Annotated in this window: 52 protein-coding genes (2 of these 52 only partly in view); 17 read left to right on the forward strand and 35 right to left on the reverse strand. The window is 35.9% G+C overall.

Features of this window, described 5'->3' with window-relative positions:
• The 3 genes from EK417_RS12830 to EK417_RS12840 all read right to left on the reverse strand — a co-directional run.
• On the reverse strand, positions 1-624 hold the 5' portion of the coding sequence (locus EK417_RS12830; protein ID WP_136522351.1) for a hypothetical protein. Its footprint begins 210 nt before the window's first position; 624 of the gene's 834 nt are visible here — the first part of the coding sequence; it begins with the start codon at positions 622-624; its stop codon lies beyond the left edge, outside the window.
• Positions 625-631: 7 nt separating this feature from the next.
• Entirely contained in the window at positions 632-2,116 is a 1,485-nt protein-coding gene (locus EK417_RS12835) for an AAA family ATPase (protein WP_136522352.1), read from the reverse strand.
• A gap of 138 nt (positions 2,117-2,254) precedes the next feature.
• Positions 2,255-2,665 (reverse strand): helix-turn-helix transcriptional regulator, encoded by a 411-nt coding sequence (locus tag EK417_RS12840; RefSeq protein ID WP_136522353.1) that lies wholly within the window; start codon positions 2,663-2,665, stop codon positions 2,255-2,257.
• A 150-nt stretch (positions 2,666-2,815) separates the two neighbouring features.
• Here EK417_RS12840 and EK417_RS12845 point away from each other — a divergent pair, with 150 nt between their 5' ends.
• Positions 2,816-3,055 (forward strand): SymE family type I addiction module toxin, encoded by a 240-nt coding sequence (locus EK417_RS12845; protein ID WP_034697863.1) that lies wholly within the window; start codon positions 2,816-2,818, stop codon positions 3,053-3,055.
• 198 nt (positions 3,056-3,253) lie between these two features.
• Here EK417_RS12845 and EK417_RS12850 read toward each other — a convergent pair whose 3' ends face one another.
• Positions 3,254-4,018, reverse strand: coding sequence for an O-methyltransferase (locus EK417_RS12850; protein WP_136522355.1), 765 nt, complete (start codon positions 4,016-4,018; stop codon positions 3,254-3,256).
• 644 nt (positions 4,019-4,662) lie between these two features.
• On the opposite strand from EK417_RS12850, the gene EK417_RS12855 reads away from it, so the two are divergent.
• The 5 genes from EK417_RS12855 (at position 4,663) to EK417_RS12875 (ending at position 11,209) form a co-directional block, all read left to right on the forward strand.
• Complete coding sequence (locus EK417_RS12855) at positions 4,663-5,445, forward strand: YdcF family protein (protein WP_136522356.1); 783 nt, start codon at positions 4,663-4,665, stop codon at positions 5,443-5,445.
• A gap of 524 nt (positions 5,446-5,969) precedes the next feature.
• The gene (locus EK417_RS12860) at positions 5,970-6,647 is read left to right on the forward strand and encodes a TetR/AcrR family transcriptional regulator (protein ID WP_110366206.1); all 678 of its coding nucleotides are present in this window, start codon (positions 5,970-5,972) and stop codon (positions 6,645-6,647) included.
• An 8-nt stretch (positions 6,648-6,655) separates the two neighbouring features.
• Positions 6,656-8,329, forward strand: coding sequence for a peptidase domain-containing ABC transporter (locus EK417_RS12865; protein WP_136522357.1), 1,674 nt, complete (start codon positions 6,656-6,658; stop codon positions 8,327-8,329).
• A 5-nt stretch (positions 8,330-8,334) separates the two neighbouring features.
• Complete coding sequence (locus EK417_RS12870; RefSeq protein ID WP_136522358.1) at positions 8,335-9,651, forward strand: HlyD family secretion protein; 1,317 nt, start codon at positions 8,335-8,337, stop codon at positions 9,649-9,651.
• Positions 9,632-11,209 carry a TolC family protein gene (locus EK417_RS12875; protein WP_136522359.1) on the forward strand — a complete coding sequence of 526 codons (1,578 nt, stop codon included), beginning with the start codon at positions 9,632-9,634 and terminating at the stop codon, positions 11,207-11,209. The genes EK417_RS12870 and EK417_RS12875 overlap by 20 nt, the downstream gene beginning before the upstream one ends.
• A 431-nt stretch (positions 11,210-11,640) precedes the next feature.
• Here EK417_RS12875 and EK417_RS12880 read toward each other — a convergent pair whose 3' ends face one another.
• The 5 genes from EK417_RS12880 to EK417_RS12900 all read right to left on the reverse strand — a co-directional run bounded on the left by EK417_RS12880 (position 11,641) and on the right by EK417_RS12900 (position 17,724).
• On the reverse strand, positions 11,641-12,594 hold the full coding sequence (locus EK417_RS12880; protein ID WP_136522360.1) for a DUF6624 domain-containing protein: 954 nt from the start codon (positions 12,592-12,594) through the stop codon (positions 11,641-11,643).
• 210 nt (positions 12,595-12,804) lie between these two features.
• Entirely contained in the window at positions 12,805-14,043 is a 1,239-nt protein-coding gene (locus EK417_RS12885) for a hypothetical protein (protein WP_136522361.1), read from the reverse strand.
• A 24-nt stretch (positions 14,044-14,067) separates the two neighbouring features.
• The gene (locus tag EK417_RS12890) at positions 14,068-14,817 is read right to left on the reverse strand and encodes a DUF2625 domain-containing protein (protein ID WP_228402432.1); all 750 of its coding nucleotides are present in this window, start codon (positions 14,815-14,817) and stop codon (positions 14,068-14,070) included.
• A gap of 49 nt (positions 14,818-14,866) precedes the next feature.
• Positions 14,867-15,742, reverse strand: coding sequence for a phosphotransferase (locus EK417_RS12895; protein WP_228457933.1), 876 nt, complete (start codon positions 15,740-15,742; stop codon positions 14,867-14,869).
• 488 nt (positions 15,743-16,230) lie between these two features.
• On the reverse strand, positions 16,231-17,724 hold the full coding sequence (locus tag EK417_RS12900) for a BspA family leucine-rich repeat surface protein (protein WP_136522363.1): 1,494 nt from the start codon (positions 17,722-17,724) through the stop codon (positions 16,231-16,233).
• A 522-nt stretch (positions 17,725-18,246) separates the two neighbouring features.
• Here EK417_RS12900 and EK417_RS12905 point away from each other — a divergent pair.
• The gene (locus tag EK417_RS12905) at positions 18,247-18,636 is read left to right on the forward strand and encodes a hypothetical protein (protein ID WP_076594693.1); all 390 of its coding nucleotides are present in this window, start codon (positions 18,247-18,249) and stop codon (positions 18,634-18,636) included.
• A gap of 109 nt (positions 18,637-18,745) precedes the next feature.
• Here EK417_RS12905 and EK417_RS21115 read toward each other — a convergent pair whose 3' ends face one another.
• Complete coding sequence (locus tag EK417_RS21115; RefSeq protein WP_168801991.1) at positions 18,746-19,030, reverse strand: bacteriocin-like protein; 285 nt, start codon at positions 19,028-19,030, stop codon at positions 18,746-18,748.
• A 449-nt stretch (positions 19,031-19,479) separates the two neighbouring features.
• On the opposite strand from EK417_RS21115, the gene EK417_RS12915 reads away from it, so the two are divergent.
• Positions 19,480-20,268, forward strand: a complete 789-nt coding sequence (locus EK417_RS12915) for an XRE family transcriptional regulator (RefSeq protein WP_136522364.1) — start codon at positions 19,480-19,482, stop codon at positions 20,266-20,268.
• A 179-nt stretch (positions 20,269-20,447) separates the two neighbouring features.
• Here the strand turns inward: EK417_RS12915 and EK417_RS12920 are convergent, their stop codons facing one another.
• From EK417_RS12920 to msrB, 5 genes are all read right to left on the reverse strand, one after another.
• On the reverse strand, positions 20,448-24,347 hold the full coding sequence (locus tag EK417_RS12920; RefSeq protein ID WP_136522365.1) for a response regulator: 3,900 nt from the start codon (positions 24,345-24,347) through the stop codon (positions 20,448-20,450).
• Positions 24,348-24,753: 406 nt separating this feature from the next.
• Positions 24,754-25,569: a ferritin-like domain-containing protein gene (locus EK417_RS12925; RefSeq protein WP_076594697.1), complete on the reverse strand. Its 816-nt coding sequence runs from the start codon at positions 25,567-25,569 to the stop codon at positions 24,754-24,756.
• Positions 25,570-25,592: 23 nt separating this feature from the next.
• Entirely contained in the window at positions 25,593-26,303 is a 711-nt protein-coding gene (locus tag EK417_RS12930) for a ferritin-like domain-containing protein (RefSeq protein ID WP_110366192.1), read from the reverse strand.
• Positions 26,304-26,382: 79 nt separating this feature from the next.
• Positions 26,383-26,952 (reverse strand): fasciclin domain-containing protein, encoded by a 570-nt coding sequence (locus EK417_RS12935; RefSeq protein WP_076594699.1) that lies wholly within the window; start codon positions 26,950-26,952, stop codon positions 26,383-26,385.
• Positions 26,953-27,069: 117 nt separating this feature from the next.
• Positions 27,070-27,585 carry a peptide-methionine (R)-S-oxide reductase MsrB gene (gene msrB, locus EK417_RS12940; RefSeq protein WP_136522366.1) on the reverse strand — a complete coding sequence of 172 codons (516 nt, stop codon included), beginning with the start codon at positions 27,583-27,585 and terminating at the stop codon, positions 27,070-27,072.
• A gap of 89 nt (positions 27,586-27,674) precedes the next feature.
• Here msrB and EK417_RS12945 point away from each other — a divergent pair, with 89 nt between their 5' ends.
• Together EK417_RS12945 and EK417_RS12950 are read left to right on the forward strand one after the other, a co-directional pair.
• Positions 27,675-28,244 carry an RNA polymerase sigma factor gene (locus tag EK417_RS12945; protein ID WP_228402436.1) on the forward strand — a complete coding sequence of 190 codons (570 nt, stop codon included), beginning with the start codon at positions 27,675-27,677 and terminating at the stop codon, positions 28,242-28,244.
• 1 nt (position 28,245) lies between these two features.
• Positions 28,246-29,070 (forward strand): anti-sigma factor, encoded by an 825-nt coding sequence (locus EK417_RS12950; RefSeq protein WP_136522367.1) that lies wholly within the window; start codon positions 28,246-28,248, stop codon positions 29,068-29,070.
• An 84-nt stretch (positions 29,071-29,154) separates the two neighbouring features.
• Here EK417_RS12950 and EK417_RS12955 read toward each other — a convergent pair whose 3' ends face one another.
• From EK417_RS12955 to EK417_RS12965, 3 genes are all read right to left on the reverse strand, one after another.
• Positions 29,155-30,549 (reverse strand): alkaline phosphatase, encoded by a 1,395-nt coding sequence (locus EK417_RS12955; RefSeq protein ID WP_136522368.1) that lies wholly within the window; start codon positions 30,547-30,549, stop codon positions 29,155-29,157.
• A 78-nt stretch (positions 30,550-30,627) separates the two neighbouring features.
• Complete coding sequence (locus EK417_RS12960; protein WP_136522369.1) at positions 30,628-31,830, reverse strand: GTP-binding protein; 1,203 nt, start codon at positions 31,828-31,830, stop codon at positions 30,628-30,630.
• Positions 31,831-31,834: 4 nt separating this feature from the next.
• Complete coding sequence (locus EK417_RS12965) at positions 31,835-32,173, reverse strand: MerC domain-containing protein (protein ID WP_076594704.1); 339 nt, start codon at positions 32,171-32,173, stop codon at positions 31,835-31,837.
• Between the two features lie 85 nt (positions 32,174-32,258).
• Here EK417_RS12965 and EK417_RS12970 point away from each other — a divergent pair, with 85 nt between their 5' ends.
• Positions 32,259-32,648 (forward strand): Fur family transcriptional regulator, encoded by a 390-nt coding sequence (locus EK417_RS12970; RefSeq protein ID WP_136522370.1) that lies wholly within the window; start codon positions 32,259-32,261, stop codon positions 32,646-32,648.
• A 61-nt stretch (positions 32,649-32,709) separates the two neighbouring features.
• On the opposite strand, the gene EK417_RS12975 is transcribed toward EK417_RS12970, so the two are convergent.
• Complete coding sequence (locus EK417_RS12975) at positions 32,710-33,195, reverse strand: hypothetical protein (protein WP_076594706.1); 486 nt, start codon at positions 33,193-33,195, stop codon at positions 32,710-32,712.
• A 386-nt stretch (positions 33,196-33,581) separates the two neighbouring features.
• On the reverse strand, positions 33,582-34,790 hold the full coding sequence (locus EK417_RS12980) for an SH3 domain-containing protein (protein WP_136522371.1): 1,209 nt from the start codon (positions 34,788-34,790) through the stop codon (positions 33,582-33,584).
• A 214-nt stretch (positions 34,791-35,004) separates the two neighbouring features.
• Between EK417_RS12980 and EK417_RS12985 the strand changes: the two genes are divergently transcribed.
• On the forward strand, positions 35,005-35,496 hold the full coding sequence (locus EK417_RS12985) for a hypothetical protein (RefSeq protein WP_076594708.1): 492 nt from the start codon (positions 35,005-35,007) through the stop codon (positions 35,494-35,496).
• A gap of 52 nt (positions 35,497-35,548) precedes the next feature.
• Here the strand turns inward: EK417_RS12985 and EK417_RS12990 are convergent, their stop codons facing one another.
• Positions 35,549-36,010, reverse strand: a complete 462-nt coding sequence (locus EK417_RS12990; RefSeq protein WP_136522372.1) for an NUDIX hydrolase — start codon at positions 36,008-36,010, stop codon at positions 35,549-35,551.
• Between the two features lie 51 nt (positions 36,011-36,061).
• The gene (locus EK417_RS12995; RefSeq protein WP_168801992.1) at positions 36,062-36,916 is read right to left on the reverse strand and encodes an AraC family transcriptional regulator; all 855 of its coding nucleotides are present in this window, start codon (positions 36,914-36,916) and stop codon (positions 36,062-36,064) included.
• Positions 36,917-37,006: 90 nt separating this feature from the next.
• Between EK417_RS12995 and EK417_RS13000 the strand changes: the two genes are divergently transcribed.
• From EK417_RS13000 to EK417_RS13020, 5 genes are all read left to right on the forward strand, one after another.
• Positions 37,007-37,990, forward strand: a complete 984-nt coding sequence (locus EK417_RS13000; RefSeq protein ID WP_136522374.1) for a polysaccharide deacetylase family protein — start codon at positions 37,007-37,009, stop codon at positions 37,988-37,990.
• A gap of 136 nt (positions 37,991-38,126) precedes the next feature.
• Entirely contained in the window at positions 38,127-38,516 is a 390-nt protein-coding gene (locus tag EK417_RS13005; RefSeq protein WP_136522375.1) for a DoxX family protein, read from the forward strand.
• A 238-nt stretch (positions 38,517-38,754) separates the two neighbouring features.
• Positions 38,755-39,687, forward strand: coding sequence for an NAD-dependent epimerase/dehydratase family protein (locus EK417_RS13010; protein WP_136522467.1), 933 nt, complete (start codon positions 38,755-38,757; stop codon positions 39,685-39,687).
• 161 nt (positions 39,688-39,848) lie between these two features.
• Positions 39,849-40,757, forward strand: coding sequence for a helix-turn-helix domain-containing protein (locus EK417_RS13015; RefSeq protein WP_136522376.1), 909 nt, complete (start codon positions 39,849-39,851; stop codon positions 40,755-40,757).
• Positions 40,758-40,767: 10 nt separating this feature from the next.
• A complete protein-coding gene (locus EK417_RS13020) occupies positions 40,768-41,454 on the forward strand; it encodes a type 1 glutamine amidotransferase domain-containing protein (RefSeq protein ID WP_228457934.1) in 687 nt (228 codons plus the stop codon).
• Between the two features lie 212 nt (positions 41,455-41,666).
• On the opposite strand, the gene EK417_RS13025 is transcribed toward EK417_RS13020, so the two are convergent.
• The 13 genes from EK417_RS13025 to EK417_RS13085 form a co-directional block, all read right to left on the reverse strand.
• Positions 41,667-43,184 (reverse strand): TSUP family transporter, encoded by a 1,518-nt coding sequence (locus EK417_RS13025; RefSeq protein WP_136522378.1) that lies wholly within the window; start codon positions 43,182-43,184, stop codon positions 41,667-41,669.
• Positions 43,185-43,189: 5 nt separating this feature from the next.
• Complete coding sequence (locus tag EK417_RS13030; protein ID WP_136522379.1) at positions 43,190-46,066, reverse strand: TonB-dependent receptor; 2,877 nt, start codon at positions 46,064-46,066, stop codon at positions 43,190-43,192.
• A gap of 360 nt (positions 46,067-46,426) precedes the next feature.
• Positions 46,427-48,103: an NADPH-dependent assimilatory sulfite reductase hemoprotein subunit gene (locus EK417_RS13035; protein WP_110366179.1), complete on the reverse strand. Its 1,677-nt coding sequence runs from the start codon at positions 48,101-48,103 to the stop codon at positions 46,427-46,429.
• Positions 48,104-48,136: 33 nt separating this feature from the next.
• Positions 48,137-49,849, reverse strand: coding sequence for a diflavin oxidoreductase (locus tag EK417_RS13040; RefSeq protein ID WP_136522380.1), 1,713 nt, complete (start codon positions 49,847-49,849; stop codon positions 48,137-48,139).
• Positions 49,839-50,684, reverse strand: coding sequence for a uroporphyrinogen-III C-methyltransferase (gene cobA / locus EK417_RS13045; protein ID WP_110366177.1), 846 nt, complete (start codon positions 50,682-50,684; stop codon positions 49,839-49,841). The genes EK417_RS13040 and cobA overlap by 11 nt, the downstream gene beginning before the upstream one ends.
• Positions 50,685-50,707: 23 nt before the next feature.
• Entirely contained in the window at positions 50,708-51,619 is a 912-nt protein-coding gene (gene cysK / locus EK417_RS13050; protein WP_136522381.1) for a cysteine synthase A, read from the reverse strand.
• Positions 51,620-51,638: 19 nt separating this feature from the next.
• Positions 51,639-52,469, reverse strand: a complete 831-nt coding sequence (epsC, locus tag EK417_RS13055; protein ID WP_136522382.1) for a serine O-acetyltransferase EpsC — start codon at positions 52,467-52,469, stop codon at positions 51,639-51,641.
• A gap of 5 nt (positions 52,470-52,474) precedes the next feature.
• The gene (locus EK417_RS13060; protein WP_136522383.1) at positions 52,475-53,713 is read right to left on the reverse strand and encodes a sulfate adenylyltransferase subunit 1; all 1,239 of its coding nucleotides are present in this window, start codon (positions 53,711-53,713) and stop codon (positions 52,475-52,477) included.
• A gap of 94 nt (positions 53,714-53,807) precedes the next feature.
• A complete protein-coding gene (cysD, locus tag EK417_RS13065; protein WP_076594724.1) occupies positions 53,808-54,716 on the reverse strand; it encodes a sulfate adenylyltransferase subunit CysD in 909 nt (302 codons plus the stop codon).
• Between the two features lie 11 nt (positions 54,717-54,727).
• Positions 54,728-55,441, reverse strand: coding sequence for a phosphoadenylyl-sulfate reductase (locus EK417_RS13070; protein ID WP_136522384.1), 714 nt, complete (start codon positions 55,439-55,441; stop codon positions 54,728-54,730).
• An 83-nt stretch (positions 55,442-55,524) separates the two neighbouring features.
• Positions 55,525-55,941, reverse strand: coding sequence for an RrF2 family transcriptional regulator (locus tag EK417_RS13075; RefSeq protein WP_076594726.1), 417 nt, complete (start codon positions 55,939-55,941; stop codon positions 55,525-55,527).
• A 256-nt stretch (positions 55,942-56,197) separates the two neighbouring features.
• On the reverse strand, positions 56,198-56,692 hold the full coding sequence (locus EK417_RS13080; protein ID WP_136522385.1) for a GNAT family N-acetyltransferase: 495 nt from the start codon (positions 56,690-56,692) through the stop codon (positions 56,198-56,200).
• 111 nt (positions 56,693-56,803) lie between these two features.
• On the reverse strand, positions 56,804-57,671 hold the final stretch of the coding sequence (locus EK417_RS13085) for a zinc-dependent metalloprotease (protein ID WP_168801993.1). 1,250 nt of this gene lie beyond the right edge of the window; the window shows 868 of its 2,118 coding nt (coding positions 1,251-2,118); its start codon lies off the right edge, out of view — the gene reads right to left on this strand; its stop codon occupies positions 56,804-56,806.

Below are 57,671 nucleotides of genomic sequence, written 5' to 3' on the forward strand. Positions count from 1 at the left end.
TGAAAATAGATACCATAATCTTCGGATATTTATCAAAATATCTTTGTTTAAATTTAAAATTTCAAAATAGTTTCTATTTTGTAAATCTAAAATATATACAATTGTACCATCAGGGAGATATTGAATTGAATTTTGCATCAAATTAAAAGGTGGGACAAATTCATCACCTCTTTCTCTATTACAGCATGTAAAGTCTTCTGAAGATTCAAATATTCTACCATTACAAGATGCTACGATATTATGATAAGCAATATGATGAGGAAAAGGAGGTTTATTTAATTCATTTGTTGATGATTCAAAAACAATCTGAGGAATGACATTTTGATTTAGAATATTACTGTGTTGATAATAAGGAATAAAATCAACTAACATTGATTTAGTTCTAGGAATAATATGTTCAAGTTCGGTAGAATTATCATTTACAATATTTCTACAACAATAACAGCATTTATTATTTTGTTCAGTAATAAAAAAACTTCTAAATTTTATTACAGGATTTTTAATTTGTGAATAACCTATATTTTGATATTTATATGTTCCATCATTTTGCTCGAGCCAATTAGCGTCAATAAAGTTTGTAACAAAAGCTATAGCGTCCTGATTAGTTTTGTCAAGATAAATCATTTATGAATTAAGCTTTATTATTTTGTTTTAATCTTTTATTTATTTCACTTTCTAGATATTTATTATTTCTCCCTGCTATATCTATCAATTCGGTTTTAATTTGGCTAGCCTGTTCTAATTTCCCAAATTTTGTGAGTATCACAATAGAATCAATCAACTTTTCTAGTTCAGATTGACGATATCGAGCCCCCATCACTTCAGTAAGACCTGTATTATAATCAATACCATAAATATTGTCAACTTCTTCATTATAATAATCATTTCTATCGTGTTCTAGTTTAATAATCTTATTATTACTATCTGTTTTGAAATTACTAATAACTAGAGGTGAGTGTGTTGTTACAATAAACTGAATATTGGGAAATGTTATTCTTAGGCGCTGTAAAATTTCTTGTTGTAAAGTAGGATGTAAATGAAGTTCAATTTCATCTATTAGGACAACGCCATTGCTTTCTATTCCTTGATTTAATATATATGATCTGTAAGCAATGTCAATTACCATTGAAAACATACGTTTATATCCCATAGGTAATGTATCAAATGTAATTGATCTACTATCTTTGAATGTGAATTCTAAAGAAAAATCCTCCTTATTAAGGCGATTTATTGATATTCTGAAAAGCTCAAATTCATCATTAATAAAATTGTATGTTTTAGATAATGGTTCAGTAAATTTTATCAGTTTGTTTTGAATATAATCTTTCTCTTTTAAAAAATCTTTTCTTCTTGTATCATTTTGCAAATGATACAAATTTGATTTTAATTTTTTTATTCTTTCCTTCCATTCTGGAACTTTGTCATAATCATATTTGTCTTTATTATCAATTAACTTTTCAAACAAAAAAATTTGTTCTTCGAACTTTTCTATGTCATGCTGAATATCTCTTTCAAAAGAAAATACTTTATAAAATCTATTTAGCCAGAGTTCCAGACAATTTGTTCTATCATCCCAACCATAATATCCTAAATCTCTTGGAAGAATATCCTGATAGACAATTTTCTTTGCCTTAGAACCAAAATTTATCAATTGGTGTGGAAATGAATCTGTGATGACAGCTAGTACAGGAAGAGAAAGAGAGTTTTCTGTGTCCTGATTATAAAAGCCTAAAGCAATGTTTAGAGCTTCACTGTATTGAGTTGTCAATAAGCCTCCATTCATATTATTTTTTACCATTGCCCATTCAATATCCGTATTATTGTAAATTGCTTTAAAAGTATTATTTATAGGATAGTTAAAATTTCTAGAATATGAATCAAAATTAGCTTCAAATTTTCCAAAAGATTTAACCTTGGCATTATTTGAAATAGATAAATTTTTTTGATGATTTTTAGATTTAGCAAACATAAAGCTTAAACCACGTCGAATACCTGATAGCACGCTTGATTTACCAGTTCCATTTTTCCCAATAAAGACTGTTGTTTCTATTCCATATTTTAACTCATAATGCTTAAAGCAACGAAAGTTATCAAATTTTGTTTCTGTAAGTTTCATATTTTATTTTTTAAGAACAATTTTAATCATTAGTTTTTTTAATGATTAAATAAAAATAATGGTAAATTTCCATTATTTTTCAAGTCTTCATTCTTCTAAATTTATTGATCTAAATTAATACTTTTACGCTTTAAAGCCTTAGTCTTTTATAATTAGTCTTTCCAACTTCTCAATCATTTCCTTCTGCTGCTGAAGCATACGCTCATAAAGCTCCACCATCTTATCAAGAGGATTAAAAGTAGGTTGAATATTTACAGCATTTAAAGTGGATGTATCATTGCTTGTGAACGTATTAGAAATAATATTCACCGCCTGTTCCTCATCAAAATTCTCAATCGCTTCTGCAGGAACTTTCAAAATCTTCGCTACCTGTGCCAGAATATCAGATTCTACGGTTTCTTTTTGCTCTAAAAGGGAGATTTTCTTCTGGCTCCAGTCGTCGCCCATTTCAAAAGCCAGTGCTTCCTGTTTGATTCCCAGCATTTCGCGGAAACGCTTGATATTTCTACCCTGGTGTATTTTTTTATTTTGCATATCTGTGTAACTCATAATAACAAATATAAAGCTTTAGATTAAAAAAATAAAGTGCTGTTTTAAAATAAATACTATTCTAAAATATCTCTCTTTCAGAATAAAATATACTTTCCTCAGATGGTTTATGCTTCTTATTATACCTTCATTTGTAGAAAAATAACACCTATGAAAAGAAAAAGAAGAATGAACAGCAGCAAATATAATGAACTGAACAATCGTTACCTTACGGTTTTCCTCAAATCATTTTCAAGAGCGTATGGCAAAATAGTCTACTTCCCCGAAATAAGAATAGCAGGGAAGTGGGTACAGCAATGTGGTTTTAAGGCAGGAGATAAAATACTGGTTACGGTGAGCAGAAACCAGATTATTTTGGAAAGGGAAGTGGATTATGAGGGATCAGTATGATTTTTTTGATATTTCTCGCAGATTTTGGAGATTACGCAGATCCTTTTAGAGTTATAATCTGCGATATCTGTTTCATCTGCGGGAGATTTTATGATTATTGAATTAAACGCAAAGTTTTCAAATAAAGGATTTTATATTTTAGCGAGGCTAAGGATGACAGGTGAACTTGCCTGATGAAGCGGATGCGGATAGATTTTCTTATTGTTTTATAAAAACACCAATATATTTTCCATTGTATTCTACAACAGAAGTATTAATGTTTTTTTTGATACAAAAATCCTGATAAGCAGAATTGTCGCCAATATCATCACTAATAAACACTGCACCAGACTTCAGTCTTTTATAAATTTTTTGATATGCCCACATCCTTCCGTGGTAACTTTTGTCAGAATCATAGTGGAAAACATCAAAAGAAGAAACTTTTTTTAAAATTTTAGGTAAAGATTCTCTGTCTGCAAAACGGAATAGCTGCCAATATTTTTTAAGATTTTCCGGAACAATATAACCTACATACTGATCACCATCCTGAGCAAGATAAGGCATATCTGAGCTATAGAGTGTTCCATTTCTTTTTTGAAGAGAAAGCAGTATGGCTAAAGAAGACCATCCGTAAGCTACACCTGTTTCAAGGACGTGTTGTGCTTTGGTAAATTCGCAGGCGTAATAAATAAGCTCCAGTGCACCAGGCCCACCCATGGTAATAGGACATTCTTTTTCTTTTATGTTGGCTTTTTCCAGAACAACGGCATAAGTAGACCTGAAATGATCGGTGTTCATAGAAAAAAGCCTGGAAACCGCTACCTTTTGGGAAACTGCTATGGATGCAGCCCAGGAATTTGTTTTTGCTTTTCCTTTGAATGGACTTCTTCTGCTTACCGTATTTTTAATAATTTTTCTGCCCAGTTCAGGATAAAGAGCAGGTCTTTTAAGATAAGCTACAAATGTTTTGATAACTGTTGACATTTCATTGATTGTATTAAAGTTACAAGACAAATGTATCCTATTAAAAACCATATTGCATTGAGGCAATATTAATTTTGAACGTAAATCTGTTTAAGATTTTGTAATAAATAGAGTCCGGTAATTAATCAGTGAAATATCTTATTTTTGAGGTAAAAATGAAATTGTAAAGCATTGATATATTTTGCTTTAGAAAGATAAAGTGGTAAGCGAGCGTACCTGGTGAAGTCCAGTGAAAAGTCTCTTGCAGATTTTTGGAATGTTAATCTGCAATATCAATTTGCTTCAGGAAAGATAATATTCTTCGGTTTTCTCCTGTTTATGAGAAAAATCGTTTCTTTATATGTAAAGAGTTTTTGCTTTTTTCTTTACAAAAATGTCTGTCCAAAAATATATGGAGTACAGTCATAAAAATGGCGATTCTATTCTGCTTTTTCACTAGGGTAGGTATTTTTTTTATTATTAACACACTAAAAGGTGTGTTGTTTTATGGTTGCAAATGTATAAAATAATTGTATAAAACAAAAAAAATGAGATGAAATTATCCTGAGAATTTTAATGGTTTGCTGCTATGGAAAGCATGCTCAGGAAATTGCCTTATCTTTGCGGTTTCTATGCCTCCCGGCATTAATCAATATTATTTGAAAATGAAATTTTTATTAGACTTTTTATTCCGTGTTGTACAGCTTTTTACAGAACCTTATTTTTTAGTATTTCTTGCAGTGGTTATCATTGCTCTGCTCAAAAGAAAAAACAAAGGCAAAAACCTTAGAATAGGAGTTGGCTTCTTTGCCGTTTTAATGATCGTTTTTATAGGAAATGGCTTTCTGGGTAAACTGATTTCCGGATATTTGCAGAAAAATTATGTAAGTCCTGTTGCGAGTAAAAATAGAGTTCCTCAAAATCCCGTTATTGTTGTATTGGGTGGTGGAGTTGTAGACTTTGAGCACACAGAAAAGCTGCATACATTGTCTTATTCCAGATTGGTAACTGCTTATCAGCTGTACTATGAATACAAGAAAAATAATCTGCCTTGTAAAATAGTAATTTCCGGAAAAGGAAGAGGCCATACAAGTGAAGCAGAATTATTCCGTGAAAATTTTAAAAAGATGGGAGTATCAGATGCTGACATCATTAAAGAAGATAAAAGTATGAATACGTATGAAAATGCAAAATATACCAGCAAGATCCTAAAACAGATGGCTCCTTCTGATATATATCTGGTTACCTCCGGATTTCACATGAAAAGGTCTGTGGCTCTGTTTCATACATTTGGATTAAAGCCTGTTCCACAAGCCTCAGATTTTATTGATACTGAAATTACTGTATTTCCTAACAGTTATAATGCAGCATTTACTTTTGTGATGCTTAAAGAAGTATTCGGAATATGGCAGGTACAGCTGTATAACAGTTTGGGATTGAATGGATAACCATCTAAGATTATGATATAAAACCGGACACTTAAATCTACCAGGTGTCCGGTTTTTTTTTAATAATAAAATGTTTTAAACTTTACAAAGCCACAAAAGTTATTAAAGCTTCATTTTAAAACACTTGAGTTCAGTTAAAGGAAGTTTAAAATCATTCCGAAATAACTTCACTTCATAACTTGTACAAAGTGTTAATTATCAGTTATTTATACAGAAAGCAATACAACTGCCCAAATAAGCCCTGTTTATCAAGTCAGTACCTATGCTATCTGACTGAAAATAGAGTGGATATAAGGGCAAAATTGGCTTTCGCTTGATTATTTTGGGTTTGTAAAGGCTGCATAGAAAAAAACACTAAACTTATCATGAATCATCTGTTCATGAATGTTTCATATCATCAACAATGAAAATAACGCTATTTTAATAGATAGTATTACTATTATAATTGTAGTATTTTATACAATGGTATAAGTTTTGCTTATTTTCATTATAGTTTTATATTTGTATTCATAATAATTACTACAATGGAATTTCAGTTAAAATTTAAAGTCAACGAAAATCTTTATCTTAAAGATCCTGAAAATAGCGAAATAGGCAAAGCTATTGTAAAAAATGCTATTGAGCTGATTTATGAAACAGGATTTGAGAACTTCACATTTAAAAAACTGGCACAGAAAATCAATTCTACAGAAGCTACCGTTTATCGGTATTTTTCATCAAAACATAAACTTCTTACCTATATTCTCAACTGGTATTGGTCTTACCTGGAGCTGATATCCAAGTTTCGCTTGCTAGAAATAAAAGATCCTAAAGAAAAAATAGATAAACTGTTAAACATTATTACACATCAGGATCACGCCAATACAATGATAGAAGATTATGACCTGGTAAAACTGCATACAATAGTTATTGCAGAAAGCAGCAAAGCCTATTTGGTAAAAGAAGTAGATGAAATTAATAAAGAAATGGTTTTCAGTCCTTTGAAAAGTCTTTGTGCTTTTTTTGGTGAAGTCATTTCTGAAGCCAAACCGGATTTTCCTTATCCCAGATCATTTGCAAGTACACTTTTGGAAACAGCTCATGATCAGCATTTCTTTAGTGAACATCTTCCAAAGCTTACAGATAATCATACCCCCAAAAAGGATCATAAAAATTTTGTGCTGGATTATCTGCGTTTCATAACCACCAATCTTTTAAAATAAACCGATCGATGGAAAACTCTCCAAAAAAATACAGCAGACAACTGTTTCAGTACATTACCAAGGACAAAAAAGATGTTACCAATATCTATTTTTACGCTATCCTCAATGGTTTGGTGATGCTGAGCATACCTTTGGGCATACAATCTATTGTCAGTTTTGTGATGGGAGCAACGATGGCAACTTCTATCTATATTCTGATCGCTTTTGTAGTTTTAGGAACTTGGCTGAGTGGTTTTTTCCGGCTGAAAGTAATGCAGATCATTGAGAAGATACAGCAGAAAATTTTTGTTGAATTTTCTCTTGCCTTTGCTGAAAAACTTCCTAAAGTAGATTTATCACAAACGAGAAAATATTATTTACCAGAACTTGTGAACCGTTTTTTTGATACCCAGAATCTGCAGAAGGGAATTTCAAAAATCTTACTGGAAATTCCGACAGCTCTGATCCAGATTTTATTTGGAATTCTGCTGCTCTCATTTTACCATCCCTGGTTTTTGGTTTTTGGGGCTTTAGTGGTGATCTGTGTGGTCATTATTTTCAGATTTACAATGGAAAGCGGAATCAAATCCAGTATTGAAGAAAGTGATAAAAAATATGAAGTGGCTTCCTGGATTGAAGATATTGCTGCATCTGTAAAAACATTCAAATTCAATTCTAAGAAGCAGATTCATCTTGCAGAAACTGATAATAGAGTAGTACAGTATCTTGATAATCGTACGGAGCATTTCAAGGTATTGGTTTTCCAATATAAAACGATCATTGCATTTAAAGTAATCATTACATTGGTAATGCTGGTGATTGGAACTTATCTTTTAGTAAACCAGCAATTGAACATTGGTGCATTCATTGCCACCGAAATTGTAGTGTTAAGTATTATGACAGCTGTCGAAAAACTGATCAAAAGTCTTGAAAGTTATTATGATGTAATCGCTGCGTTGGCAAAACTGAATAAAATTACCAATCTGCCCGAAGAAAAATTGGGCACTATAGATTTTGAATCTCAAAAAGGAGGTTTTGAAATAGAATGCAAAGAAGTACATTTTTCTTTTAACGATTATCAGAAAATTTTTGAAGATGTCAATTTTAGAATTAAAAAAAATTCGCTTACCGTTATTTCAGGTAAGTTGGGAGCAGGAAAATCTATGCTTCTGAATATGATCAGCGGTTTTTATGAACCCACTTCAGGGAGTATTCTTTTTGATAAAATACCGCTTAAAAATATCGATAAATCTTCACTCAGAAACCTGATTGGTTTGTATCTAAAAGATATGACGATAATAAAAGAAACCGTTTATGAAAATATAGCTCTGGGTCACAATGAAACAACAGTTGAGCAAATTCTGAAATTATCTGAAGAAATAGGGGTTGAAGACCTGTCCAGCCAGTTCAGCAACGGTCTTTTAACCAGGATTAGCGAAACGGATACTGAAGTATCCTTTAGCATCAAAAAGAAAATATTGCTGCTCAGAACATTAGTGGGCGCCAAAAAATTATTGATACTGGAAGACCCGTTTGAAGGAATGGATGATACTTTTAAAACTAAAATGAAAGAGTATCTTATAAAACTGAAACAGGTTTCTACAATCATTGTAGTATCAGAAAATGAAAACCTAATCAACGATGCAGATCAAAGGCTGCTGGTAGAAGACGGAACAGTGAAAACTTTATTTAACAAAAACTAAAAAAGATGGAATTGCAGTCAGTTAATAAAATATATCACATCCACAAAAAATCAAGGGTTAAAATATGGTTTCTTTTCATATTGATTGGAGGCATCATTATACTGTTTTTGCCGTGGACCCAAAACATCAAGGTAATGGGAAATGTAAGTACGCTTTATCAGGAACAGCGTCCGCAGCAACTCAATTCACCAATTCCGGGCAGAATCATTAAATGGTATGTGAAAAACGGTGATTATGTAAAAAAAGGCGACACTCTTCTTCAGCTTTCTGAAGTAAAAGAAGATTACCTGGATCCGCTTTTGGTAAAAAGAACCGAAATGCAGGTGGAAGCCAAAAAGGGTGTGAGAGATTATTACGAAGCCAAAGTTGGAACCACCAACAGCCAGATCCGGGCTATGAATTCCGCAAGAGATTTAAAACTGAATCAGCTTACAGTAAAAATCAGTCAGCTCAACAATAAATTGGCAGGAGAAGAAGCAGAACTGGAAGCAGCTAAAAACGAACTGAGAATGACTTCCGACCAATACGAAAGACAGAAGAAAATGTATGATGAAGGTTTGGTTTCGTTAACCCAATTTCAGCAGAGAAGTGTTTCTTACCAAAATGCTTTGGCTAAAAAAACAGCAACCGAAAATAAATTAGCCCAAACCAGACAGGAAATTGTGAATGTAAGCATCGAACAGAATGCAGTTATTCAGGATTATAATGAAAAACTGAGCAAAACCGAGGGCGACCGTTTCCAGAGTATGGGACAGATTGAAGGAAGTGACGGCGATATTGCCAAACTCGAAAATCAGGTTGCCAATTACAAAGCAAGACAAGGTTTGTATTTCGTGATTGCTTCTCAGGACGGACAGGTTGTACAGATCAATAAAGCCGGAATTGGAGAAATTCTGAAAGATGGAGAAAGTATCGGAATTATTGTTCCTGAGAAAGTAGATTACGCCGTAGAAGTTTACATTAAACCTGTCGATTTGCCTTTGGTAAAAGAAGGACAGCGCGTGATGTGTATTTTCGATGGTTTTCCGGCGATTGTTTTTTCAGGATGGCCGAATTCCAGCTACGGAACTTTTGCAGGAAAAGTGATTGCGGTAGAAAACAACATCAGTGCAAACGGAATGTTCAAAGCATTGGTGATTCAGGATAAAAATGAAAAACAATGGCCTCCGAAGATCAAAATGGGAACCGGAGTTCAGGGAATTGCGATTCTTAATGATGTTCCGATATGGTACGAATTGTGGCGAAATATCAACGGATTCCCACCGGATTATTATGAAGTAAAAACCGAAAAATCTTCAAAAGATGAAAAGTCTAAAAAATAATCTGACTTATCGTTACAGGCAATATTCAGAAATCAATAATAGTAAAGGAAGTTTAGTCAATCGATCCTTCGACAGGCTCAGGATGACATTTCTGATACTAACTGATTTATTGAAAAGCTGTCAGGCTGAGCTTGTTGAAGCCTTTATTCGTTACAGTAAATTAAAAAATAAATTTTCAGCGCTTCTCATTCTGTTGTGCGTTCAGTTTTCTTTTGCGCAGGATTCTCTTAAACTTTCGCATCAGGAATTTCTGAATATTGTGAAAAATTATCATCCGCTGGCTTTCAGATATCAGCTTCAGAATAAAATTGCCAATGCAGAAATTACCAAAGCAAGAGGAAATTTTGATCCGGTGATTGCAGGAAAACTGGGAGAAAAAAATATTGACGGAACAAAATATTACGAACAGAAAAATGTAGAACTCGGAATTCCTACTTGGTACGGAATCGACATTACCGGAAGTTACAATTATCTGGATGGAGAAAAACTGAACAGCAGCGAAACAAAAGGAGGTTTGTATCAGTTTGGGGTTACGGTGCCTTTGGCAAAAAATCTTTTGTATGATAAAAGAAGAGCAATGCTTGACCAGGCAAAATTCGGATTGAAAATGACGGAAGCAGAGCAGACTGTTCTTACCAACGAGCTTCTTCTTGATGCAGAAAATACATATTGGGAATGGGTGAAAACCTATGAAATCTACAAATTACAGAAATCGGCTGTAGAAATTAACAGACAACGCCTTGAGCTTACAAAAAAAACATATCAGTACGGTGAAAGACCAGCAATTGATACGGTGGAAGCTGCTTCTCAATTACAAAGTTTTGAGCTTCAGGAAAGAGATGCTTATCTTGGTTTTGTAAAGAGTACTCAGGAGCTTCAGATGTATCTTTGGAAAGAAAATCAGGATTTTTATGAAATTTCAACGCTTATTTTTCCGTCTTCCAATCTCGATCAGCATTCCGGATATACAGATTATGATTTTCTGGTACAGAATTTAGAATCAAAACAGCTTCAGAATCATGCTTCACTGGAATATTATTTTCAAAAGCAAAATATTCTGGAAAGTGAAAAAAGACTGAAATGGCAGAGTTTTCTTCCAAAACTGGATTTTACCTATAATTTTTTCAATAAAGAAAATTACAAATCTGAATTTCTGCCTTTATTTGATAATAATTTCCAGTACGGACTGAAACTGGAGATTCCCATTTTCATGAGACAGGCAAGAGCAGATTATGAAATTGCCAAGCTGAAGATTTCTCAAAACCAGCTGGATTCTCAGCTTAAAACCCGTGAACTGGAAACCAAAATTGAAACCTATAAAAACGAAGTCAGTAATTATTTTACGCAGATTGATATTTCCACCAGGAATCTGAATAATTACCGCAGACTTCTGAATGCAGAGGAAATAAGGTTCAGCAACGGGGAAAGTTCTTTATTCCTGATCAATTCCAGAGAAAATAAATTACTGGATGCCCGAGAAAAAAATATTGAGCTGAAAGCCAAATTCCTGAAAAGCTATAACAAACTGAAATGGCTGAATGAGAATTTTTTGAGGTAAATAGTCTTACGGATATTTCTGGGAATTGAATGCTGGTAAGCTTGATATTTTTAAATGAGTTTATACTGAAGAAGTTCCCTGAAGCCGTTAAAAGCTATTGGGCAGGAAAAATGTAAAAATAACGGATTCTCAGGAGGTTAATACTCTATTTCATTCTCGTAATAAAAGTCCTATAATTTATATTATGTTAAATTGTGTGTTGTTTTAGTTTCAAAGATGTACAACCACACGTTGAATTTTATTATTTTACACTCTGATTGATACATCAGATTTTTTCAAGTAATATCTAACTCTATCTAAGTTGTTCTAATAGCTTCTAAGTATATCAAATTCATCTGCTTGCAAATTATTTTAGAAATGGCGGATTAAGGAATTTCTACATTAAGTCCTAAACCCGCCATTTTTGTAAACTGCTGTAAGCAGAAGTTTTTCTATTTATTTAATTTTTCTAATTCGGGTAATTCATTTTTGTACTTTTCAACGTCCCAAACTAAATTCCAATTTTTAACGTAGTCAGAAATTGGACCTAGAGCAACTTCCTTCCTTCTTTTATCTACATTGTCAGGATCAATTAAAGGTAAAACATATAGAGCTTTGTTATGAGGATTGGTTCCTATCTGACTCCCATATATTTGTTTTCTGCCTTCCCGGATTTCTATTCTGTCAATTAACAAAGCTAAAGAACCTGAACTTGCATTTCCTTTTGTTACCGCTTCTTTCATCATGGGTAAATATTTTTTTTGCGTTTCCAGATCTGAATGCTGAATCACAAGAAATAATGCACTATTGGCTTGTGCGCCTACTTTGTCTTTGCCAACCCAACCTTTTTCATCTAATATTTTTTTTACCTTTAATAAGTTAATTGAGTCTTTCTGTATTGTTATTTTCCAAAGATCATTCATTTCTTTAGATTCCGGACCGAATTTTTTTTGAGTTTCGTTCATTTGGATTCTGTATTTTTGGTCTTCCTCAAGAATTGCCAATAATTCAGCCTGCAATGGTTTGTCATAATTTGCTTCTAGTAAAGCTAATTTCTCTTCTAATTTTTCAATGGTTTTCCCCCACTCTTTTTTTGAATGTAGATAATCCAAATCGGTATCAGATTTTAAGTGCTTCAGATTGGTCCAGCCTTTATCTATTGATAAGTTCAGCCATTTAAATGCTTGTTTTGTATTTCCTGCCAAAGAAGATGAGCATGCCCCATTATATAAGTGACTTGGATTTTCACTTTCAATTTTAAAAGCTTTACTATATAAATCTGTAGACATTTTATAATCTTTTGTCTGATATAATTTATGAGCTTCACTTATTAATTTTGAATATTCCTGAGCATTAACACCTGTGAATAAAAATAATAATAACAAAGTGTAAATAGTGTTCCTCATTTTTTTGTATTTAATTCCTAATTTTTAGATGGTTACGTTTTGTTTTTCAGCTTAATTTAATTGATGTAATTTTCCTAAAGCCATTTATACTACGAATATAAAGTTTATTTTGATGATGGGATTGTTAAGAAATCACAAAAAAATTATCGTAAGTTTTTCCATAAAATAAAACTATCAATATTTATAAATAGTGATTTCATATAAAATCTTTTACCTGTTATAAGGGTATTCATTAACCCAATGAAAACCTCTCTTATTTAACTTATAATCTTCCTTTTTCTTTCTTATTGTATTGATTTTTATAGAATCAATACCTTTATTTCCAGTAAAAACAATACTATCTTTTTGAGTACTGTAATGCAGGTAAGCATATAGGTCCTGATGATCTATTTTACGAAGCATAAGTGTTTTTGTTTCAGTATCTAAAACACTCTGAAACGTTTTAATACTGTCATTATTCAGGATTACTTTCGTCCGGCTTGGAGAAATGACTAATAGCTTTTTCCAGCCGACAGAATCACTGTTTGGTATTTCCTGGTTGTTTATTATAAATTTATCAACAATATACGCACCTTCCATTGGAACAGCCGGAGGCGTATAGAACAGTGCTGATGAAGAACTCAATATAAAAAAAGCTACTACACACCATTTGAGTCCAGTAACTGTAATACCCTTCCATTTTTTGTCGAATATTCTTTTTTGAAAGCGTAATTGCGATGGCTGTTGCAATACAAAAAAACGATATAAAGCCATTGCATCGCCGCCTACAATAAAAAGACAAAGCCAAACAATATGACTGGAAAATATTTTAACCGGCACATCATAAAAAAAATTCAACAGAGCTACATTGATCATCACCGTCATGGAAAAAAGCGCACCAAAAGTCTTGGTTCTCCTGAAAAGAAGCAAAAGTCCACCAATAACTTCTAACAATCCGGAAACAAATGTATAACCAGTGGAAGCTCCCATCATAGTCCATACCATTCCCATTGGCGACATATCTCCTACTCTTTCTTCCAGCCTGCCAATTGTGTTGGCAGGAAACTGTCCGTCGTGAAGTTTTGCAAAGCCATACGAAAGCATTATCATAGCTACATAATAACGTGCTACTACTACCGTAAACCAATGTAAGTCTTTAAATGTCCGCTGTTTTTTGTCTGCGAAAAGTATAATGAGTGCAGCCACTACCGCTAAGCCAATATTTACAAGCACTACCCAATAATCTAATGTAGTATCGCCGCTACCAGTCATTGTAATATATTCTACCTGCTTTTGCTGAAAAACATTTTTACACAACCACAAGACACCACTCTTATGTATTCCCTCTAAAGGTGAAAACTGGGATGTAAAGATAAAAAGATACACATAAGAAATAATCCACAGATGCATGAAACGTAACGCAGCATTGCGCTTTTTTTGATTGGGAAAACTGATCGATTTTGTATCCATATTAATAATATTTATTTAAGGCATTTATTTTTCTGCATCCAATGCAAGCTTCTTTCTAAATTCAAGAGTTAGCTTGTAGCTTTCTTCAATTGGAACTTCCTTTTTTGATACTTTATTAATATCCTTGCCTTGTTCCGTCCATAAGTAAGGAAAAAAGTTGAATACCTGGTCGCCTTTAAGTTTTGCTACCTCACTTTTCCAATTTGTCCATCTGTATCCTTTATAGAACTGATCAAGATTTTTATTAAAGCAAAAATTCAAAAATTCAGTGTAAGTAAGGTCAAGAGGTTCATATTCCAAATTATCAGGAGCCAAATAATAAACTTTTCCTAAATCGCTGCCCAACCCACCACCATTAAGAATAAATATACCTCCAATTGCATCGTCAGCAATTAAAAGATATGGTATTGGCTGCCCATAATCTTCAAATGTTTTTCCTCTATTCCATTCTGGCAATGACCTGCTTAGCTTATCACTTCCTGAGCCAAGAATCCTTATCCATCCATTATCAACCAAAAGTCCCCCTGTCATATAAACAATTGAACCCATTGGAGATTTAGTGGTAACTTGAGTTTTATATAAGGCATCCTTTGCCTTGTTTGTATCCACAGGCAATATTTCCACTTTATTTTTTGCTGAGTCTATCCATTCTTTTACAAGAATCCAGCCTGGATCTTTATCGTTTATTAATTCATCAATAGAGCGCATTTTTGTTTGTCCATAAGTTGTTAATGAGAATAAGGATATTATAATAATCGTCAAATATCTTGTCATGCTTTATAGTTTTCTAAAAATATAATTAACTGTATACAGTGCTGCATCATTATTTTATCTCAATTTTGTTGTAAGCAATCCATCGTTTTAAATTACCCACCATTCTTTTTAAATGATCTTCATTCAGGAAAATATTGGTCCAATATTCAAATCTGTCGCACTGGATACTGATATAATAGTTCATAATGGCCAGACAAGCGAAAGACAAAAACTTTTTTTCTTCGGGAGTAATTTTAGTTACAGTCTCATAACCTCTTATAAAGCTGTCTGCTTTTACCTGATACTCTTGTTCGTTCAGATGGGTTGTAAATAACTGAAATAGAAAGTAAGAAATATCAAAGCATAAATAACCGTTACCACAAAAATCAAAGTCAAAAAATGTGATTTCTTTTTCATCATCAATGTGCAAATTGTCGAACCAGACGTCAAGATGAACCACTCCATATCTCATTTTCTGTTTTTCTTCATTTTCCATTTTTAGCGTTAAAAAATCAGAGAGACTTTCTAAAAATTCAATTTCGCTGGTATTTTTATTATAGAATTTTTTTGTTCTTATAACAGGATTCTTAAGCAGGTTTTCAGCGTTGTAAGACATTCTCATCAGCTTGATATTTTCTGTTGATTGATGAACTTTTGCTAAAGCTTGTCCAATCAGAAAGCTTGTTTCGGGTGAAAATTTTGCTGTTTTTATGCCTTTAGCATATGAAAATAAAACGCCAAATCTGATTCCTTCCGGAGCTTCAATTTTCTGGATAAATTTATTTGATTGATCAGCTATGGGAAAAGCAATTTGTCGGTCTGCCTCTTTCAGATGATTGAGAAGTCTTAATTCTTCTTCAATTTCTAATGGAGTTCGCCAATGATGGGTGTACACTCTAAAAACGTATTTGTTTTCACCATCATGAACGATGTATAAGTGGTTCATCGCAAGCCGAAATATATTGCATTCCGTTTTGTCAGTTAATCCATATTTTTCTTGAATAAGTTGACCAATTTCATAAGGTGAAAGTGTGCTGTTTATTGTCGTAAACTTCTCTGTCATTTAATTCTCGTTCGTTTCTGGTTATAACTGGTTATAAAGTGATGCAATTTCGTTAACGTTTTTTTGGATTGGATTACAGATTTTTTTTTCAAATCCAAGATTTGTTGATTTTAATATAGTGTCTTTTAGTATTTATATCTTTCATAGTTCTGGGCAAGCAATGAAGAAGTTGCAGAAGTGAAAATTAAAAGTAAGAGTAAATACTTTTTTATCATGGCATTGGGGCTAAATATCAGTTAAGACTCAAATTTACGGATTGTGTTGATATAAAGTTTGTAATGATGCTAATGTTTTTTTATTTTATCCAATAAAAGCTCCAAAATCCGAAGATTTTGGAGCAGAGTTAAATAGCTAACTTTTCGGCTGTTCTACTATTGCTTGGTGATTTTATTGAAAAAAGTATCACCTTTAAAGATATAGTCTCCTGAAGGATATTCAGTCAGATCGATGGTATTTTTCCCTTTTCTAAACAATATATTTTTAATGAGGTTACCGTTATTATCATATAAATAAATATTTTCATCTGCTGAGGATTCCACGTTGATCACTCCTGTCGTTGGATTAGGATAAGCGGAAGTTTTCGTTTTTGGGGAAGCTTCTCTTGTTGACAGATAACAACCTGAAATATAGGAATCTCCAATAATATTAAACCCTTTGTTGATCAGCTGTGCTCTGGCCAGCATAGCTTGCGGTGTAGAATAAACCAATCCTGTTGCATCTATAGTTCCGGACGTAATTGTTGAGTTCGCCCAGGTAGGATTATTATTCAGAGCGATGAGAAAGTTACTGTAATTCGTACATGATAAACCTGCATTTTTAAATCCGAAATAGATTGTATTCCAGCTGAAGTTTTGAAGCTTGATATTCCACGAAAAAATATCCTGGTCAAAATGTAAAGCACCCGCAAACATATTAAATCCGGCGAAATAATCAACCTTACTTACATCCCAGTTTCCTATGGGCTGATTGAACGATACTGCATTTTCAAACATATGCTCAAAATCTGTCACTTTACCTGTATTCCAGTTATCAAGAGGCTGATTAAATGCTGTCGCATTATAGAATGTATAGCGGAAATTAGTTGCATTTTCTGTATTCCATGAATTTAATGGCTGGTTAAAAGCTGTGGCATCTGCAAACATGGAGGAGAAATCAGTTCCGGATATTGTATTCCAGGCAGAAATATCCTGATTGAAAGAAGATGCAGAAGAAAACATGCTGCTGAAATTGGTTACTTTTGCTGTATCCCAGTTTCCGATATTCTGATTAAACAGTGTCGCTCCGCTGAACATACCGCTCATGTCCGTAATACGGAATGGATTCCAGTAAGAAAATGAAGTATGGCCTGTCAAAGATGAACAGTTAAGGAACATTTGTGATAAACTGGTTATTTGTGTCAAATCAGGAGTATCTGCAGCCGTTACATTAAGATTGGGACAGTTGGCGAATGCTCTGTCGAATTGCTGAAGCCATGTTGTATTTCCCCACTGGCTGAGTTCTATGAGTTCCTGATTTCCACCAGGAGGCATGATGTCGGTATTGGCCCTGAACCCGTAAAATAATCCGTTACCGCCGGATACTTTTAATTCGTAAGTGGCCTGCAGAGGATCTGGATGGAATGATGGCCCAAAATATATAAGTAAAGGCTCATTGCTGCTAGAGGTTACATAATCAAACATCCCGTTATGCTCAGGATATCCTACTTCTTGCCAGTAAATGGTGTAATCGGTTCCTGTGCCGCCGAATTTTATTGAATGATCAATGATGCCGTTTGCATTGGGTTTCCAGATGGTAGTAAATTCATTCTGCGCATAGGAAATGCAAAATAAAAGGAGAAAAATGATTATTAGTTGTTTTTTACACATAATTTAAAAAAGTTGTTTTAAGGTTAAAATTGGGTTGGGTAAGACAATTAATTTCCCGGGATTCTTTATCTTATCTCTTATACAAAAGTACTGGCGCACAGCGACAAAACTCGTCGTATTATAATTTAATAGCCTTTTTTTTAGTTTTTTTTGATGAAAATTTTTCTATAAAAACATGGGTGAAATAAGACCAATGCAAGAGCTATAACAAATAATAACCGTGTAAAAAAATGCAGCCGTCATTGAAATAACAACTGCAGAAAAATAAGGGTTTTATATAGTGATTTTCACACCGTTGGAAATCGTAATGCCGGGAAGCGGACTTAGGAATTTTAACTGAGGGTTTTGAAATCTTACTTCACAATTAGATCATTAATCTATAGATATTTATAGACAATTCGTAAGGATGTAATTTTTAAAACCCTGGAATGTGTTGAAATTCAGGTGCTAAAAAGTACCTTTTGTTTTGTTATGTGAATTATTTTTATATTTAGTGAAAACTAAAGACCAAAAAAACTCTTTATGGACAAAATATTTTTTTTATTTTCTTTTTTTTCATTCTTTTTGGTAATAAATGCTCAGAATTTTAAGTGTAAATCTGCACATATCGGAAAATTTCAAATAGATAATGGCGAGTATGGAATTACAGTTATTGAAAGAAATAGCAAAATCCAGACTGAAACAAACACAAAAATGGGTTATAAGGCAAGGTATGATGTCACTTGGATTGATGATTGTCATTACGAATTAAAAAACAGAAAAGTAATACAAGGCAAAATCCTGGAGGGAAGCACTCCTGATGATGTACTGAGAGCTGAAATATTAAAAGTTATAAACAATAAGGTTTTCTTAAAACTAAGTTCTAATTTTTCTGATGAAATAATGGAATGTGAAATGGTTAAGATAAAATAATTATGAAAATGGTAAGCATTCCGGATTTTGTTTCGATATTTTAAATTTTCACATAAAAAAGAGACTGCTTTTTTAAGGCAGTCTCGTGATTTTAATGTCATGCTTACTGTTAGCAAGTAGAACCGCACTCAAGTAATTTGATGTGAACTACACCATTCACAACACATTGTGTCTGGCATAAAGCATTAGTAACAACAGTGCTTACACCGCCCACTGCTCCACCTACTGTAGATCCAACGCCGGAAACTACTCCACCAACGATAGTACCTACACCGCCTACTACTCCGCCCACTACTCCTCCTATTCCACCTAGAAGTCCGCCGATTGGATCCAGTAATCCATTACCTGAAATAGCTTTTAATTCGTTTCTGTCTAATTTTTTTAAGTTTTTCATAACTATAATTTTTTATATGATTATTACATCACTAATATATGAATAATTATTTATTGATTGAAAATTAATTTAAGTAAATTAATTATATGTTATTATTGTTTAATATTTTATTAATATGAATATATTTTTATCAAAATATTAATTTCGATTATATGTGATTGATTTTCTAAAAGTTAAAAATAATAATTCAATTTGGGGAATTTTGAGTTATTATTTTTATACTAAATATCATTTATTATTATCTATTTTTTGATTGGTTTTAAATTTTAAATATTTATCTGTAGATAGACCTTCAGTAAGATAAAAACTCATCTTTGAAGCATTTAAATTGATTCATTCTGGAAAAAAGATAAGAGTAGAATAAAATTCATGTTCTTCTTGTAGTAAAAACCGTTCTGTTTATTGATAACGGAATCAAATTTTGTATTTTTGCTGACATACTTATATCAATGTCAGTTTTTTCAAATAATATACGCTTTTTAAGAGCCAGGAGGAAGCTCTCCCAACAAAATGTAGCCGATGAATTATTGATTTCAAGAGTTCGGTATTCAAAATATGAAAACGGAATTTCTGAACCTCCTATCGAACTGCTGGTGAAAATCTCAAAATATTTCCATGTAAGTATTGATCTTATGCTGTCTGTAGATATTGAGAAATATCCGATAGATGAAATGCTAAAGCTTCCGGATAACAGAATTGTTCTTCCGGTAGCGGTAGATAATCAAGGAAATGATACCATAGAAATTATTCCCCAGAAGGCTTCAATGGGTTATCTGGAAGGTTATAGTGATATCGAATATATAGAAAGTCTTCAGCGTATTGCTCTTCCTTTTCTTACCAATGGAAAATACAGAGCTTTTCCTGCGGATGGGGATTCTATGCCGCCGTTCAGAAACGGATCTTATATTGTCGGAAAATACGTGGAGGGAATCAATGAACTAAAAGAAGGTAAAACCTATGTTTTTGTCACCTTAAATGACGGGATTACCTATAAACGTTTTAAAGAAAGGAAAGAAAATGCGATCTGCGTAAGTGCTGATAATTCATTTTATGAACCTTATGATATTCCTTTTGAAGAGGTAGTGGAAATCTGGCAGTATGCTTCAGGAATTTTCCCTGAAGATTTTGAGCCGGGTGATTATGAAAGCTACAATTTTAAAGAGATGTTCCGTGAACTGAGACAGGACATCAGGGATCTTGACAAAAAGGTTTCAGGCCGTCGCCGTAAGCAATCCTAATATTTACAATATTTATTAACATACTCCTGGTTTTTACACCGGGAGTATGTTTAAACTCTCTGGTTTAAAGGGATTCAATAGCGTCATAACTTTTCGGAGTCAGGATTACTTCGTTTCCTTCATTTGGTAATTTGTGTTCAATCGTTTTAGAATCAGTTTGTCGTCTTAGACTACTATAATCAACTTAATTTTAGATTTCTAAATAATTGTAATCCTGTTGTTATTTCCCGGATCATTTCTTTTTCCATGACACTAAAATCCATGTTGGGCTCTGCTTTATTCTCCCAGCTGGCAGTAAGTTCTGTAAGTTTTACCAACCCTGCTGTTCCTGCTGTTCCTTTGAGTTTGTGAAGAATCAATTTCAGATTGGTACTGTCTTTTTCAGCGGTGCTTTTTTTAATGTTTTCTTCAGCCTGAGTAAGTTGTTCTATTACAAGATCTAAAAATACTTTTCTGAAGTCTTCATCATCATCACCTATTTGTTTATTCAGAAGATTTATATCCAGATAATTTTCTTTATTTGAGGGAAGATTATTTTCATTAGGAATGTACTTCTTCAGCATTTCCAGCAGATCATTTTGTCTTAAAGGCTTAGGAAGGAAGTCATTCATCCCGGAATCCAGGCATTTTTCTTTTTCACCCAGTACATTTCCTGCAGTAACGCCAATAATCGGAACATGGGAATATTCCGGGAGTAAACGGATTTTTTTGGTTGCTTCAATACCATCCATTACCGGCATCTGAACATCCATTAAAATAATATTGAATATTTTTTCTTTACACTGCCGAACTGCCTGTAGTCCATCCGTGGCTTCCGTAAGCAGAGCATCGGGAATGAGTGAGCGCATCATTTTATGATTAAGAACCATGTTCACCGGGTTGTCATCTACAAGTAAGACCTGTGGCGACTGCATCAGTATGGAGGTTGCGGCTTCCGGCTGTGCGTTGTTGGTTATTTCTTTTTCAGTATTTTTTACAGCACGTCTCAATGTTTTGTAAAGCTCTTCGGACTTGATAGGCTTCAGCAGGAAGTAAGAATTGTTTTCCTGACGGAAAGAATTGATAACATCGTGTTCCTCAGAAGACGTATGAAGAATAATCAGAGGAGATGATTCATTCTGTTCCTCAAATAGTTCTTTGATTTTTTCTATGGTTTCCAACCCGGAAATAACAGGCATATGATAATCCATCAGAATAACATCAAAACGTTCTCCTGCCAGCAATATCTGAAGTGCTTCCATTCCGTTGGCAGCAAGCCTGGAATCTATATTTTTATAGGCAAGCATGTGCTGAATAATAATCCTGTTGGTTTCATTATCATCTACAATAAGGACCTTGTTTATATTCAGCTCTTCATCTTCATGGCTGTAGCACATTTCATAGGGAACCTCTATATCAAAATAGAAAACAGAACCTTCCTGAAGTTCGCTCACCAGTGATAAACTGCTTCCCATGTATTTCAGAATATTATTGGAAATGGTAAGTCCGAGACCTGTTCCTCCATACCTTTTGCTGATAGAGCTGTTTTCCTGAGTAAAGGCATTGAAAATATGCTGTTGTTTTTCTTTAGGAATACCAATTCCGGTATCTCTTACTGAAAATCTGAGTGTGATATTTTTGTTGTCTAAATTCAGTTTTTCTACTTTAAGTTCTATTTCTCCCTGTTCTGTAAATTTCACTGCATTGCCAAGAAGGTTGATCAAAATTTGCTTCAGCCTTGATTCATCCAGCCAGATGGTTTCAGGAAGTCCCTGTTCTATATTCAGCAGTAATTCTATATTTTTTTTCTGTGACTGGTAAAGGATAACATTAATTACCTGACCTACCATATCATAAATATTGGACTTTTCAACGATGAGATCCATTTTTCCGGATTCTACTTTGGAAAAATCAAGGATATCGTTGATAATACTCAATAAATTTTCTCCTGATTCATTGATGTAATTAAGATATTGAGTCTGTATCTCGTTTAACGGAGTTTTTAAAAGGAGGTCGGAAAAACCGATCACACCGTTCAGTGGAGTTCGGATTTCATGGCTCATATTGGCCAGGAATTCAGATTTTGCTTTGCTGGCAATATCTGCCATTTTCTTGGCATTTTTCAGTTCTCTGTTGATTTTTACAGATCCTGTAATATTTTGTGCAGAAACAATAATTCCCCCGATAACATTATTGGAAAGATACCATGGGGTGACTTCTACGCTGTAATGCTGAATAATTCCCTTGCCTGGAACCTCTATTGCCATGTCTTCATTCTTGTAAGCTTTTCCCGCCAGTGCATTCTGATATATTTTTAATCTTTCATCTGGTACATTGGGAGAAATTTTAAACATGTTTTCACCAATAAGCCTGATGTCGTTCATCTGGAACTCTTCTTTCCAGCTCCTGCTTACAGAAACATAATTAAGATCTTTGTCAAACATCGCAACTGTAGAAGGTACATATGTAACAAAAGACTGCAGCATAGCCTCTTTTTTGGCCAGCTCAAGGTAGATTTTTTTGAATGTATCAATATTCTGAATGATTCCGTAGACTCTGGTGCATACTCCGTTTTCAAATTCAGGTATACCTTTTACTCTTACCCAAATCATCACGCCGCCATTCTGTACAAGCTGTAATTCTTCATCGTAGGGTACACCTTCTTTTATAGCTCTTTCCAATAAGAATTCCAGCCTTTCCCGGCTTTTTTCACTGTAAAAGCCCAGTGCATTTTCAAAATCCGGCTTAAAATTTTTATCTATTTTATGGATTTCTCTTGTAGACTGCGACCAGGTTACGGTATTATTTTTCAGATTCACTTCCCATCCTCCCACCTGGGCAACAGCACTTGTCTGTTCCAGCATCTTTTTGGTATGAACCAAATCTTTTTCCAAAGTCACTCTTTCTGTAACATTCAGTGCGGTGCTTACAACGTTAGGGTTTCCTTCTTTATTAATTTCAACAAGATTGTGGTACATCCAGATCATTTCTTCACCTTCTTTGGTTTTCAGGATCATGGTTCCGGAATCTTCATGATTTTTGTTGATCCGTTCGAGATATTGCTCAAGAAGAGGCCAGTTTTTTTGGGGAACAAGATCTTTTAAATTCAATCCTTCTACTTCTTCGGCAGAATATTGCAGGATTTCTCTCCCTTTTTCGTTGACAGCAATGATATTACCTTCCATATCATGCATACTCATCAATCCTATGGCATTTTCAAAGAAGTTTCTGAAGCGGCGCTCAGAGCTTTCCAGTTTAAGTTTTTCTTCAATGCGTTGGGTGATATTGATTCCGAAACAAAAAATCTCTGAATGGTTTTGATTGAGCTTTAAATACCATTCAATAATGATAGTTTGATTACCATCTATATTGGTTGTAGTAGTAAAAGTTACTTCTTCATCCGTATTGGGTAGGTTTTCGGAAAGTAATTGAAGTTGAGAATTATGATTTCCTATCAGGTCCAGGAAATTCTGATTGAGAATCTTACCTTTATCTCTTTGAAAAGTATTTTCAAAAGCCGGGTTAGCCTCTTTCAGTAAGAAGTCTTTATTCAGAACACAGATCAGGTTATTGGAAATAGTAAAGGTCTGCTGAAAATACTCCGCCTGGATATTTTTTCTTTTTCCCAAAAGGACTTTTGTAATGGCCTCTCCTATTTTTTTCAGCGTTGAAACCTGATCGTCTGTAATTGTTTTAGGTTTATAATCAATCACACAGATTGTCCCTAATACGAATCCTTCATCATCAATCAGAGGTACTCCTGCATAAAACCGGATTTCGCTTTCAAGAATAATTGGATTATCAGAAGATCTTTCATCTGACAAGGTATCATTGATGACTACGATGTCCCCACTTGCAATAGAATACTGGCATAAAGTGCTTTTCCTGTCTACAAGATCCATAGCAAGTCCCACACAGCTTTGAATGGTCTGGGTTTCGCTTTCCATCATGGAAATAAGCGCTGCAGGACAGCCTGTCACCATGCATGCTGTTTCTGCAAAAATGTCTAACTGGGGATCTTTTTCAAGATTTAAAAGATTAAAATACTCCAGTTTCTTCATTCTCTCTTCTTCATTTGCAGGAATTGGATACTTCTTCATATTTTATATCAACAATTAGAGATTTTTCTTTTTTCATTATTAAAAAATGAAAATCAAGGCATTAAGGTTAATATTTTAAATGATTTAAAGTTATTTAAAACATTATTTTAATAAGTAAACCAAAGTACGAAATAATTTTGTATTCTATTACAGTAAATGTGTTAATAAAGCTATATAAATATTTATTTCAGATTAATTGAGAGAAATATTACATTTTAAAAGAAATAATACGCATTATGAAAATGAAAAAGTACCATGCGTAAAGTATGGTACTTAATGGATGAACCGGGATCAATATAAGTATTGATTATGTATTTTCTTAAGGTCTGACGATTGGTGGTTTAGAAAAAGTCCATTCCCGAAAATTCGGAAATGGACTCACCACTTATCATCATCCAAATCACAACTAAACTATGAACAGTGAGGCAATAGTTTGTGCATCGCTGCCACTTAAGATTTCGTCATAAGCTGCAGAACCTGCTGCTGCACCAAAAAGAGCGCCTGTATTGTAACCAGCCTGATTGGTATTGTCTTCTCCGGCATAAACAGGATTGGTAGCTGAAGGCATATTTCCTCCGTTTGCAAGTTCAATCCATCCTTTGTTGGCTCTCATTCTTCTTACCTGTGAGGCATGCCTTGCTTCAACGGAGTGAATCTGCAATGCTGCCTGAAGTACCACTTTGTTGGACATTACATTTCCGGCCTGTCCTTTATAAGCCCTTACTCCGGTATCTTCAAAGGCCTGAGCAAGGATAAGAAATTGGTTATAATCTGTAAAAGGCATGAAATTTCCGCCGGCTGTAAAATCAAAAGTAGGTTTATTTCCGGGAGTTGTTCCTAAAGAAGTCAGTGTGCTTTTCAGAAAGCTTACGTGAGCGGATTCATGTTTTGAAATCTGCATGAAAACGGTTCTGTCTCCATTGGGGATCAGTCCGGGGGTTGACAATCCTATGCTGTAGTATTCATTTTCGAGATATTCCAGTACCAATGCCAGTTGTAAAGCATCTGTAAGGGTACTTTTTAAAGCAGCACCTGTTAATGCCGTTTTTGTAGTTTCTGCTTTGGCAGGAGTAGCCATCATCGCCCCCAATCCAAGAGGTATTGCTGCTGTAGCTGCTTTTTTTCCGAATAAAGAAATATTCGTAATGGTTTCCAGTCTTGAAGCTTCTGTAGTGAAAAATTTATCATCAGAAAGCTTATCCAGTAATCTAAGAATATTCATAATGTGAGTTTTAAGGTGAATGATTAGTTGATTCCTCTTTCTTTCCAGGTAAAAGGTGTTTTGATAAACGCTCCGGCAGCCATTACAATATCTTTCGGCTCTTTGGCAAGGTCAAGTCCATTGGCATCTATCACATCATCTCCTGAAAAATCTGCTGATCCGGGATTAATTAGATTCCGGATGGCAGAGGCATGTCTGGCTTCCACGGAAACTATCTTACCGGCAATCACAAGGTAAGCGGGATTGGAAATATATTTCCCTGCTCCATTGTAAGCTGCAACACCGGTATCTTCTAATGCTTTGGCTGTTGCTAGTACTGAGTTCCGATCATTAAAATTCACATTCGGATACTGGAATTCAAGTTTAGGAAGCACATGATCTGTGGCACCGCTGATTGCAACTTTGAAGAAATCACGGTGAATAACTTCGTGGTGATAAAGATCTGTAAAAACCTCTTTTTCAATACTGGAAATTCCCGTATAAAAATTGTTGACCACTTTCGTATAAAAATCTGCTTCCAACTGTTCCAAAGCATAGGCATAATTAAGTACACCTACATCTCCTGTTCCAAGATCGTACTTGGATTCTTCTATAATCTGGAAGTCATCATCATCATTACATCCAATGATGGTAAGACCTGCGATGGCTAATCCTACTCCACCTAATTTTAAAAAGTTTCTTCTACTGGTATCAAGGGTAGCGCCCTGATTAGAAACCTGAATTGTTTTTTTCATATTATTAATTTTTAGTGTTGGACACATAAGAGGAAGAAAAACAGCATAATGGATATGCTGTTTGAAATCTTAGAATTTATTATGGCATCAATACCGTGTCTATTACATGAATTACCCCATTAGATTGGTTCACATCGGCAATTGTTACTTTCGCGCTGTTTCCTTTTGCATCTTTTATGTAAAGATCTTTACCTTTTGTCCAGAATGTAAGGTCTTCACCCTGCACTGTTTTCATCATGCTTTTTCCGTTTCCTGATTTTACGGCTGCCCAAATTTCTTTGGCACTGTATCTTCCTGGAAGAACATGATAAGTTAAAATAGAGGTAAGCATTTCTTTGTTTTCAGGCTTTACAAGGTTTTCTACTGTTCCTTTCGGAAGCTTTGCAAAGGCAGCATCTGTGGGAGCCAATACCGTAAAAGGTCCTGCACCTTGTAATGTTTCTACCAGGCCGGCAGCTTTTACCGCAGCTACAAGGGTTTTGTGATCCTTGGAGTTGACAGCGTTTTCAATAATGTTTTTGGAAGGATACATAGGAGCTCCTCCTACCATTACTGTTTTTTCTTTCATCGTTTGTGCAGTTACCTTTCCGCTGAAAGCAAATGATAATGCTACCATTGCTAAAACTGTGATTTTTGAATGTGTGTTCATTGTGTTGATTTTTTAATTAATTGTATTTAATTGTGCTTTTAATGTCATTTACGAGTTAGGTTTTATTTTAGATTTAAAAAAAATAAAATTTATTTTAAATCATTGATTTGTAGTGTTTTATTTTTTATCCGGAACAAATTCAAGACAGATCGAATTCATGCAGAAACGTTTTCCTGTAGGTTTCGGACCATCATCAAAAACATGACCAAGGTGAGAATCACATCTTCCACATCGTACTTCGGTACGCTCCATGTGATAAGAGGTGTCTTTTCTGTACTTCACGCTGTTTTTATGGATGGGCTGATAAAAAGAAGGCCAGCCACAGGTGGTGGCAAACTTAGAGGTTGAAATAAAAAGAGAATTTCCACATACAGCACAATAGTAAGTGCCTTTTTCATCAAATTCATAATATTTCCCTGTAAAAGCAGTTTCTGTGGCACCTTCTCTTGCAACCTGATAGAGCTCTGGTTTTAAAATCTTTTTCCATTCGCTATTGCTTACTTTCAGAATATTTTCTGAGGTGTGAGAATAATAGGGATTTTTAGCTTTGAAAAGTGTGCTTTGTGCTTTATAACCTTCTAAACATAAGGCAAGGCAAAAAGCAAGTATTGTTTTTGAAACGAACGTTTTCATATTGATTTTTTTTAATTATTTTCTTAAAATCATTTACGAAATAAAAGTTTACTGAGATTTTGTTGGGAATTTATTTTATTTTATTACATTTGGATAGAAAAATAAAAGCTATTAAAACAACCTATTCTGAAGAGCAACTTATCGTTTTACTAAAAGAAAAAAACGAAAATGGTTTTCATTATCTATATGACCACTATTCCGGTGCGCTGTATGGGATTATTCTTCGAATCGTTCAGTCTAAAGAATACACCGAAGAAGTTATTCAGGATGTTTTTGTTAAAATATGGAACTCTATCCATCAGTATGATACTTCCAAAGGCAGATTTTACACTTGGATGATTAATATAGCACGGAATACCGCCATCGATTATTTAAAATCGAAAGCTTTCCAAAATGAACTTAAAAACCAATCACTTCCGGATTTCGTATATAATACTGCAGAGCTTTCAACCACTAATAATTCTTCCGATTATATTGGATTTAATAATGTGCTTGAAGGTCTGGAGGCAGACAAGCAAGAGCTTATAGACCTTGCTTATTATCAGGGATATACCCAAAACGAAATATCCGAGAAACTGAAGATACCGCTGGGAACGGTAAAAACAAAAATGAGAAATGCACTGATGAAATTAAAAGATTTGCTAAAAGATTATCAATAAATTGAACACTAAAGAATACATATCATCCGGAATTATAGAATCTTATATTCTAGGCCATGCTTCTCCTGAAGAAGCAGGGATTTTGGAGTGTGTGATGAAGAATAATGCTGAAGTAAAAACAGCTTTTGAAGAAGCACAAAAAACGTTGGAAGATCTGGCGACAGCTCAGGCTGTAACACCTCCAAGTGATTTGAAATCAAAGATCTGGAATAAAATTCAGCAGGAACAGACTGTTGAAGAATTGTCTCCTTCCCTTCCTGCAGATCTCCCTGAAGCAAAAGGACGGACAGAAAATAATACAGACATAAAGGGGTATCAGAAAAATACGCCTTGGAAAACATATGCTATAGCGGCATCAGTATTATTCCTGGTAAGTGTTGGAGGAAATCTATTCTGGATGAATACTCAATCTGCCAATCAAAAAGAAATGGCTTTAATGATAGCAGATAAAAAGCAGCAGGATCAGGCTATGGAAAAAATGAACCGGAAGATTGATATGTTTTCCAATCCAGATATGCAGATGGTTATGCTGAAAGGGGTAGAAAAACATGCTGAGGCCAAAGCAATGGTTTTCTGGGATAAAAAAACAAAAGAAGTTTATCTGAATGCGGAAAAACTTCCTAAAGCCCCAGAAGGAATGCAGTATCAGCTTTGGGCAATAGAGGATGGAAAACCGGTAAATGCAGGAATGTACACCGAAGATAAAGACAGCAGGACTGCTTTGGCTAGTATTCCTAATGCACAGGCTTTTGCCATTACACTTGAAAAAGCTGGTGGAAGTAGTGTTCCTACTATGGAAAATATGTTTGTAATGGGGAAAATTTAAACCCGTTTACACAAAAAAACAAGGCGGACACAATCAATCCGCCTCGTATCTCCCAAATAATTAAATATGAAAAAATATGAATGTCTATACCAGACAGGCCTTCAGCATCAGATCGTGAAGGTCTGTATTTTTAATAAACGGCTGTAAAAGTTCGTTTCCTGGACCATACGCAGCTACTTCCACATAATCTCCGGAATGATCCATGCTGATCCATCCTACAGAATTCCTGCTTTTTTGAATTTCTGAATATAATTTAAAAGGCAGTTTCTTATAATTATAAAGTCCTTCTTCTTTTTCAAGACCATTGTAGAAGCTTAACATATGCCTGGCTTCATCGTCATTCAGAGTAATCCTGTTGCTCTCATAGATCCAGTCTTTAATGTCTTTTACCGAATAGTCTTTGTGAATCTTGTTCAGAATATATTCATTGGTGTATTGGTAATCTGAAATGCTGTTAAAATTCTTGGTTGCATCTGTTCCGTAAATCGTTCCCGGATTGGCATTTCCATGGTCTGTAGTGATGATGACTAAAGTATTTCCGTCTTTTTCAGCAAAATCCATAACTGTTTTTACTGCTTCATCAAATGCCAGCTGATCATGGATGAGCGCTGCCACATCATTGGCATGGGCAGACCAGTCTACTTTTCCGGCTTCTACCTGAAGGACAAAACCTTCGGGATGGTCTTTCATCTGATTGATGGCTGTGTGGGCCATTTCAGCAAGAGTTGGCGTATTTTTATACTCCTGAAGATTCGCTCTGTCAATACTATATGGTAATGCTCCTGTACTGAAAATGCCTAATAATTTCTCTCCTTTTTTGATTTCTTTCAGATCATTTTGTGTTTTCAGAATCCGGTATCCTTTTTTGCTGTAAACAGAATAGAGGTCTTTTTTATCGTCTCTTTTTGCAGGGTTGAAAAATTCGTCTCCACCTCCTAACAGCACATCGAATTCCAGCTCTGCATACATTTCTGCAATTTGAGGTTCAGCATTTCTTTGGGAAGAATTTACACAGAATCCTGCGGGAGTAGCATGAGTAATGGTTACCGTAGTTACACAGCCGGCTTTCTTTCCTGCTTTTTTATATTGCTGCCATATGGGAAGGTGTTTCTCTCCGTTAGCTCCCATATTCAACGTCCCGTTTTTAACTCTGATTCCGCCTCCAAAAGCAGAACTTGCCGCTGCAGAATCTGTAACAATAGAACTTGCTGAAGCGGTGTCCATCAAAGCACGGGTTACTTTTTGGTCATGATACAGATTAAGCCAGTTACTACCCTTTCCTAAAATATTCCGTGAGTACAGATCTGCCATTGAAAGTGTTCCGAGGCTCATCCCATCACTTACCATAAAGATGATATTCTTCGCTTTTCCTTTATGACGAAGTTCGGTATTCTTCCCGAAGCTCCAGAGATCAGATGGTGATAAGGTCAATAACCCTGAAAGCAGTGCAGATCCTTTTAGAAATTTTCTTCTGTCCATATTGTTTTTGAAATAGTGCTGAAAGTTATCGTATTTAAATTTTTATCGTAACATTGTCGCATTAATTGAAAGTTAATTTTAAATGTTCTTTGGAAACGGATCTTCAAAACTTTGTTTTTTGTCAAATAGTTCCTGTTCCCTTTCATTAATAAGACAATGTTGAAGGTCTGATAACATTTGATCTTTATCCAGATTCTGTCCGATAAAAACCAGTTCATTGATTCTGTCGCCCCAGTTTTTATCCCATCTGCTTTCTATAAATTTTTGATTATCTACAAATGAAGAATACTGCACCCTGTGATTCATAGGCATACTACTCCACCAAACTCCTGCTTTTTCCAGTCTGAAAGAACCGCCTGCCTGGGAAAAATTTAAAGCATCATCAGGTCTTGAGGCCAGCCAGAACAAACCTTTAGCTCTGATGGCTTCTTCAGGATAATGATGATTCAGGTATTCCCAAAGTCTCATAGGATGGAAAGGCTTTTTATCTCTGAAAACCAATGAGCTTATCCCATACTCTTCAGTTTCCGTGGTGTGATGATCGGATTGTAATTCTTTTTGCCAGCCTGCAGATGACTGTGCCCTTTCGAAATCAAAAAGCTTTGTATTTAAAATCTTTTGAGGATCAATTTTTCCAAATTCTGAATGGAGAAGAACAGCCTCCGGATTCAGTTTCTTTATGGCTGCTGTTAAAAAACCAAGGGTTTCAGTATTTATAAGATCTGTTTTGTTTAAGATAATCACGTTGGCAAATTCAATCTGGTCGGTCAGAAGATTGACAATCGTTCTGTAATCGCCTTCCATATCAGTAAGATCACGATCCAGTAACATTTCATTAGAGCCAAAATCATTCATGAAATTGAAACAATCAACCACTGTCACCATTGTATCCACATAACTGAAACGGGACAGATCTATTCCACTCTCTTCATCAATATAAGTGAATGTTTGGGCAACAGGAATCGGTTCACTGATTCCCGTACTTTCGATAAGGAGATAATCAAAACGGTTTTCATTCGCCAAACGTTCTACTTCTACCATAAGATCTTCACGAAGTGTACAGCAGATGCATCCGTTACTCATTTCTACTAATTTTTCTTCTGTTCTGGAAAGGGTATTTTGGTTTTCAACAAGCCTTGCATCAATATTAATTTCGCTCATATCATTCACTATGACTGCTACTTTTAAGCCTTGTTTATTGTGAAGAATATGATTCAGTAATGTTGTCTTTCCAGCTCCCAGAAAGCCGCTGAGTACCGTTACAGGAAGTTTCTTAGTCATGATTTTAATGTTTATGATTTTTAAAATTGATCAGATGGCCAGTAATCAAACCGGCAGCTCCCATATAGATCAGAGGAAGATGTACTTCAAACAGAAAATCTGCCAGTATAGAAATAAAAATAAGAGCCAGTGATACCCAGAATAGAAACTTCAGCCATTGCTTTTCTATTTTCTTCGTTATTCTGAAAACTACAACAGCTCCAATGAAAAGGAAAACCAGATCAATATAAGGGTTATGTGATATTCCCAAGGGGACAATCAGTAATAATGGAAAGACGATACAATGAATCAGGCATAAAACAGCAGCGGAGATTCCTACAGCATCAAGAATTTTTGATTTCATAATAGTATGGATTAATTTTCTTATCGTAACTTTGTTGCAAAAGTAAAGATAAAAATTTAAATACCGCAACTTTGTTGCATTAAAAATGAAACAAGTCAGAAATACTCACGCCAAAACTGAAATTTTAAACCTGATTAATGGTTCAGAGGTAGCCCTTACCCACTCTGATATTCAGAAGAAACTGGGAGATCTGTGCAATAGAGTAACCATTTACAGAGTTCTGGAAAGGCTTGAAAACGAAGGTGCTATACATAAGATCGTCAATATTGACGGTGTGGTGAATTTTGCAAAATGCAGTGGGAAATGTACCCATGAACAACATTTTCACAATCATGTTCATTTTAACTGTAAGGAATGTCATTCCGTTACGTGTATTGAAAATGCTATTCCGGAAATCAGTTTGCCGGAACATTTTATTGCACAGGAATATAATTTAATTATCAGCGGGATATGCCCTAAATGTGCTGATCTTTAAAAGTAAAAAGACAGAAAAGCGAATATGCTGATCTGCCTTTTTTATGGAAATAGAAATTCTTTTATAAAGAAGAAATATAGACTTCTATTTTGGTTCCATCATAATTGAAGGTTCCGTCAGAATTCTTTTTACCCAATACCCATTTCATATCTACAGGTACTGCCCATGCAGATCCTAATGAAAATCCGTTAACAGATCTGATTTCGTTTCCGTTTCCCGTGGTAACAGCTGAATGAAAGAATGTCTTATCAATAAGTCTGTAAAAACCAATGGCTTTTCCTGCCGGAATGGGTGTATATCCATCCCATTTTTTTCCCGCCGGATAATTGAATAAGGTTAACCATTTCTGTCCTGCCGATTCTGCAAGCTGGGTAGGGCTTATCCTGGCGCCACGCATATACAATGCATAGGCTACCACATCATGACATACTCCACTGTTGTATTTCGAAATGTTCTCTTCACCTGAGAGAACAGCATGAGCAACGGGTGCTCTTTCAGATAGGGATAGCTGAGCCTTCCTGGCTCCTTCCGGTGTTATAAATGACATATTATACTATTTTGTTTGGTGAAGTAAAGGTAGGGCTTTAAAATTTAATCACCGATGTTGGAAAATATTTCAAGTTTGGGCTAAAGCCCTTTTTATAGCAAATAATACATTAAGTGGGTTAAAACCCGCCTCCATTGATATATAAATTCATTTGAAAGATTATCGTTAACAATTGATTAAAAAGAAAAAAAGATAAGCAATAAAATATCTAAGGAGTTATTATATTCAATAGGAACGGGCTTTAGCCCGTTTTAATAATATGCATAAAATCCTATGGCTTCAGCCAAAACTTAATAGTTGTAAAGTTTTGGTTGAAGCCTTTAATATGGAAATAACAAACAAGCGGACTAAAGCCCGCTCCTATTGATCAAAATGATAAAAATTTTCTAACAATAATACATGCATTCATAGCTGAAAAGTTTCCCATCTTTAAAAGTAAAAATAAAAATCCCTGCATCTCCATTCTGAATATGATATTCGTGTGGAGAAGAAATCCAGCGTGTTGAAAGCAGATCACCAAAATGGTTAACAAAATCCTTTTCATTATAGTTGGAGTCCATATGTTCATTTCCCAGAACTACAGCTTCACCATTTTTGAAGGACATTTTGTAAATACTTCCGGAAACTTTTCCTTTATATTCTTCAAAGGCTACAATCATATCAGATGTTCTGTAAAAATATTGAGGTTCCCAGCCGCATTCAGGGGTATCCGGAATGTCTTTAACCTTCTGCATCTCCAGCTTTTTCATCTGTGTCTCTGTGATTTTTCCATCAAAAAGTTCAGAATTCTTCCATAAGAAATGCATATTCAGGTCTTTTAGCTTTTTCTCATAAGCTTCTGTTCCGGTTTTTTTTGCAAATTGATCTGCCAGAAGAAGTTCAAAATCAATATCTATTTTTGTATTTTCTATCCCTGAATAAGATTCTTTCCAGTAAAGCAATGCCTGTTTAAGGTTTTTATCTTCAAGCCATGCAATTTCACGTAACCTTCCCACCTGAGCCAGTTCTTTTTCCTTATTTTTACCTTTCACTGCAAGATAATCTTTCAGAATTTTGTCGTAGGTAAGTTCATTACCCAGATATTTCATTTGAATATATTCAGGATTTTCATGAAAATGGTCACCAATATAGATCCAGCCATCCTCATATAAAGGAACATAATCTATACAGACAAGTTCATTTAGAGCTGCTCTTCTTACCGGGATGCTTTCTGTGGTAGGGCCTTTTCGTACACGCAGTTCAGATACCTGTATATAAAAATGCGGACATTGATATCCCTCTTTTCCTCTATAAAAATACTGAGCAGGTTCACCAGCTGATTTTTCCCCACGCATAGACTTTTGTAATGGCTGGCGGTCAATAAAACCAATATCACCGTTGCTTACCTGTACTTTATATTGCGTTTGGGTAGAATCCAGAACGTAAACCGGAGCTTCAGTAGAAAATATTCCTAAAAGATCTTTATTTTTTCCACTTTCACGAAAGAGATGTCCCCATTCAGAAGTATAAACAGGTCGTTGGCCGGGGTTTTGTGCCATGGTATTGTAAAAGCAGCACTGAATCATGCCGGCTGCCAGTAGTATCTTATTCAACATATTGTAATTGGTATCCGTAAAAGCTTTAATATCTTTTGCAGATAGGTTTATAATGACTTCTATGGTTATTCCTTCAAAAATAATGAAAATTGAGGGTTTGTCCTAAAGTTGTTGTTATTCAGAATGGGTATAAATTCCATCCTATTCATCTGTTTTCATTGGGTAGCGAAAATAAAAATACTATTTTTATCGCCCAAAAAAGTAAAGATTAATTATGCCGACTGATGCTTCTCTCAAGCTGATTCCGATGACAACTTTCGTGCTGGAGTATTATTCACATGAAGGATATGCCGATCTTCAGATTTTGAATCTGATGAATAATTATGCCAATTTCTTAAAGAAGCGTTTGACTCTTGGAATGTTTGTCCCTGTAGACCGTAAAGGAAATATCCTGAAAGAACCTAAAAATTATACGGCATGGAAATCTCTTGACCATAATGATGGGAAAAGAACGGACGTTGCAGGTTTTGAAGAATATGCTGAATACCAGAAGGCTGAACAGAATTGTATGTTTGAAGGCTTTAAGGTAGATTATAATGGATATTCCAAAGTAAGAATCATTGCTTCATACGACTCTTCTATTGAATTGTCTTTTAATAAAAATGACCTCCTTCCTACAGGATTCAATGATGTAGAATCACTGACTGTTTTTGATGATATCTTTTTAACATCCAGTGCTTTAAAAGCGATTGGGATAAAATGGTAAAATATTATATAATGAAAACCACTTATCAGAGCTGATAAAGGTTTTTTTAATGTTATTGATTTTTTAATATATTTTCAAGTTCTGTTATAAAATCTTTCTGTGCAGTATTGATCCGTTTTTGTGCTTCTTCTGAAGAAAACCATTCCCATTGATCTACTTCCGGAACTTCTATTATTTTACCCGATTTGGGTGGCCATTCTAATGAAAAGGTATTGCTGTAAAGGTCAGAAGTCTCAATATCTCTTTCTAAAGCCCAGGCATAAACGGTTTTTCCGCCTTTTTGTTGAACAGGTGATAATCCGATGAATTTTCCTTCTATTGTTTTACCCGTTTCTTCCTTAAATTCCTTTAATGCATGCTCCAACGGATCTTCATCAGGAAGAAACTCTCCTTTAGGAATAGACCATGCCCCAAGATCTTTATTTCGCCAGAAAGGACCGCCGGGATGAACCAGAAAGTAATACAGACTGTATTTTTCTTTTTTAAACAGCAAAATCCCGGCACTCGTTTTCATAAGCTTAAAGGTTTGATTATTAAAGGTATGAAAAATAGATAAACCCGATGATCAATAAGATGAACCTTTCTTTTTAAACTCAGAAGGTGACGTTTGCTTGTATGCTTTGAATATTTTATTGAAGTGGCTGGCATCATTGAAACCCAGCCTGTCTGCAATTTCACTGATGTTATAATGGCTTTGCAGTAAAAGCTTTTCAGCAGTTTTTATTTTATGCTGCATAATATGCTGTTGTATGGAAAATCCAGTCTGTTTTTTGATGTGAATGCTAATATAGTTCGGGGAAAGCATAAATTCTCTGGCCAGATTTTCAATTTTCATTTTATCATTATCCAAAGCATTCACATTGATATAATACAGGATTTTCTCAATTCTGCTCACACTATGAGTGATCCAGCTATTTGTTGTAGCATTTTGTATTGTATTTCGGATAAGAATAGTAATAATACTGCAAAAGAGGTCAGTAGTAATCTCTTTGGTATAGGTGTTTTTGTGACTGAACTCATACAGAAGAATCCTGGCAAGTTGTAACAGATGGGTCCTGTCTGTTTTACTTTTAATGACCGATTCATACACAAAAGAATGATCTTCCATGAGGAGCTGTACAACTTTCTGAAGTTCATTTTTCTTAGCAGACAGCAGGTTTTCCCAGATATACTGTTCTGTAAATTTTATATAAATGAATTTTGTTTTGCTTTTAATTGAAAATTCATGGCCATCACTTGGTCTGAGAAGAAAAACATCTCCCTTTTTATAAGAAAAAGTAATGTTGTTGAGATGATGAAATCCTTTTCCACTTTCTATAATGATCAGTTCATAAAAATTATGATTGTGATATTCAACGTCCCAGCTTTCCTTTTCAATGCTGAAAACATTAAAAGAGTTGAAATTAACGATTCGTTTCATAGCAGAATGGATTTTTACAAATTTACCATTAATTTTTACAATATATACTGATGGATTATTGATGAATTTTGCCTTATCAATACATTCAAAATGAAACATATAAAACAATCAGTATTGCTGCTTGCATCCACAATTGTTCTGATGTCCTTTTCTGATCATCATGATAGGGACACAACAGAAAAAAAGCAACTGCATGAAAAACAGACTCTGGCAAAAAAATACTGGCCGAATGGAGCTCAATTGGTTATTTCCATTTCTATGCAGTTTGAAACCGGCGGACAGCCGGAAGGCGCAGAAAGCCCTTTTAGTGGAACACCGTTACCAAAAGGACAGCCGGATCTTCCTGCAGAAAGCTGGTACCGTTACGGAGGAAATGAAGGCATTTACCGGATGCTGGATTTATGGAAAAAATATGACATTAAAGTTACTTCTCATGTGGTAGGAACTGCTGCTGAAAAGTATCCTGAAGTTGCTAAAGCTATTGCACACGGAGGCCATGAAATTGCAGCTCATGGTTTTACCTGGGATAACCAGTGGAATAAAAATTATGCTGACGAACTGAATTTCGTAAAGAAAGGTGTAGATGTTGTGGAAAAGATCACAGGACAGAAAGCTGTTGGCTATAACGCTAACTGGCTGAGAAGAAGCCCGAATACCCTTAAAGTATTACAGGATCTTGGTTTTCTGTATCATATTGATGATTTAAGCCATGATGAACCTTTCATTACCAAAGTAAAAGGAAAGAACTTTGTAGTCATTCCTTATACGCTTCGCAACAATGATATTGTCAATATTGAAGGCAAACACTGGAGTCCCGATCAGTTTTTGGCCCAGCTGAAATTTGAATTTGACCGTCTGTATGAAGAAGGAGCTTCAAAGAGAAGAATGATGAGCATCAGTTTTCATGACAGAATAGGCGGAACACCTGCAATGGTGCACGCAATAGAGGAATTTATTCAGTATACCCAACAAAAACAGGGAGTCGTTTTTATGAGAAAAGATGACATCGCTAAAATGGTGATGAACGATCCAGATACTCCGGTTGATAACAGCGAAGAAAAGTTTAATAAGTAAGGAAGCGGGAGGCTGGAAGAAGGAAGTTATTGAAGTCTGTAAAAGCAAATTAGAGAATGATTGAAAAACACAGTAAAAGTGAATCACAACAGATCTATACCTTCCAGCTTCCCGCTTCCATCCTAAAAATACCACTATGAATACTACAAAAACAGCCTATTTTTTCCTTCGTGTATCGATGGGAATCAACTTTTTGGGACACGGATTGGCCCGTCTCGTAAAACTACAGGATTTTGCATCAGGAATGATGAAAGGTTTTGAAACAAGCTGGCTTCCACAGCCATTGGTTCATCTTTTTGGTGTTGTTCTCCCCTTTCTCGAATTTACAATCGGTCTTCTGTTGATAATGGGTTTTAAAACCCGTATTGCCGCCATTGCCGGAGCTTCTCTGATTATTTTGTTACTTTTTGGAAGCAGTACCGTTGAAAACTGGGAAGCAATGGGTATTCAGATGATCTATGCAGGTTTGTTCTATATTCTGATCAGCAGAATTGATGATAACTACCTGGCTTTGGACAGGAAATGATAAAAAGCAAAAAGTTTGGACAGCTGGGGAAATAAAGGAAGTAAAATAATATGGATTATTCGAATGCTTTTACCTTTACTTTCCTGGCTTTTTTCATGATCTGAGATTATGTTACAACTTCCATTGATTAAGTTACTTTGTTTTTAGAGTTATGCCCGAATTTTGTATCAGAAATAAAAGCAGCTGAAAGTATTGAGTTTATTTTCAGTAAAATAGATAACCTTCAAAATAAAAAATGATGCAAACTATATTAGGAGCCAATGGACAGATTGGAGAAGAACTTGCAAGAGAGCTGAAAAGGAATTATACATCAGATATTCGTATTGTCAGCAGAAATGCTAAAAAAGTAAATGATACGGATACTGTTTTCTCAGCAGATTTATCAGACAGAGAAAAAGCCATAGAAGCCGTTAAAGGAAGTGAGATTGCTTACTTCACCCTTGGACTTCCCATGGATACCGGTTTATGGGAAAAACAGTTTTTGACCATCATGAAAAATGTTATTGATGCCTGCAAAATCAACGGTACTAAGCTGGTATTCTTTGACAACACGTATATGTATCCTCAAAATAATGAAGTTTTAACGGAACAAACGGTGTTTGCTCCTGTAGGACGAAAAGGAATGGTAAGAAAAAAGATGGCAGATATGCTTTTAAAAGAGATGAAGGCAGAAACAATAAAAGCTGTCATCTGCAGGGCTCCTGAATTTTATGGACCGGGAAAAACTCAGAGTATTACGAATAGCCTTATTTTCAATGCTATTAAAGAAAACAAAAAGCTAAAAGTTCCTTTAAGAGATGATAAACTTCGAAGCCTGATCTGGACTCCCGATGCAAGCCGCGCCACTGCTTTAATCGGAAATACTCCGGAGGCTTATGGGCAGACATGGCATTTACCGGTAGATAATCCATTAACTTATAAGGAATTTATTGCGCTGGCTTCAGAGATTTATGGGAAAGAATTTAAATATTCGGTTATTCCAAAGCTAGCCTTTTCAATTGGATCCTTATTCAATAAAAATGCAAAAGAATTGCAGGAGCTGATTCCCAGATATCAATATGATAACCTGTTTGATGATTCAAAATTCAGAAAGAGATTCCCGGAATTTAATGTAACTACTTACAGAAAAGGAATTGAGCAGATCAAAAAAGAACAGCAATCTGCAAAATAATCCTGTTAAAATAAGTATCTTAGAAACACCATTACCATAACCGAATGGCAAAACATGGAGGCCGATATGAGATTCTTCACTACATTCCAGAACTTCGTTTGCAGACTTTCAGTCTGTGTTCAGAATAACATACTTACTATATGGTATAAAAAAGAAATAAAATGAAAACACCCGAAAAAGTAACCTCCATCACAGCACTCCACAATTACCTGAAGCTGAAAAGACCTTCCAATCCTTTGATCAGCGTATTTGATTTTAATGAAGTGAATGTAGATCCGCAAACTATTTTGAGTGCTGTAACCACGGATTTTTATGTGGTTTCCATTAAAAAAGATTGTGCAGGAAAATGTAAATACGGCCAGCATTATTATGATTTTGAAGATGGAATCATGTATTTTATTGCTCCCCATCAGGTGTTGCAGTTTGAAGACATTCTGCTTTCCGAGGTAAGAGGAAGTGTGCTGGTTATTCATCCTGATTTTTTGCAGGGATATCCATTAGCCTCTGTAATAAAGGAATATGGTTATTTTTCGTATTCTGCTAACGAAGCTTTGTATCTTTCGGAAAAAGAAGAAAAATCGGTAACGGACATCCTTGATAACATCAGCAAGGAGATAGAAGCCAATATGGATGGTTTCACCCAGGATCTGCTGGTTTCCAATATTGATTTACTGTTAAAATACTGTGACAGATTTTACAACCGCCAGTTTTTAACCCGGAAAAAAGTGAATCACGATCTTTTGACCCGGCTCGAGAATATACTGGATGATTATTTTAAAAATGAAAAACTGCTGATCGATGGGATTCCTACTGTACAATTTGTGGCAGCTCAAATGAATATCAGTCCCAATTATCTGAGTGATATGCTAAGAGTTCACACAGGACAGACAACACAGCAGCATATTCAGAACAGAGTGATTGAAAAGGCTAAAGAACTGCTTTCTACAACCACTTTATCTGTTTCTGAAATTGCCTATAATTTAGGATTTGAACACCCACAGTCTTTTCACCGTTTATTTAAAAACCAAACCACTGTTTCACCGTTAGAATTCAGAAAATCTTTTAATTAATAGTATGATGATGAAAAAAATATTGATAATCGTAACGAATGTAGATCAGTATGCCAGCGGTAACTTTAAAACAGGATTATGGCTGAGTGAGCTTACCCATATTTACCATGCAGCAAAGGAGAAAGGATGGCAGATTACCATAGCTTCTCCCAAAGGCGGAAATACTCCCATTGATCCTGAAAGTCTGAAACCTCTTGTACTGGATGAAATTTCAAAAAGGCATTACGAAAATCCGGATTTTATAAACGAATTAACGCGTACAAAAAGTCTTAATGAGGTAAAAAATGAATCTTTCGACTGCATTTATCTGGCGGGTGGACATGGAACGATGTATGATTTCCCTGATAATACTACTTTACAGACTATGCTCAGAGAACAGTACGAAAATAATAAAATAGCCGCTGCGATCTGCCATGGAGTCGGCGGATTGCTGAATGTAAAACTTTCCAATGGAGAGTATATGATTAAAGGTAAAAATATCACCGGATTTGACTGGTTTGAAGAAACTTTGGCAAGAAGGAAAAATGAAGTCCAATTTAATCTTGAAGCGGCCCTTAAAGAAAGGGGTATACATTATAAAAAAGCTTTTATTCCAATGACTTCCAATGTTGTGGTTGACGGACAATTAATTACAGGACAAAATCCTTTCAGCTCCAAAGAAATGGCAAAAGTAGTCGTCCGCGAGCTTGAAAAATAAAAACGGGGAATGATATAATGTATTTATATATGGTTTAAAAAAAATAAAAAAACGCAAAGTTTTAATGGTTTCAGATTTTTACTAAAAATGAGTAATAATTGTCAATAAACTGCATCATTAATATCTCCAGATGCCTCAAAATAAAGTAAAACATTAAAATCTTTGCGTTAAAAAAAACACGTTTTTTACGAAGCTTGATTATAATCGGTTTATTATGATAAAATTGATTTTGTTATCGTAATAAGGCTCATCAGGATCACTACTATTCCTACCACAACAAACATTTTCTTTGTTGGAAGTTTTGCCGTAAGCATTGCAGAAAACGGAGCAGTAAAAACACCACCCAGCAAAAGCCCCAAAACAATATTCCAGTGATGGATTCCTATTGTGAAGATGAATGTAATGGCACTGGTTACCGTCAATAAAAACTTGGCAACGGTAGAACTTCCTACTACATAACGGGGAATCCTTCCCTCTTTGATCAGTGTACCGGTTACCAATGGTCCCCATCCGCCACCTGCAAAAGAATCTATAAAACCACCCGCCAGTCCCAATACTCTGAGATTGGTTCTTCTTTTGGATTTACCCTGTCCTGACTTTTTATCTTTGAATGCGTTTCTTAAAATATTAATACCAAGATACAAGGTGTAGCAGGCAATAACAGGTTTTACAATATGAGCATAATGTTCACCGTAATGAGACAGTGTTAAAGCACCTACTACAGAGCCTACAATAGCCAGCGGGAACAGCACCCATACCATTTTCTTATTGACATTTCCCAGTTTGTAATGACTGAAGCTTCCGGCGGCAGTAGTAAAAGACTCTGCAGAATGAATGCTTGCACTTACCACAGGTGGCGGAACATTCAGCAATAAAAGAATTGTGGTACAGATTACACCATATCCCATTCCCATGGATCCGGCCACAATTTCTGCCATAAAACCTGCAAAAAGCATCCAGTAAAAGATATGGCCGTCCTTATTCAGAAAATACTGAATATCATCTGCAAGATCAAATTGGTACACCAAAAGTCCAAATAACCCCAAAAGAAGTAAAACTCCAATAATGGCAAGATAAATATTAGCTTTTCTCTGGGCTGTTTTGGTAATATTGATTAGCTTTTCAATTTCCATATCAGGTTTTGAAGAAACCTTTCCATCAGACAGGTATTCTGTAGTAATTTTGTTGAGTTCTTTCACCTTATAATTGAAATCGCCTGTCAGTTGATGACGGATATGCTGCATATTGTCCAACACATGATCCATCTCGTCAGGAATCACTTCGGTAAAGGTTTCTCTTAATCTTTTAGCGATGGTTGGAGATTTTCCATTGGTAGAAATGGCTATTTTAAGGCTTCCTTTTTTAACAATGGATCCTAAATAAAAGTCACAAAGATCAGGTTTATCGGCAACATTCACCAATATACTTTTTTTCTGGGCTTTTTCTCTGATTTCCCCAGCCAGCTCAATATCATTTACCGCAATAATGGCAAGATCTGTATCATTAAAATCATCATCATCATAGGCTCTTTCATGAAGGGTTATATTGGAAAACTGATTTTGCAAGGTTCTGACCTCAGGGATAATCTCTTTCGCTACCAGTTTGATAGAAGTTTCCGGTGAATTACCCAAAACAGATTCCAGTTTTTCAAGGGCAACCTTGCCACCGCCAATGATCAGCAGTGAAAGGTTTTCAAGTTTTAAAAATATGGGATATAAAGAATTGCTCATCCTGATTACAGTTTTAAGTCATAAGTAAAAGCGAGATAATACAGTCCTCCGATTTCAGGACCTGCGGCATACTGAAAATAACGGCGGTTCAGTAAATTGGTAGCTCCAATCTTAATATTCGCATGAATTTCAGGCAGTTTCCATGTTGCCTGGGCATCAATGGTGTAATAAGCCGGAATTGCTCCCGATGCCAAAGGACTTTCCCACATAAATCCACTCTGCCATCTTGCGACAAGCGTAAATCCTATATTTTTAACAATTTCTCTGTTTCCTACACTTACATTCACCATCCATTTCGGAGTGTTGAAAGCAGTGATAAACAGATCTGAAGTATTACTGGAAGCCAGATCATTATAAGAAACATTGGTATTGATATTATAATTTCCTGTAATATTATAACGAATCCCTAAAGATGTTCCATAGCTTTTGTAGGTACTATTGCTGTTCGTATAAACCCTATATCTGTCCTGCTTGCTTCTATCGAGCATCGCAAGAACAGCAGTATTGCTTCCTACCTGGCTGTTTTTTGGAACCGCCACTTCTACCTGCCCAAGGAATCCTTCATAAATGTTATAATAGAAATCCCAGTCCAGCACCAGTTTATTATTGAAAAAAGTAGACTTATACCCTACTTCAAATGAATTGATCTTTTCCGGCTGTAACTTCTGCAGATTGGCTGCCGTTAAAAGTTGTTTGTTATCCTGAGCTGCCTGAGCCTGGGTTTTTCCTGCATCTACATCTGCATTCACAGCTGAGGTGAATTTATCAATGGAAGCCAGCGTATAGGAATTTTCCAGATAACCTAATCCGTCATTTACTTTTGAAAGACCTCCCACTCTTCTTACATTTCCGTTGTTGACGAATGAAAGTGCTTCAAATAACGAAGGAAAACGATATCCGTTTTGAAAAGAAGCTCTGAAGTTATGCTGCTTTACAGGAGAATAGACCACACTTATTCTTGGATTCAGTTTAGCTTCAAATTCCGGGTTTCTGTCGATCCGTAAAGCGGCATTGATTTTTAATTTATCATCAAAGAAAAGTCTGGTAATTTGTGCAAAAGCTCCATATTTCTGATAAATAACATCTTTCCCGAAGGTACCGTTGGCTAAAGGAATATTTCTTTCATTGACCGGACGATTGAAATCAACAAAATTATTTCCATCCGGAGTAATGCTGTACAAACGGTAGTCTACACCGGCAATAAGGTTGAAAATTTTCATAAACCTGCTGAAATCGTAGGTAAGTTCCCCCTGATAAAAACGGGATTTCTGTTCAAGTTTTGCTCCTCCTGTTGCCGGAGCTCCAGCTACTCCTCCATTGGCTGAATCCCAGTTATTAATTCCGATGATGGTATTTTTTAATTGCTCAAAGGCTGCCGTTCCCGGTACAACTCTGTTTTTATCTGCTTGCTGACGGGCCAGGATAAATGCATCGTTAAGATTCGCACCTGCATTCAGATTATTCTGAAGAGCGGTCTGAAATATATTTTTCCAGTTGGTATTAGAAAGATTCGTCAGATCAAGATTATCTGCCAAAGGTTTCAGGTTATAAGAATCTCCTGTATTTTCTATGGATACATAAGCTCTGAAGGTCAGTTCTTTTCCTGTCAGTTCTACTTTATGATTCTGAACCGTGGCATTTTGCAAACGGATTTTATTTCCTCTCTGGAAAGTTCCATCCAGTAAGCCATAGCGGTACACATAAGAAGTTCTCCACTGATCTCCGAAACGGTAATATAATCCTGCGTCAAACTTGATATTTTTCACATCAGGACTCACCAGATCTTTCTCCAGATATCCTGTCCTCGAAACGTTGAATGTAGTAGGTTTCCCATTGTAATCCACTTTTACGGCTACACGATTATTTCTTTCATCACCGTATTTATTCCAAAGGTCTTCTGCCGGATTATTGGCGAGTGCAAAATTGGGATTGGCAGTGACTAATGATGCCGGATTCTGATCGGTCTGATTATTGGAAATCCAATCTGTTCCGCTGAAATAGGAAGCATTCACCTTAACGGCTAAGTTTTTATTAATCACTTTTGCAAAACGCATGGCACTTTCTCCCAGAGAACTTATTTTATGGTTCACATTGTCTACATGATTCACTCCGCCACGGAAATAAACACTTATTCCTTCAGACGTAAACGGATCTTTGGTCTGTAAGCTTGCCAGTCCGTTGATGGCATTCATTCCGTACAACGCTGAAGCCGCTCCCGGAGTGACTTCCATCGACTGGATATCCAGTTCCGTAGGTCCTATTGCATTTCCCAATGGTACACCCAACGTTGCCGACTGTACATCTACCCCGTCCACCAGCTGCATAAACCTGAAATTATTAGGCGAATTGAAACCTCTCGAATTAGGAATCTTTAAAGTAAGACTTGAGGTTAAAAGCTGTAACCCCTTTACATTTTCCAATGTCTCATAGAATGAGGCTGCCGGACTTTCCCTGATGGTTTTGATATCAATTTTTTCAATGGCTATAGGTGATCTTAATATCTTTTCCGGAACTCTGGATGCAGAGATCACTACGTCATCAATAATGGTATTCTGAGGGTTAAGTCCTACTGTTATTTTATTGGAAGGTGAAAGTATTTCAACGGTTTGACCTGTGAATCCATCTTTCTGAATTATCACCCGGAAGGGAATGGTAACTCTTGTTCTGAGCTTAAAGTTACCTGCCTGATCCGTTAATGCGGTATCCTGCGTGTTTTCGATCTGTACTTTTACAGAATCGAGACCTTTGTGTGTACCTGTATTTTTGATGCTTCCGCTAAGCTCTATGAGTTGCTGCTGTGCTTCCGCCAGGTTAAAAAATAGAAATGTAAATGCGATAATGCCTGCTTTAGGTAGAAAATTTCCCTGCTTTTTGTTTTTCATTTTTTCTTCATTTTTTAGGTTGAGAATGAAGCTGTCTGAATTTTTACTTCTATGATGAAAGTCTTATATGCTGTATAATATTATCATTGAAGGGCTTAGAATTCCTCCTTTGGAGGGGTGGTGAAAATTCAAAGAATTTTTGACGGGGTGGTTTAAGCCATTAATATTATTGCTGAGGTTGCTTCACCTTCGGTTCGCAATGACAGTCCGGTAAAGTTTCATAATAATTTAAAAAAACTTCAAACAGCTTAGATTGTATTGTTATTTAAGAATCAACAACACATACACATTCGTCTCCCTGAATGAAGAGGTTGAGTTTTTTTGTTTTTTTTCAGATCATAATGAAAAGTAGCCATATAATTAATTTAAAGTGTGTAAGTAACGGTATGAAAAATCGCCAAATGTTTCTTCTGCCAGCCTTTTCTGTACATATATTCCGAAAAGTTCATCCAGAGTGGTAAGAATTTCTTCTTCATTAATATTTTCTTTAAATTTTGTGTTCAGTCTCATTCCTAATCGGTCTCCTCCGATGTGAAGGTTATATTTCCCATAAGCTGTCCCAACAAATCCGATTTCAGCATTTGGGGATCTTCCGCAGCCATTAGGACAGCCGGTCATACGGATGGTAATATCTTCTTCCAACAGACCATATTTTTCAAGAATAGGTTCTATTTTCGTGACCAAAGAAGGCAGATAACGCTGAGCTTCCGCTAAAGCCAGTGAACAGGTATTCAGGGCAACACATGCAACAGAATTTTTACGTAAGGCACTTGCGTTGTTGGTATGTTCTGAAATTCCGTGTTCTTCTAAAATGTTTTCAATTTCGGGCTTATCTTTTTCATCAATGTCAGCCAGGATAAGATTCTGGTTACAGGTAAAACGGAAATTGGCTTTACCCGTCTGTGCGATTTTTAACAAACCTGATTTTAAAGGATATTCTGCTGTATTAAGGATTCTTCCGTGCTCTACAAATACGGTGTAAAACCATTTTCCTTCATGATTCTGAATCCAGCCGTAGCGGTCTTTTCTTTGTGTAAAATTAAATTCTCTGGCAGGTTCAAAGCTGAAGCCTGTTCTTTTTTCTACTTCAGCCCTATACTGGTCGATACCCAATTTATCAATTGTGTATTTTAATCTTGATAATTTTCGGTCGCTTCTGTTTCCAAAATCCCTTTGTACTGTGATGATTTCATAGACAGCTTTCAATACTTTTTCTTCGGTATCTACAAATCCAAGGATGGATGCAAGACGTGCGTAGGTAGCTTCATTTCCGTGAGTTGCTCCTAATCCTCCTCCGGCAGCGATATTGTACCCTACAATTTTATCATTTTCGATAATCGCAATTAAGGCAATATCATTGATGAATACATCCACATCATTATTGGGCGGAACAGCAATTCCTATTTTCAGTTTTCTAGGAAGATATCTGTCCTGATACAGAGGATCTTCCTCTGCTTTACGGTCTACCAGAAGTTCATCATCAATCCAGATGTCATAATAAGATTTCGTTTTAGGAAGGCACATTTCACTGATTTTTCCAGCCAGTTCGTAAGCTTCCTGCTGTAAAGGTGATTCAGAAGGATTCGCTGTACAGGTTACATTTCTGTTGACATCTCCACAAGCCGCAATCGAATCCAGATGCTGAAGATTGAAGCTCTGAATAGTAGGTCTTAAATGAGACTTTAATATTCCATGCAGCTGAATGGTTTGTCTTGTGGTTACTTTTATAGTTCCTGTGGAATGATCTTCAGCGGTTTCATTCAATCCTACCCATTGTTGCGGAGTTAAAAAACCACCGGGAAGCCTAAGCCTGATCATGTAAGAATACAGCCATTCCAGTTTTTTAGAGACACGCTCTTCCCTGCGGTCTCTGTCGTCCTGTTGGTACATTCCATGAAATTTGATCAGCGTCTGGTCATCTTCCCTTATGGCTCCGGTAAATTGATCAGCAAGGCTTTCTTTTAAAGTTCCTCTGAGCCCGTTGCTGTTGGTCTTAATCCTTTCTACCGGTGAAAGGTTTTCTTTATCGTTGTTCATAACTTGTTTCCTTTAATTTTTTGAGTACTTCTTTTAATACACATCTTTAGCATATCTGCCACTCAGCTCCATTTCTTCCAGATAGTTAACAGCCTCTTCTTTGCTGCGTTTTCCTTCATTCTGAATAATCGTGAGTAGGGTTTGTTCCACATCATAAGCCATGGGTTCTTTGGCTCCGCATATGTATACGGATGCTCCGCCTTCCAGCCAGTAAAATACTTCCTGAGCTTTTTGTTCCAACCTGTGCTGAACGTACACTTTTTCATGGGTATCTCTGGAAAAAGCAAGATCTAAATGCGTTAAGCTGCCTGTTTTAAGAAAATCCTGAAGCTCAGTCTGATAAAGAAAATCCGAAACAAAATTTCTGTCCCCGAAAAACAACCAGTTTTTTCCTCCTGCGCCTGTAGCATCACGTTCCCAAAGGAATGATCTGAAAGGTGCAATACCTGTTCCCGGGCCAATCATAATGATATCTTTATCCGCTTCCGGCAGTTTGAAATGTCCAGCCTCCTGAATATAAAATTCCACTTCTTCTCCTTCTTTGAATTCACTCAGAAAACCACTGCATAATCCGTTATGTTTCCGATGGTCAATAAAGAACTCCGATTTGGCAACCGTAATATGAATTTCTGTGTCACCATGAGCTTCCGGAGAAGAAGAAACCGAGTAAAGACGTGGTGCCTGAGCGGTTAATATCTGTATGATTTCTTCAAACTCATCGGCATTTTTCACCGGATAAATCCTAAGCAGATCAAGAAGGCTTAATCTGACTTCCGGAATGGAATGTCCCGTTATTTTTGCATATTGAGCCACTACAGATTTAAGCAAATAGCTGATGTTAAGATTTTTATGTAACAATTCTTCAACTGAAGCTGTAACCTTAGATGTTTCTATCTGTTTCCGAGGATCAATTCCTGTCAGCGTAATAATTGCGTCCACTATTTCTTTAGAATTGAAAGGGATTACTCCCAGAGCGGCACCAGGCTGATAACTAAGTGCTTCTTCTGTTTCAATTTCTATATGATAGGTTTCTTTTGCAGACGTAATATCATTGAGATTGATGATGGCTGAAACTTTTCCCTGATATTTCTTTCTTCCGCTAGAAACCTTAGGTGTCGTGATGATTTTTGGACTTTGACCAGCATTTTTATGAACCGTTTCAAATACATGTTCTATCCAGTGAGAAGCTTCTTGCTCGTAATCGATATCACATTTCTTTAATGGAATGATACGCTGAGCACCCAATATTTCAAAACGTGAATCTACATCTTCTCCTGTTTTGCAGAACTGGGGATAGCTGCTGTCTCCCAAGGCGAGTACTCCATATTTAAGTCCGCTAAGATTAATTTCATTTTCATAAATATAATCGTAGAACTTTTTGGCAAGGGCTGGTGGTTCACCTTCTCCCTGAGTGCTGATGACTACGAAAAAGAACTCTTCTTTTGCCAGATCTTTGGGCTTGTATTGGGAAAGGTCAGCCAGTTTCACCTGAAGTCCTTTTTTCTTAACGATACCTGCCAGTGTGGTAGCCAGTTTTTTGCTGTTTCCGGTTTCTGTTCCGTAAGCGAGTGTTATTTTCTTTACAGCATTCTGTGCAATAGTATTCGTTTGCTGTGGTGGTAAAACGGCTGTGAGTGCTGACACTCCGGCAATACCTGCCAGATATCCGCTTGCCCATATAGCTTCATCTCGGGAAAGGTCTCCGGAGATTTGTTTTAATACATTTAATTTAGTTTCAGACAGCATATTCAAAGAAATTTTGAGTTGTTGGGATTAAACTTCCGTTTTCCACTGATTTGAAGTAAAGGCCTTCCTGTTCTGCATTTTCAAGCCATGAAAATTCTTCATGCAGATTAACAATTTTACCAACCACCACCAATGAAGGTGAAGCAAAGTTTTTGTCTCCGAATTTTTCATTAAAATCATCAAATGATGAAGTGTATACCTTTTGATAAGGTGTTGTAGCCTGTTCAATGACTGCAATTTTTTTATCACTTGAAATCCCTAGCTGTATAAGCTTTTCGACAAGAGGAGTAAGATTTCCTTTAGACATGTAGAAAACAAGGGTATCATTGGTCAAAGCAAGCTCTTTCCAGTATTCTTCACTTACGATTTCCGATTTATAATAGGTCAGAAAACGAACGGATGTAGAGTACCCTCTTGCCGTTAAAGGCATCCCTGCAAATGCAGCTGCTCCTAACGCCGCTGTAATTCCCGGAATAATTTCGTAGGGAATATGATTTTCTTTTAAAGCCTGTAACTCATCAAGAATATTGGAAAATATGGAAACATCTCCCCCTTTGAGTCTTACAATGGTTTTATTCTGAAGAGCATATTCCACCATCAAAGTATTGATATGAGACTGAGGGGTGGAAGCATTTTTACTGCATTCTTTTCCTACATAAATGATTTCTGTGTTTTTATTAACGTAGGTTTCCAGAATCTCGGGGCTTACAAGGCGGTCACATAAAACGACATCAGCTTCTGCGATTGCTTTTACTGCTTTTACGGTGATCAGTTCAGGGTTGCCGGGTCCTGCACCGATAAGGTAAACCTTTGGTGATTTTATATTTGTTTTCATTGAAGTAGTTGTTAATTAAGGGTTTAAAAGAGTCCCTCTACCGACAGATATCTTTCTCCGGTATCGTAATTGATGGTAAGGATTTTAGCGTTAGGCGGTATTTGCGGTAAATGTTTGGCGATGGCTGCTAAAGAGGCTCCAGTAGAAACTCCGACAAAAAGACCTTCTTTTTTAGCTGCCTTAAGCGCGTATTCATAAGCTTCTTCTTTGCCTACTGTAATTACTCCATCTAAAAGGGTAATATCCAGGATAGAAGGTACAAAGCCTGCTCCCAATCCCTGTAATGGATGTGGCGCGGGGCTTCCTCCGCTTAAAACAGGTGATAATTCCGGTTCTACGGCGAAAACTTTTACGTTTGGATATTTTTCTTTAACCACTTTTGCAATTCCGGTGATATGTCCTCCGGTTCCTACTCCGGTAATGATATAATCCAAGCCGTCCGGGAAGTCTTTTAGAATTTCCTGAGCGGTGGTTTCTACATGTACTTTTACATTAGCAGGATTATCAAACTGTCTTGGAATCCATGAATTGGGGGTTTCTTCAGCCAGCTCATTAGCTTTTTCAATAGCACCTTTCATCCCTTTTTCTCTTGGAGTCAATACGAATTGTGCACCGTAAGCTTCCATGATTTTGCGGCGTTCTATACTCATGCTTTCCGGCATGACAAGAATGAGTTTGTATCCTTTTACAGCAGCTACCAAAGCAAGACCTATTCCCGTATTTCCGCTTGTAGGTTCTATAATGACGCTGTCCTTATTTAATAATCCTTTAGCTTCAGCATCTTCAATCATTGCTAGTCCAATTCTGTCTTTAATGCTTCCGCCCGGATTGCTTTTTTCAAGTTTGATCCAGATTTCATGATCTGAACTGAAGAGTTTATTAATTTTCACGACGGGTGTATTTCCGATCGTTTCTAATGCATTCTGAAACTTCATATCTATCTATTTTTATTTTTTAAATTACAAAGGTTAAAGATTCCGGTAAAGAACTATTATCCTTTATTTTTATTTCACTTTTATGGTAGACCAGAGAATTGGCGGGAACATCCTGTGTTACCCAGACATTTCCTCCTATGATACTTTCTCTGCCTATGGTGGTTTCGCCTCCCAGAATGGTAGCTCCCGAATAGATAATCACATCATCTTCAATATTGGGATGTCTTTTCTGATGGGCTTTTTCTTTGGAAACATTCAATGCTCCGAGGGTAACGCCCTGATAGATTTTGACATTGTTTCCGATAACCGTTGTTTCTCCGATCACGATTCCTGTTCCGTGATCAATGAAAAAAGACTTTCCGATGGTGGCTCCCGGATGTATATCAATTCCGGTTTTACTGTGGGCATATTCTGAAATAACCCGTGGTAAAATTTTCACTTCCTGAATCCAGAGCTGATGCGAAATACGGTAGACATACGTGGCAAAAAAGCCGGGATATGCCAGGTATACTTCTTCCAGAGAATCGGCGGCAGGATCAAATTCCAAAATAGATTTTGCATCCAACACCAGCTGATCATACAGTTCCGGCAACGCCTCAAAAAACTTACCGACCTGTTTTTCAGTAAGGATTTTATCTCCTGTAACAATATTAATCAGATCATAAAGTGTTTTCTGAATGGCTTCAAAATTTTTTTTCAGCTGATCTTCAGTATTGTCACTCTGAGGAAGGAAAAGTGTTTCATACAAATCCTTTACCCATTTTTTTGTCTTTATTTTATCAAAGAATCCATGAATATTATTTTGTTTGGTCTGATGAATTCTTTGAATTAATTGATCGGAAATTGCCATTTTTTCTATTGAATTATACAGGCTGCTACCGTTGAATTGGACGTTTCATCCACCAAAATGGCAGAGCCTGTTGTTTTATTATTAGTAAAACTGTCATAGACCAAAGGCTGTGCCGTTCGGAGGGTAACTTTCACAATTTCATTCAGTTTAATTTCGCCATCGGTCTGTTCCCGGACAAGAGTATTGACATTGATCTTGTAATCTACCTCTTTTACAACTGCTTTTACAAGTCTGCTGTTCTGCTGCAAAAGGTATTTATTCCCCGGCTGCAGAGGTTTCTGATCTAGCCAGCATAAAAGAATTTCAAAGTCTTTTTCCACAGAGGGAAAATGTTCTTCCGTAGTAAAAATATCTCCGCGGCTGACATCTACATCATGAGCGAGATGGATAACGGCAGGCTGACCTTCAAAAGCTTCTTCTTTTTCAATCCCATTGATCTCAATTTTGGTGATTTCAGTGGTCAGATCTGCAGGAAGAATACGAATTTTGTCTCCTTTTGTGAACTTTCCGCTTAAAATTTGTCCGGCATAGCCTCTGTAATCATGGAGTTCTTCAGTCTGAGGACGAATTACATACTGAACCTGGAAACGGCTTCCGTTATTTTTTTCTTCGTGCAGCTTTACTTCTTCAAGATATTCGAGAAGGGAATTTCCTTCATACCAGTCTGTTCTGGAAGATTTTGAAACAATATTGTCTCCTTTCAATGCTGATATCGGGAAGTAGCTTACCTCATTTAATCCCAGATTTTCTGCAATTTTTGCATATTCAGATTTTATATTTTCAAAAACTTCTTCGGAATAATCTACCATATCCATTTTGTTGATGGCTACAGCTACTTTTTTCAGTTGTAATAAAGAGGCGATGATAGAGTGTCTTCTGGTCTGCTCAATCACACCCTTTCTTGCGTCAATCAGAATAACCATCAAATCAGAGTTGGATGCTCCGGTGATCATATTACGGGTATATTGCACGTGTCCTGGAGCATCTGCAATGATAAATTTTCTTTTTGCGGTTGAAAAATAGCGGTAAGCAACATCAATCGTAATTCCCTGTTCTCTTTCAGCACGAAGACCATCCGTTAAAAGGGCGAGGTCTACTCCGTCTTCATTTTTATTTTTGGAATGTTTTTCAAGGACTTCCAACTGGTCCTGCAAAATACTTTTGCTATCGTAAAGCAGTCTGCCAATAAGGGTACTTTTACCGTCATCTACGCTTCCTGCTGTTATAAATCTTAATATATCCATCCGATTGTAATTATAAATGATAAGTGATAAATTATGAATGATAATTGATAAAAATGCTTTGTGTAATCATTAGTCAATTATCTTTTATCATTGATTAAAAATAGCCTCCTTTTTTTCGGTCTTCCATGGCGGCTTCTGTTACCCTGTCATCAATTCTGGTTTCCCCACGTTCTGAAATTCTGGTGGCTACAATTTCTTCGATAACAGCATCTATTGTTACAGCATTGGATTCTACAGCTGCAGTGCACGTCATATCTCCTACGGTACGGTAACGGATTTTCTTTGTGGTGATAATATCCTCTGGTTCTAGCACAACGTGGGAAGAATTGGCCAGCCACTGGCCGTTAAAGTCGATCACTTCTCTTTCATGCGAAAAATAGATGGAAGGCAGTGCAATTTTTTCTCTTCGGATATAGTTCCAGATATCAAGCTCTGTCCAGTTGCTGATTGGGAAAACTCTTACATTTTCTCCTTTATGGATCTTTCCGTTGAAAATATTCCAAAGCTCAGGACGCTGAAGTTTAGGATCCCACTGTCCGAATTCATCACGAACGGAGAAGATTCTTTCTTTAGCTCTTGCCTTTTCCTCATCTCTTCTGGCGCCTCCTATACAGGCATCGAATTCAAATTCTTCAATCGTATCAAGAAGTGTATAGGTTTGCAGCCAGTTTCTGCTTGGGAATTTACCTTTAGCCTCAGTCAGTTTTTTACTTTTTATGGTGTCTTCCACTTTTCTGACTACCAGATCTACATCTAACTGTTTTACCAGCTGATCACGAAAATCCAGTACCTCCTGAAAGTTATGCCCGGTGTCTACATGAACAAATGTAAAAGGGATTTTCCCGTGGAAGAAAGCCTTTCTTGCCAGATGAGCCAGTACAATGCTGTCTTTTCCTCCGCTGAATAGTAAAGCAGGACGTTCAAACTGACCCGCAACTTCTCTTAATATATAAATAGATTCGGCTTCCAGCTGATCTAAATAGTTTAACTGATGTATTGACATTTTTTTCTTTTTTATTGATGAATATGCAGACCGCATTCTTTTTTGTTGGCATCTTCCCACCACCAGCGGCCGGCTCTGAAATCTTCCCCTTCTTTGATGGCTCTGGTACAGGGTTCACATCCTATGCTTACAAAACCCTTTTTATGGAGGTGATTGTAAGGTAAGTGATGATCTTTTACGTATGCTGTCACCTGTTCTGTGGTCCAGTGAAGAATGGGATGAAATTTTATGATCTTATTATCCGGATCCCATTCCAGCTGCGGCATGTTCTTTCGGTTGGGAGAATGTTCGGATCTCAAACCTGTAATCCATACTTTATAGCCTTCCAGTGCTTTTTTTAAAGGGTGAACCTTTCGGATAGTACAGCATGCTTTCCTCTTTTCTACAGATTGGTAGAACGAATCAGGGCCATTTTCTGTAACAAATTCTCTGAGCTCTTCCGTATCCGGATAATAGGCTTTGATGTTCTTTTTAAAGAAAGCCTTCGTAGATGTCCAGGTTTCATAGGTCTGCTCAAAGAGTCTTCCTGTATCCAAAGTGAAGATTTCAATATTTAAATCTTTTATCAGATGAGTGATGACCTGATCTTCATAACTGAAACTGGTTGAAAAGATCACTTTTCCCGGGAATCTTTCAGTCAGTATTTGCAGCCCATTAGTTTGAAAAGAAGCTTCAGAAGCCTCTTTTACAAGATTTTCGAATTCATTTTTCAGACTGTTTTCCATTTTGAATTGAGATTTAAGTCTTGCAAATATATATAAAATTCTATAACTCCTATCAAAATAGTAGAATTTAAATGTAAAAAATTTTATTTTTCATTGATAAACTTTGTCAGAGTGGCTTCCATCATACTTTTTCTGGTTTTTTCACGAACGATGATTAATTCTTTTCTCAGATAGCAGATTGCTTCATCAACACAATCATCGCATGGTTCGTAAAAATTTAAAGATACACAAGGCGTAAGTGCAATGGGTCCGTCAAAAATACGGTAAATATCTGCTAATGAGACCTCATCTGGTGATTTTAAAAGATAATACCCTCCTATTTTACCCTGCTTGCTGTTGACAAGTTTGGCTCTTTTAAGTTCAAGAAGGATTTGTTCCAGAAATTTCTTGGGAATGTTCTCGTCCTGTGCAATAATGGAAGTTGGCAGAAAGCCCTGGTTATAATTCCTTGCTAATCTGACCATTGCTTTAAGCGCATATTTGCAACGTTTCGACATCATAATTTCTGCAAGTTATGATAAATTATTGTATAAATGAAATGTTTTTATAGCTGAAGAGTTTGTATTTTAACACAAAAGTCACAAAAGATTTTAAAACACTTAAATTGATTTTAAGTAACAGATAAATTGCTGAGAAGTTCACTAAAGCTTAAAAAAATCTTTGATTTTTTATTGCCTGAGATTATTTTAGTCTAAAAATATGCACAAGCATTTGTGTAAATCTGTGAAATCTGGGGGAAAAAAGTACTCAGTAAGTTCACTTTTTTTGCAATATAAAGTAAGCCAGTTCTCTGTCTTCTCGCGCAAGGTTTTCAATTCTGCCGAAACCGCTTTTCAGCAGTACTTTCTGAGATCCGACATTATCAAGATCGGTTACGGCAACGATATCTTTCTTATGATTTAATGAAGAGCAATAGTCAATAAGTGCTTTACATACTTCTGTCCCGAATCCTTTACCCCGGTAATTTTCGCCTAAGGTATATCCTATTTCTATCTGTTCTGGATTGTCTAGGAAGATTCTTGCCAGGCACATTCCTACAAAATCCTGATTCTGAGCATTAAATATTCCCCATCTGCTGAATGAGCTTTCCTTGTAACTGCCCAATGCTTTGTCAAACATTTCTTTATACTCTTCAGGAGTTTTGTAAGGAAGATATCGGGTAACGTTTTCATTTTCAAAAAGAGTAGAGAATAAAGGAAATTCTTCAGATGTAAATTCACGGATGATAATCCTGTCGTTTTTATACTGCATTGAAATGTAATTACAGAATAAAAATACGTAAATAAATGAAGAATTGCTCATAAACAGGATAAAAAATTGGGCTTACAAATTAAGCCCAATCAACTGCATATGAATACTGAACTATTTTTTAATGAATTTCTGGGAAGATTTCCCTAAAGAAGTTTCAATATCAATTAAATAAGTTCCGCTCTGGCAGTTTTTAAGATCAACTTTATGGCCAGTAACCGGAGCATTAATCTTTCTTCCTGACAAATCATAAACAGTAACTGATTTAATTTCTCCTTTTGTTTTAATATTCAATACATCAGAAACCGGATTTGGATAGATAGATGTTTCTGAGTTTGTTGTATCAACGTCTGCAGTGGATAATAGTGTACAAGGTGTTGTAATACTGCCATATGGTTGTGTATTATATCTAAACTCAGTTACAGAATAACCGGAACCATTGGCCCCAACAATCAGTTTGAAATAGCCGTTAATATTGTAGCCTTCGAATTGGTTTCTAAAACCAACATAGGCTGTTTTACCAGACCAGGTAGTATATGTAGGAGTGTACACGTCAAGTTGTCCGGGAGTACCAATTGGGTAACCTATATTATTTGCATTAGTTATAGTGGTGCAGGCTGGAATTAAACTGATATTTCTTGTTCCTGTTTCACATACTAATCCTTTCCAATAAGTTTCCAATTTTAATTGATTTGCGCCATAGTACCAAGCGCCATATCCTGCATCATCACTAAGCTCCGGGTTAATGATAAAATATTTCCATGGAGCTCCGGAGTTGGTTGTTACGGTTGTTGCTATTGGGTTGGCATAGCTTTCCAGAGGAGTTCCTGTAACTATTTTATAAGGATCTTTATAAGAAAAAGTTAATGCTAAAGCTGTCGTTGACCCTAGTGAAGTTGTGCCTCCTGTTATAGCTGGATTCAGGAATGTAATTGATGAATTCAGGACCTGACTTTTGGGATGACTGGTTGCAGCACCATTT

The organism is Chryseobacterium candidae, from assembly GCF_004916905.1.
Classification (GTDB): Bacteria; Bacteroidota; Bacteroidia; order Flavobacteriales; family Weeksellaceae; genus Chryseobacterium; species Chryseobacterium candidae.

What these genes read in the sequence shown, in the direction of transcription:
- EK417_RS13010 (WP_136522467.1), top strand. Translation starts at nt 38,755, where the DNA reads ATGCAAACTATATTAGGAGCCAATGGACAGATTGGAGAAGAACTTGCA.
- EK417_RS12885 (WP_136522361.1), bottom strand. Translation starts at nt 14,043, where the DNA reads ATGGATACAAAATCGATCAGTTTTCCCAATCAAAAAAAGCGCAATGCT.
- EK417_RS12890 (WP_228402432.1), bottom strand. Translation starts at nt 14,817, where the DNA reads ATGACAAGATATTTGACGATTATTATAATATCCTTATTCTCATTAACA.
- cysK (WP_136522381.1), bottom strand. Translation starts at nt 51,619, where the DNA reads ATGAAGTTTCAGAATGCATTAGAAACGATCGGAAATACACCCGTCGTG.
- EK417_RS13070 (WP_136522384.1), bottom strand. Translation starts at nt 55,441, where the DNA reads ATGGAAAACAGTCTGAAAAATGAATTCGAAAATCTTGTAAAAGAGGCT.
- cysD (WP_076594724.1), bottom strand. Translation starts at nt 54,716, where the DNA reads ATGTCAATACATCAGTTAAACTATTTAGATCAGCTGGAAGCCGAATCT.
- EK417_RS12895 (WP_228457933.1), bottom strand. Translation starts at nt 15,742, where the DNA reads ATGAACCACTTATACATCGTTCATGATGGTGAAAACAAATACGTTTTT.
- EK417_RS12840 (WP_136522353.1), bottom strand. Translation starts at nt 2,665, where the DNA reads ATGAGTTACACAGATATGCAAAATAAAAAAATACACCAGGGTAGAAAT.
- EK417_RS12955 (WP_136522368.1), bottom strand. Translation starts at nt 30,549, where the DNA reads ATGGACAGAAGAAAATTTCTAAAAGGATCTGCACTGCTTTCAGGGTTA.
- EK417_RS12935 (WP_076594699.1), bottom strand. Translation starts at nt 26,952, where the DNA reads ATGAACACACATTCAAAAATCACAGTTTTAGCAATGGTAGCATTATCA.
- EK417_RS12900 (WP_136522363.1), bottom strand. Translation starts at nt 17,724, where the DNA reads ATGTGTAAAAAACAACTAATAATCATTTTTCTCCTTTTATTTTGCATT.
- epsC (WP_136522382.1), bottom strand. Translation starts at nt 52,469, where the DNA reads ATGGCAATTTCCGATCAATTAATTCAAAGAATTCATCAGACCAAACAA.
- EK417_RS12855 (WP_136522356.1), top strand. Translation starts at nt 4,663, where the DNA reads ATGAAATTTTTATTAGACTTTTTATTCCGTGTTGTACAGCTTTTTACA.
- EK417_RS12875 (WP_136522359.1), top strand. Translation starts at nt 9,632, where the DNA reads ATGAAAAGTCTAAAAAATAATCTGACTTATCGTTACAGGCAATATTCA.
- EK417_RS12860 (WP_110366206.1), top strand. Translation starts at nt 5,970, where the DNA reads ATGGAATTTCAGTTAAAATTTAAAGTCAACGAAAATCTTTATCTTAAA.
- msrB (WP_136522366.1), bottom strand. Translation starts at nt 27,585, where the DNA reads ATGAAAACGTTCGTTTCAAAAACAATACTTGCTTTTTGCCTTGCCTTA.
- EK417_RS12920 (WP_136522365.1), bottom strand. Translation starts at nt 24,347, where the DNA reads ATGAAGAAGTATCCAATTCCTGCAAATGAAGAAGAGAGAATGAAGAAA.
- EK417_RS12970 (WP_136522370.1), top strand. Translation starts at nt 32,259, where the DNA reads ATGAAACAAGTCAGAAATACTCACGCCAAAACTGAAATTTTAAACCTG.
- EK417_RS12870 (WP_136522358.1), top strand. Translation starts at nt 8,335, where the DNA reads ATGGAATTGCAGTCAGTTAATAAAATATATCACATCCACAAAAAATCA.
- EK417_RS13005 (WP_136522375.1), top strand. Translation starts at nt 38,127, where the DNA reads ATGAATACTACAAAAACAGCCTATTTTTTCCTTCGTGTATCGATGGGA.
- EK417_RS13035 (WP_110366179.1), bottom strand. Translation starts at nt 48,103, where the DNA reads ATGAACAACGATAAAGAAAACCTTTCACCGGTAGAAAGGATTAAGACC.
- EK417_RS13000 (WP_136522374.1), top strand. Translation starts at nt 37,007, where the DNA reads ATGAAACATATAAAACAATCAGTATTGCTGCTTGCATCCACAATTGTT.
- EK417_RS12925 (WP_076594697.1), bottom strand. Translation starts at nt 25,569, where the DNA reads ATGAATATTCTTAGATTACTGGATAAGCTTTCTGATGATAAATTTTTC.
- EK417_RS13060 (WP_136522383.1), bottom strand. Translation starts at nt 53,713, where the DNA reads ATGGATATATTAAGATTTATAACAGCAGGAAGCGTAGATGACGGTAAA.
- EK417_RS12990 (WP_136522372.1), bottom strand. Translation starts at nt 36,010, where the DNA reads ATGAAAACGAGTGCCGGGATTTTGCTGTTTAAAAAAGAAAAATACAGT.
- cobA (WP_110366177.1), bottom strand. Translation starts at nt 50,684, where the DNA reads ATGAAAACAAATATAAAATCACCAAAGGTTTACCTTATCGGTGCAGGA.
- EK417_RS12985 (WP_076594708.1), top strand. Translation starts at nt 35,005, where the DNA reads ATGCCGACTGATGCTTCTCTCAAGCTGATTCCGATGACAACTTTCGTG.
- EK417_RS13015 (WP_136522376.1), top strand. Translation starts at nt 39,849, where the DNA reads ATGAAAACACCCGAAAAAGTAACCTCCATCACAGCACTCCACAATTAC.
- EK417_RS21115 (WP_168801991.1), bottom strand. Translation starts at nt 19,030, where the DNA reads ATGAAAAACTTAAAAAAATTAGACAGAAACGAATTAAAAGCTATTTCA.
- EK417_RS12865 (WP_136522357.1), top strand. Translation starts at nt 6,656, where the DNA reads ATGGAAAACTCTCCAAAAAAATACAGCAGACAACTGTTTCAGTACATT.
- EK417_RS12930 (WP_110366192.1), bottom strand. Translation starts at nt 26,303, where the DNA reads ATGAAAAAAACAATTCAGGTTTCTAATCAGGGCGCTACCCTTGATACC.
- EK417_RS13025 (WP_136522378.1), bottom strand. Translation starts at nt 43,184, where the DNA reads ATGAGCAATTCTTTATATCCCATATTTTTAAAACTTGAAAACCTTTCA.
- EK417_RS12975 (WP_076594706.1), bottom strand. Translation starts at nt 33,195, where the DNA reads ATGTCATTTATAACACCGGAAGGAGCCAGGAAGGCTCAGCTATCCCTA.
- EK417_RS12835 (WP_136522352.1), bottom strand. Translation starts at nt 2,116, where the DNA reads ATGAAACTTACAGAAACAAAATTTGATAACTTTCGTTGCTTTAAGCAT.
- EK417_RS12880 (WP_136522360.1), bottom strand. Translation starts at nt 12,594, where the DNA reads ATGAGGAACACTATTTACACTTTGTTATTATTATTTTTATTCACAGGT.
- EK417_RS13075 (WP_076594726.1), bottom strand. Translation starts at nt 55,941, where the DNA reads ATGATGTCGAAACGTTGCAAATATGCGCTTAAAGCAATGGTCAGATTA.
- EK417_RS12845 (WP_034697863.1), top strand. Translation starts at nt 2,816, where the DNA reads ATGAAAAGAAAAAGAAGAATGAACAGCAGCAAATATAATGAACTGAAC.
- EK417_RS13030 (WP_136522379.1), bottom strand. Translation starts at nt 46,066, where the DNA reads ATGAAAAACAAAAAGCAGGGAAATTTTCTACCTAAAGCAGGCATTATC.
- EK417_RS12995 (WP_168801992.1), bottom strand. Translation starts at nt 36,916, where the DNA reads ATGAAACGAATCGTTAATTTCAACTCTTTTAATGTTTTCAGCATTGAA.
- EK417_RS12905 (WP_076594693.1), top strand. Translation starts at nt 18,247, where the DNA reads ATGGACAAAATATTTTTTTTATTTTCTTTTTTTTCATTCTTTTTGGTA.
- EK417_RS13080 (WP_136522385.1), bottom strand. Translation starts at nt 56,692, where the DNA reads ATGCAGTATAAAAACGACAGGATTATCATCCGTGAATTTACATCTGAA.
- EK417_RS13040 (WP_136522380.1), bottom strand. Translation starts at nt 49,849, where the DNA reads ATGCTGTCTGAAACTAAATTAAATGTATTAAAACAAATCTCCGGAGAC.
- EK417_RS12960 (WP_136522369.1), bottom strand. Translation starts at nt 31,830, where the DNA reads ATGACTAAGAAACTTCCTGTAACGGTACTCAGCGGCTTTCTGGGAGCT.
- EK417_RS12850 (WP_136522355.1), bottom strand. Translation starts at nt 4,018, where the DNA reads ATGTCAACAGTTATCAAAACATTTGTAGCTTATCTTAAAAGACCTGCT.
- EK417_RS12915 (WP_136522364.1), top strand. Translation starts at nt 19,480, where the DNA reads ATGTCAGTTTTTTCAAATAATATACGCTTTTTAAGAGCCAGGAGGAAG.
- EK417_RS12980 (WP_136522371.1), bottom strand. Translation starts at nt 34,790, where the DNA reads ATGTTGAATAAGATACTACTGGCAGCCGGCATGATTCAGTGCTGCTTT.
- EK417_RS12965 (WP_076594704.1), bottom strand. Translation starts at nt 32,173, where the DNA reads ATGAAATCAAAAATTCTTGATGCTGTAGGAATCTCCGCTGCTGTTTTA.
- EK417_RS13020 (WP_228457934.1), top strand. Translation starts at nt 40,768, where the DNA reads ATGAAAAAAATATTGATAATCGTAACGAATGTAGATCAGTATGCCAGC.